Source organism: Rhodopseudomonas palustris BisB18, assembly GCF_000013745.1.
In the GTDB taxonomy this organism is placed as follows: domain Bacteria; phylum Pseudomonadota; class Alphaproteobacteria; order Rhizobiales; family Xanthobacteraceae; genus Rhodopseudomonas_A; species Rhodopseudomonas_A palustris_F.
Genome location: NC_007925.1, coordinates 3,740,651 through 3,798,321, shown reverse-complemented (window position 1 = coordinate 3,798,321; position 57,671 = coordinate 3,740,651). Strand labels below are relative to the sequence as shown.

The 57,671-nt window shown below is 65.8% G+C and carries 46 protein-coding genes and 1 pseudogene (2 of these 47 running past the window's edge); 29 read left to right on the top strand and 18 right to left on the bottom strand.

The features are described from left to right. A protein-coding gene (locus tag RPC_RS17140; RefSeq protein WP_011473840.1) for a linear amide C-N hydrolase crosses the window boundary here: on the top strand, positions 1-716 show its 3' portion. It extends 358 nt beyond the left edge of the window; the window shows 716 of its 1,074 coding nt (coding positions 359-1,074); its start codon lies beyond the left edge, outside the window; its stop codon occupies positions 714-716. 81 nt (positions 717-797) lie between these two features. Here RPC_RS17140 and RPC_RS17135 read toward each other — a convergent pair whose 3' ends face one another. Beyond that, positions 798-1,781, bottom strand: coding sequence for a zinc-dependent alcohol dehydrogenase family protein (locus RPC_RS17135; protein ID WP_041802999.1), 984 nt, complete (start codon positions 1,779-1,781; stop codon positions 798-800). Positions 1,782-1,999: 218 nt separating this feature from the next. On the opposite strand from RPC_RS17135, the gene RPC_RS17130 reads away from it, so the two are divergent. Both RPC_RS17130 and RPC_RS17125 read left to right on the top strand, forming a co-directional pair. Further along, complete coding sequence (locus tag RPC_RS17130) at positions 2,000-2,617, top strand: hypothetical protein (protein ID WP_011473838.1); 618 nt, start codon at positions 2,000-2,002, stop codon at positions 2,615-2,617. A 16-nt stretch (positions 2,618-2,633) separates the two neighbouring features. Beyond that, entirely contained in the window at positions 2,634-3,053 is a 420-nt protein-coding gene (locus RPC_RS17125; protein ID WP_011473837.1) for a secondary thiamine-phosphate synthase enzyme YjbQ, read from the top strand. A gap of 8 nt (positions 3,054-3,061) precedes the next feature. On the opposite strand, the gene RPC_RS17120 is transcribed toward RPC_RS17125, so the two are convergent. Beyond that, positions 3,062-4,552 carry a L,D-transpeptidase gene (locus tag RPC_RS17120; RefSeq protein ID WP_011473836.1) on the bottom strand — a complete coding sequence of 497 codons (1,491 nt, stop codon included), beginning with the start codon at positions 4,550-4,552 and terminating at the stop codon, positions 3,062-3,064. Between the two features lie 258 nt (positions 4,553-4,810). Between RPC_RS17120 and RPC_RS17115 the strand changes: the two genes are divergently transcribed. The 3 genes from RPC_RS17115 to RPC_RS17105 all read left to right on the top strand — a co-directional run bounded on the left by RPC_RS17115 (position 4,811) and on the right by RPC_RS17105 (position 6,963). Further along, positions 4,811-5,482: a class I SAM-dependent methyltransferase gene (locus RPC_RS17115; protein WP_415914733.1), complete on the top strand. Its 672-nt coding sequence runs from the start codon at positions 4,811-4,813 to the stop codon at positions 5,480-5,482. A gap of 156 nt (positions 5,483-5,638) precedes the next feature. Beyond that, the gene (locus tag RPC_RS17110; RefSeq protein WP_041801988.1) at positions 5,639-6,247 is read left to right on the top strand and encodes a BLUF domain-containing protein; all 609 of its coding nucleotides are present in this window, start codon (positions 5,639-5,641) and stop codon (positions 6,245-6,247) included. Between the two features lie 176 nt (positions 6,248-6,423). After that, the gene (locus tag RPC_RS17105; RefSeq protein WP_011473833.1) at positions 6,424-6,963 is read left to right on the top strand and encodes an REP-associated tyrosine transposase; all 540 of its coding nucleotides are present in this window, start codon (positions 6,424-6,426) and stop codon (positions 6,961-6,963) included. Between the two features lie 478 nt (positions 6,964-7,441). Here RPC_RS17105 and RPC_RS17100 read toward each other — a convergent pair whose 3' ends face one another. Continuing rightward, the gene (locus tag RPC_RS17100; RefSeq protein WP_415914732.1) at positions 7,442-7,879 is read right to left on the bottom strand and encodes a hypothetical protein; all 438 of its coding nucleotides are present in this window, start codon (positions 7,877-7,879) and stop codon (positions 7,442-7,444) included. Between the two features lie 2,287 nt (positions 7,880-10,166). Here RPC_RS17100 and RPC_RS17095 point away from each other — a divergent pair. From RPC_RS17095 to RPC_RS17060, 9 genes are all read left to right on the top strand, one after another. Continuing rightward, entirely contained in the window at positions 10,167-11,672 is a 1,506-nt protein-coding gene (locus RPC_RS17095; RefSeq protein ID WP_011473831.1) for an RluA family pseudouridine synthase, read from the top strand. A 31-nt stretch (positions 11,673-11,703) separates the two neighbouring features. Further along, positions 11,704-12,015: a hypothetical protein gene (locus RPC_RS17090; RefSeq protein WP_011473830.1), complete on the top strand. Its 312-nt coding sequence runs from the start codon at positions 11,704-11,706 to the stop codon at positions 12,013-12,015. Positions 12,016-12,027: 12 nt separating this feature from the next. Then, positions 12,028-12,813, top strand: a complete 786-nt coding sequence (locus RPC_RS17085; protein ID WP_011473829.1) for an ATP12 family chaperone protein — start codon at positions 12,028-12,030, stop codon at positions 12,811-12,813. 60 nt (positions 12,814-12,873) lie between these two features. Next, on the top strand, positions 12,874-14,613 hold the full coding sequence (locus RPC_RS17080; RefSeq protein ID WP_011473828.1) for a flagellar hook-length control protein FliK: 1,740 nt from the start codon (positions 12,874-12,876) through the stop codon (positions 14,611-14,613). Further along, positions 14,610-14,876: an EscU/YscU/HrcU family type III secretion system export apparatus switch protein gene (locus tag RPC_RS17075; protein WP_011473827.1), complete on the top strand. Its 267-nt coding sequence runs from the start codon at positions 14,610-14,612 to the stop codon at positions 14,874-14,876. The genes RPC_RS17080 and RPC_RS17075 overlap by 4 nt, the downstream gene beginning before the upstream one ends. A gap of 199 nt (positions 14,877-15,075) precedes the next feature. Further along, positions 15,076-15,894: a penicillin-binding transpeptidase domain-containing protein gene (locus RPC_RS17070; protein ID WP_011473826.1), complete on the top strand. Its 819-nt coding sequence runs from the start codon at positions 15,076-15,078 to the stop codon at positions 15,892-15,894. Positions 15,895-16,116: 222 nt separating this feature from the next. Further along, positions 16,117-17,649, top strand: a complete 1,533-nt coding sequence (locus RPC_RS17065) for an acyl-CoA carboxylase subunit beta (protein WP_011473825.1) — start codon at positions 16,117-16,119, stop codon at positions 17,647-17,649. 90 nt (positions 17,650-17,739) lie between these two features. Further along, entirely contained in the window at positions 17,740-17,916 is a 177-nt protein-coding gene (locus tag RPC_RS26530; RefSeq protein ID WP_167532081.1) for a hypothetical protein, read from the top strand. Then, on the top strand, positions 17,913-18,581 hold the full coding sequence (locus tag RPC_RS17060) for a Fic family protein (protein ID WP_011473824.1): 669 nt from the start codon (positions 17,913-17,915) through the stop codon (positions 18,579-18,581). Before RPC_RS26530 ends, RPC_RS17060 begins: the two co-directional genes overlap by 4 nt. A 220-nt stretch (positions 18,582-18,801) precedes the next feature. Here the strand turns inward: RPC_RS17060 and RPC_RS17055 are convergent, their stop codons facing one another. The 3 genes from RPC_RS17055 to RPC_RS17045 all read right to left on the bottom strand — a co-directional run bounded on the left by RPC_RS17055 (position 18,802) and on the right by RPC_RS17045 (position 20,128). Further along, positions 18,802-19,140: a hypothetical protein gene (locus RPC_RS17055; protein ID WP_041801986.1), complete on the bottom strand. Its 339-nt coding sequence runs from the start codon at positions 19,138-19,140 to the stop codon at positions 18,802-18,804. Then, complete coding sequence (locus RPC_RS17050; RefSeq protein ID WP_041801984.1) at positions 19,133-19,363, bottom strand: colicin E3/pyocin S6 family cytotoxin; 231 nt, start codon at positions 19,361-19,363, stop codon at positions 19,133-19,135. Before RPC_RS17050 ends, RPC_RS17055 begins: the two co-directional genes overlap by 8 nt. Before the next feature lie 99 nt (positions 19,364-19,462). Then, positions 19,463-20,128, bottom strand: coding sequence for an O-methyltransferase (locus RPC_RS17045; RefSeq protein WP_011473822.1), 666 nt, complete (start codon positions 20,126-20,128; stop codon positions 19,463-19,465). A 94-nt stretch (positions 20,129-20,222) separates the two neighbouring features. Here RPC_RS17045 and RPC_RS17040 point away from each other — a divergent pair. Further along, positions 20,223-20,849: pseudogene (locus RPC_RS17040) on the top strand (TetR family transcriptional regulator); the annotation flags it as partial. A gap of 221 nt (positions 20,850-21,070) precedes the next feature. Here the strand turns inward: RPC_RS17040 and RPC_RS17035 are convergent. Then, positions 21,071-21,349, bottom strand: coding sequence for a GCG_CRPN prefix-to-repeats domain-containing protein (locus RPC_RS17035; protein WP_011473820.1), 279 nt, complete (start codon positions 21,347-21,349; stop codon positions 21,071-21,073). 314 nt (positions 21,350-21,663) lie between these two features. Then, on the bottom strand, positions 21,664-22,674 hold the full coding sequence (locus RPC_RS17030) for an alpha/beta fold hydrolase (protein ID WP_011473819.1): 1,011 nt from the start codon (positions 22,672-22,674) through the stop codon (positions 21,664-21,666). A 187-nt stretch (positions 22,675-22,861) separates the two neighbouring features. Here RPC_RS17030 and RPC_RS17025 point away from each other — a divergent pair, with 187 nt between their 5' ends. Further along, complete coding sequence (locus tag RPC_RS17025) at positions 22,862-23,083, top strand: hypothetical protein (protein WP_011473818.1); 222 nt, start codon at positions 22,862-22,864, stop codon at positions 23,081-23,083. Positions 23,084-23,245: 162 nt separating this feature from the next. After that, positions 23,246-24,055 carry a DUF1295 domain-containing protein gene (locus RPC_RS17020; protein ID WP_041801980.1) on the top strand — a complete coding sequence of 270 codons (810 nt, stop codon included), beginning with the start codon at positions 23,246-23,248 and terminating at the stop codon, positions 24,053-24,055. Between the two features lie 101 nt (positions 24,056-24,156). Here the strand turns inward: RPC_RS17020 and RPC_RS17015 are convergent, their stop codons facing one another. Further along, positions 24,157-24,483, bottom strand: coding sequence for a hypothetical protein (locus RPC_RS17015; protein WP_011473816.1), 327 nt, complete (start codon positions 24,481-24,483; stop codon positions 24,157-24,159). Positions 24,484-24,813: 330 nt separating this feature from the next. Between RPC_RS17015 and RPC_RS17010 the strand changes: the two genes are divergently transcribed. The 7 genes from RPC_RS17010 (at position 24,814) to RPC_RS16980 (ending at position 36,421) form a co-directional block, all read left to right on the top strand. Next, a complete protein-coding gene (locus RPC_RS17010) occupies positions 24,814-28,305 on the top strand; it encodes an indolepyruvate ferredoxin oxidoreductase family protein (protein WP_011473815.1) in 3,492 nt (1,163 codons plus the stop codon). 384 nt (positions 28,306-28,689) lie between these two features. Next, the gene (locus RPC_RS17005) at positions 28,690-29,550 is read left to right on the top strand and encodes a MaoC/PaaZ C-terminal domain-containing protein (protein ID WP_011473814.1); all 861 of its coding nucleotides are present in this window, start codon (positions 28,690-28,692) and stop codon (positions 29,548-29,550) included. Positions 29,551-29,820: 270 nt separating this feature from the next. Then, on the top strand, positions 29,821-30,774 hold the full coding sequence (locus RPC_RS17000; RefSeq protein ID WP_011473813.1) for a dihydrodipicolinate synthase family protein: 954 nt from the start codon (positions 29,821-29,823) through the stop codon (positions 30,772-30,774). 159 nt (positions 30,775-30,933) lie between these two features. Further along, positions 30,934-33,630, top strand: coding sequence for a PAS domain S-box protein (locus tag RPC_RS16995; protein WP_011473812.1), 2,697 nt, complete (start codon positions 30,934-30,936; stop codon positions 33,628-33,630). 294 nt (positions 33,631-33,924) lie between these two features. After that, positions 33,925-34,392: a hypothetical protein gene (locus RPC_RS16990; protein ID WP_208855621.1), complete on the top strand. Its 468-nt coding sequence runs from the start codon at positions 33,925-33,927 to the stop codon at positions 34,390-34,392. Continuing rightward, entirely contained in the window at positions 34,385-35,059 is a 675-nt protein-coding gene (locus RPC_RS25130) for a TorD/DmsD family molecular chaperone (RefSeq protein ID WP_011473811.1), read from the top strand. Before RPC_RS16990 ends, RPC_RS25130 begins: the two co-directional genes overlap by 8 nt. A gap of 9 nt (positions 35,060-35,068) precedes the next feature. Next, the gene (locus RPC_RS16980; protein WP_011473810.1) at positions 35,069-36,421 is read left to right on the top strand and encodes a molybdopterin-dependent oxidoreductase; all 1,353 of its coding nucleotides are present in this window, start codon (positions 35,069-35,071) and stop codon (positions 36,419-36,421) included. A gap of 79 nt (positions 36,422-36,500) precedes the next feature. On the opposite strand, the gene RPC_RS26285 is transcribed toward RPC_RS16980, so the two are convergent. Then, entirely contained in the window at positions 36,501-36,665 is a 165-nt protein-coding gene (locus tag RPC_RS26285) for a hypothetical protein (RefSeq protein WP_157043234.1), read from the bottom strand. Positions 36,666-37,008: 343 nt separating this feature from the next. Here RPC_RS26285 and RPC_RS16975 point away from each other — a divergent pair, with 343 nt between their 5' ends. The 4 genes from RPC_RS16975 to RPC_RS16960 all read left to right on the top strand — a co-directional run bounded on the left by RPC_RS16975 (position 37,009) and on the right by RPC_RS16960 (position 44,761). Further along, positions 37,009-38,712 carry a methyl-accepting chemotaxis protein gene (locus RPC_RS16975; protein ID WP_011473809.1) on the top strand — a complete coding sequence of 568 codons (1,704 nt, stop codon included), beginning with the start codon at positions 37,009-37,011 and terminating at the stop codon, positions 38,710-38,712. Positions 38,713-39,155: 443 nt separating this feature from the next. Beyond that, positions 39,156-40,919: a methyl-accepting chemotaxis protein gene (locus RPC_RS16970; protein ID WP_011473808.1), complete on the top strand. Its 1,764-nt coding sequence runs from the start codon at positions 39,156-39,158 to the stop codon at positions 40,917-40,919. Between the two features lie 189 nt (positions 40,920-41,108). Then, positions 41,109-42,800: a methyl-accepting chemotaxis protein gene (locus RPC_RS16965; RefSeq protein WP_011473807.1), complete on the top strand. Its 1,692-nt coding sequence runs from the start codon at positions 41,109-41,111 to the stop codon at positions 42,798-42,800. A gap of 269 nt (positions 42,801-43,069) precedes the next feature. Beyond that, positions 43,070-44,761, top strand: coding sequence for a methyl-accepting chemotaxis protein (locus tag RPC_RS16960; protein WP_011473806.1), 1,692 nt, complete (start codon positions 43,070-43,072; stop codon positions 44,759-44,761). A 199-nt stretch (positions 44,762-44,960) separates the two neighbouring features. Here the strand turns inward: RPC_RS16960 and RPC_RS16955 are convergent, their stop codons facing one another. The 8 genes from RPC_RS16955 to RPC_RS16915 all read right to left on the bottom strand — a co-directional run. Then, on the bottom strand, positions 44,961-45,311 hold the full coding sequence (locus tag RPC_RS16955) for a GrlR family regulatory protein (RefSeq protein WP_011473805.1): 351 nt from the start codon (positions 45,309-45,311) through the stop codon (positions 44,961-44,963). A 193-nt stretch (positions 45,312-45,504) separates the two neighbouring features. Continuing rightward, on the bottom strand, positions 45,505-46,251 hold the full coding sequence (locus RPC_RS16950) for a Crp/Fnr family transcriptional regulator (protein WP_415914731.1): 747 nt from the start codon (positions 46,249-46,251) through the stop codon (positions 45,505-45,507). 888 nt (positions 46,252-47,139) lie between these two features. After that, the gene (locus RPC_RS16940) at positions 47,140-47,490 is read right to left on the bottom strand and encodes a hypothetical protein (protein ID WP_011473803.1); all 351 of its coding nucleotides are present in this window, start codon (positions 47,488-47,490) and stop codon (positions 47,140-47,142) included. A 211-nt stretch (positions 47,491-47,701) separates the two neighbouring features. After that, positions 47,702-48,445, bottom strand: coding sequence for a 4'-phosphopantetheinyl transferase superfamily protein (locus RPC_RS16935; protein ID WP_415914730.1), 744 nt, complete (start codon positions 48,443-48,445; stop codon positions 47,702-47,704). 52 nt (positions 48,446-48,497) lie between these two features. Further along, positions 48,498-51,563: an efflux RND transporter permease subunit gene (locus tag RPC_RS16930; RefSeq protein WP_011473801.1), complete on the bottom strand. Its 3,066-nt coding sequence runs from the start codon at positions 51,561-51,563 to the stop codon at positions 48,498-48,500. A 12-nt stretch (positions 51,564-51,575) separates the two neighbouring features. Continuing rightward, on the bottom strand, positions 51,576-52,688 hold the full coding sequence (locus RPC_RS16925; RefSeq protein WP_011473800.1) for an efflux RND transporter periplasmic adaptor subunit: 1,113 nt from the start codon (positions 52,686-52,688) through the stop codon (positions 51,576-51,578). Continuing rightward, positions 52,685-54,340: an efflux transporter outer membrane subunit gene (locus tag RPC_RS16920; protein ID WP_011473799.1), complete on the bottom strand. Its 1,656-nt coding sequence runs from the start codon at positions 54,338-54,340 to the stop codon at positions 52,685-52,687. Before RPC_RS16920 ends, RPC_RS16925 begins: the two co-directional genes overlap by 4 nt. A gap of 8 nt (positions 54,341-54,348) precedes the next feature. After that, positions 54,349-57,671: the 3' portion of a non-ribosomal peptide synthetase gene (locus RPC_RS16915; RefSeq protein ID WP_041802984.1), read on the bottom strand. 3,616 nt of this gene lie beyond the right edge of the window; only the last 3,323 of its 6,939 coding nucleotides appear in the window; its start codon lies off the right edge, out of view — the gene reads right to left on this strand; its stop codon occupies positions 54,349-54,351.

Here is a 57,671-nt window from a genome sequence, read left to right as displayed (position 1 = left end):
GCCGACCCGGCCTGTCGATCGCGCTGTGGGCGCAGTATGCGCTGGACAATTTCGCCACGGTGGCGGAGGCGGTGGCGTATTTTAAGACCGATCCGTTCACGCTCTACACCGACAACGTGCCCGGCAAGAACGACCTGCTCGCCACGCTGCATCTGTCGCTGTCGGACGCCACCGGCGACAGCGCCATCGTCGAATATATCGACGGCAAGCCTGTCATTCATCACGACCGCAAGTATCAGGTGATGACCAATTCGCCGATCTTCGAGAAGCAGCTGGCACTCGACGACTACTGGAAGGAGATCGGTGGCATGGTGATGCTGCCGGGCACCAACCGCGCCGCCGACCGCTTCGTGCGGGCGTCGTTCTACGTCGACGCGATCCCGAAGGATGCCAGCCCCGACCGCGCCGTCGCCAGCGTGTTCAGCGTGATCCGCAACGTCTCGGTGCCGTTCGGGATTTCGACGAAGGACCAGCCGAACATTTCCTCGACGCGGTGGCGCACCGTCGCCGACCATCAGCGCAAGCTGTACTTCTTCGAATCCGTGCTGACCCCGAACGTGTTCTGGGTCGACCTCAAGACCATCGATTTCTCCGCCGACAAGGGCAAGGTGAAGAAGCTCGAGCTCGGCCCGCAGCAATCCCACACCTTCTCCGGCGACGCGACGGCGCATTTCCAGGTCGCAACCCCGTTCAAGTTCTTAGGCCTGCCGCAGTGAGCGCGATCGCCTGACGCAAGGCCCGCGACAGCGGCGGGGGCGTGTTGTCGCGGGATGATCCGGACGCCGCCGCGGGCGATGCTACGGCACCAGCACCGCGGCGCCGAGCACGTCGCCGGCGCGCAGCCGATCCAGCACCGCATTGGCCTCAGGGAGCGGATAGGCGTGGGTTTCGGTCTTGATCCCGGCTTGCTGCGCGACCTTGAGAAAGTCGACGCCGTCCTGCCGGGTGAGGTTGGCGACCGAGACCAGCTGCCGCTCTTCCCACAACAGGCTGTAGGGAAAGCTCGGGATGTCGCTCATGTGAATGCCGGCGCAGACCACGCGGCCGCCCTTGCGCACCGCGCGCAGCGCCGCCGGCACCAGTTCGCCGGCCGGGGCGAAGATGATCGCGGCGTCGAGCGGCTCCCCCGGCAGCTCGTCGGAGCCGCCGGCCCACTCGACGCCGAGGCTGCGGGCAAAGTTTTGCGCGGCGGCGTCGCCGTGGCGGGTAAAGGCGTAAACGCGGCGGCCCTGCCAGCGCGCCAGCTGCGCCACGATGTGCGCCGCCGCGCCGAAGCCGTACAGCCCGAGCCGCTCGGCTTGGCCGGCGATCACCAGCGCGCGCCAACCGATCAGCCCGGCGCACAACAGCGGCGCGATCGCAACGTCATCGCCCAATTCGCCGAGCGCGAAGGCGTAGCGCGCATCCGCAATGGTGTGGCTGGCGAAGCCGCCGTCGCGGGTGTAGCCGGTGAACAGCGGCGCGTCGCAGAGGTTTTCCTGGCCGGCGCGGCAATAGCGGCAGACCCTGCAGGTGTGGCCGAGCCAGGGAATGCCGACGCGGTCGCCGACCTGGTGCGTGCTGACGCCGCGACCGACCGCCTCGACGCGGCCGACGATCTCGTGGCCCGGGATGATCGGGTAGCGGATGTTCGGCAATTCGCCGTCGACGACGTGCAGATCGGTGCGGCAGACGCCGCAGGCGTTGACCTTGACGCGGACCTCGCCATCGCCGGGCTGCGGTGTCGCGCGCTGCTGCATCAACAGCGGCGCGCCGGGCGCCGTCAGCACCATCGCCTGCATCTGCCACTCCGCGCCGTCGATCCTGCTGAGCCAAGGATACATCCGGCTGGAACCTGCAAGCAATCAGCGATGCGATGCGGGCTGCGCTGCGACTTCGCCTCATCCGCCTCGTGGCTGCCGACGCCGGCCGACCACAGCCGGATGTTTTGTCGCGAGGCCGCTCGCTGGCAATCCGCAGCTCCAGAGCGTATAATTTCGCTGCAGTCACGGTGGGTCCGATGTCGATGTTTGCCAGCAAATTAACCTTCGCTGTCGTCGTGACGCTTGGTCTTAGCGCTGGCGTCGCGCAGGCCCAGGTGGCGCCGGTGCGCTATTGGCTTCCGGGCGGGCTGTTCGGCTTCGGCGGCAATGCCACCACGAGCGTCGACAGCTACAGCAATTTTCCGAGCTTCGACGCCAATGCCGCCGGCGGCGGCGCCGATTGGCGCGACAATTTTCCGACCGGCCCGTTTCTGCGCGGCGAGAGCGGCAGCCTCAGCCTGAGCGGGCTCGGCCAGACCAGCGCCTTCGGCAGTTTCGGCGCGCTCAACTATGACAGCACGCAGTTCGGCTACGCCTTCAAAGGCGCCGGCGGCTTGCCGGTCAAGGTGTTCGCCGGATTCGACAGCCTGAAATACGACTCCGACGTGCTGCGGCCGCTGACGCCGTTGAGCAGCGATGCCGGCACGCCGGCGGCCTACAGCGCCAATGTCGGCTTCGAAATTCAGCCGGCGGCCAATCTCAGCCTGTCGTTCGGCGCCGGCTACACCCAGCAGCAATCCGGCCGCCTCGATAGCGACATCAACTCGCGGCTGCTGCCCGGCGAGTCGCCGTTGTTATTCGGCGGTCGCCGCTAGCAGCAGCGCGCATCGCATGAAGTCGTTCCGCAAGGAATTGTGGTTTCAAACCCCTGGCCGCCGGGCGTTCATCAACATCACGCCGGAGGTGACCGCCGCGCTGCACGACAGCGGCGTGCGCGAAGGGCTGCTGCTGGTCAACGCCATGCACATCACCGCCTCGGTGTTCATCAACGACGACGAGAGCGGGCTGCACGCCGACTACGAACTCTGGCTGGAAAAGCTCGCGCCGCACGAGCCGGTGGCGGGCTATCGCCACAACCGCACCGGCGAGGACAATGCCGACGCCCATATGAAGCGCCAGCTGATGGGCCGCGAGGTGGTGGTCGCGATCACCGACGGCAAGCTCGACTTCGGCCCGTGGGAGCAGATTTTTTACGGCGAGTTCGACGGTGGCCGGCGCAAGCGGGTGTTGATCAAGATCATCGGCGAATAGGGGCGCGACTACCACCAGCCGCGCGGGCCGGGGGCAAAGCCCGGGCCGCGGCGTTGCGGCACGGCGGGGCCCTGGTTGCGCTGGAAGAAGCTGAAGAAATCGTCGCCGTCGTCGCGCTCGGCCATCGCAGGCGCAGGCGCAGGCACGGTCGGCTTGCGGGTGATGAAGCCGCCCTGCGGCTGGTTGCTCAGCACCGCGACGAATTCGGTGCGATAGTTGGTCTCTTTGCTCAGCGGCTCGTCCGAGACCACGATCGAGGACCGCGGCATCGCGGTGACGCCGATCCGCGCAAGCTCGTCCTGCGGAAAGCTGATGCGGTCGAGCGCGGCTTTGGCGTCGTCGCCATGATCGATCGTCACCGCGCTCCAGCGCAGCCCGCTCTCGTCACGCGCCATCGCGGTGAACACGTGGGTGCCGATCGGCCGATCGGGATCGCGGATGCTGATCGGAATTTCGATGCTGGCGTCGAACACCTCGCCGCCGTCCGGCCACGGCTTATGGGTGTTGCGGCGGACGTACAGCGTCTGCGTCGCGCGGCTGATGTAGATCGACACCGGCTCCAGCGCGAGCTTGGCCTCGTTGGCCGCCGTCACGGCGGTGGCCTTGGCGGCGGCGGCGGACTTCGCGGCGTCCTTGGCCGCCAAGGCGGCGGCGCGCTTGGTCTCGGCGTCGGCGCGGGCGGCGTCGAGCTGCGCCGCGGCGTCCGCGGCGTTTTGCGCGGCGATCTGCTGCCGCTCGTCCAGTCGGGGCCTGTTCGGCTCGGTCGCGGCGGCGAGCGCCTTGTCGGCCGCCTTCAGCTGGGCATCGGCGCGCGCTTTGGCCTTCTCCAGCTTGCGCAGCGCCGCGGCGAGCGCGGATGCGTCGCGGCTTGCCGCGGCGTTGGCCTTCTTGGCCGCCTCGGCGGTGGCGCTGGCCTCCGCGGCCTCGCGGCTCAGCATCTCGGCGCGCGCCGGCGCCGTCGCCAGCGCCTCGGCCTTCGGCGTGAACAGGGCCGGGTGGGCGAACGACACCGGCGCTGCGTCGTTCGGCGCGACGATCACCCGCATCCCGATATTGGTCTTGTCGAACAGTTTTTCGGCAAAATCATACGGCATCCGCACGCAGCCGTGCGAGGCGGCGTAGCCCGGCAGCGGGCCGCCGTGCAGCGCGATGCCGTTCCAGGTGATGCGCTGCATGTTCGGCATCCAGGCGTCGTCATACATCGTCGAATGGTGGTCCTTGTCCTTCTCGACCACCGCGAACACCCCGGCCGGGGTCTCGCGCCCGGTGGTGCCGGTGGAGACCGGCGCCCGCAAGATCCAGCCGTCGGCGTCGTAGACCGTGACCTTCTGCGCGGAGATCGACACGATCGCCATGATCGGCTCGCCGGCCGGGCGCGGCGCCGCGGTCTCGGTCGGCGCCGGCGCGCGGGCCCGCTTGGCGGCGGCGTCCCCGGTGAGCGCCGCGAACGCCAGCAGCGCCGCCAGCGCCACAATCGCCGGCGTCTTGTAGCGCTGCATCAGGCCGCCTTGCCCCGTCGTCAATCGATCGCCCACGTCCTGCCCCGCTTGAAATACCGCGCCGGTTCCGCATCGGCGCACGATGCTCCGAACCGCCGGCGCGCGCCTGCGAATCCCTCATATAGGACACCCCGGGCAGGAGGAAGGGCGGGTGCGGCCGAAATGCGGCATCGCGTCGGTTCGCCGCGCGCGAGCGCACAAGCCGGGCGTTGCGACCCAAGCCGCGGCGAATTACGCTGCCATGATCCGCCCTGACGCATGGGTTGGCCGGCGATGGTGTTGTCCTGGGTACGGAACCTGCTGACCGGGCGCGACCAGGACGCTCACGCGGCCGCCGATTGGGACGCCAAATACGGCACCGAGACCGGCGCGGCCGTCACGCTCGAGAGCCTCAGCATCGGCCACGACAGCCGCCGGTTCGGCGAGCGCTACCAGGCCAGCGATCCCGCCGTCTTGCATGACGCCGTCGCCTTCATCGGGCTGCAGCCCGCCGACTACACCTTCATCGATCTCGGCTGCGGCAAGGGCCGGATGCTGATCGTCGCCGCGGAACTCGGATTCAAATCCTGCGTCGGCGTCGAATTCGCCGACGAGCTGGCGCGCCTGGCCGCGCGCAACGTCGCGGCCGCCGCATTCAGCAACGTAACAATCGTGCATGGCGATGCGGGAAACTACGCATTCAACGAGCAGCCGTTCGTGCTGTATATGTTCAATCCGTTCTCGCGCCAGGTGATGGCGCGGGTGCGTGACAATCTTCTGAAACTGAACCGGGCGAATTACTGCATCGTCTACAAGAACGCGCGCTGGCGGCAGCTGTTCGACGACCTGCCGACGCTGCGCTACCTCGGCTCGCCGCCGGCGCACCGGGCCGGCGTGTTGGGCGTGCATATTTGGCTGCCGCGGCGGGGATCAGCCGTCGATGCGCCTTGAAACCTCGTATTGACGCGGACGCGCAGCGCCCGATGGTCGTTTTGAGACATCTTTTGCCGCGGATGAGGTCCTATTGAGGGATCTCTCATGCCACGGGCGGGATCGCCATCCAGCAACGGCGCAAACGTTGCGATCGACCGAACCAACGGGAACACGATGATCCAGATCGCATACACCAGCACCGCGGCGGAGCCGATGACGACGGAACAGCTGATCGCGCTGCTGCAGCAATCGTTCAAGAACAACACCGCTTCCGGTGTGACCGGCATGATGCTGTACGGCAACGCCACCTTCCTGCAGGCGCTGGAGGGCGAGGAGAGCGTGGTCGATGCGCTTTACGAGAAGATCAGCAAGGACCCGCGCCACAGCAGCATCGTCGTCCTGCACCGCAAGACCATCGCGCGCCGGCAATATGCCGATTGGACCATGGCGTTCAAACGCGTCTCCGGCGGCGCGTTGCAAGGCATCGACGGCTTGCGGGATTTTGCCGAAGCGGATTTCAATGCCGACTATCTGAAGCGGAACACCGCGGTGGCGGAAAATCTCATGAGCCACTTCGGCTCCTGGGATCCATTGCTGCGCGAACTGGAAGACAAAGACCGCCACATCGCAGACCTGAAACAGGCGCTCGCCGATGCCAGAAGCCGTATCGAAGTGGCGAGCCTGGTGCTCGAGGGCCTCGCCGACGCCGGCCGCAGCAACAGCCTGAGCGAGCGGCATTTGAAGCTGTGCGAACTCGCACGGGAGACGCTGGGAAAGGCTTGAGCGGATGCGGAGAGGATCCGCGCGTAGCCCGAATGAGCGCAGCGATATGCGGGGTTTCGCCGCAAAGCGAGAAATTAGACTGCCGCTTTGCTCAACCGGTCGACAATTGATACATTGCGCGGAGATCGGAGTAGCCCGGATGAGCGAAGCGATATCCGGGGCGATTGGGCGGGTCGATGGTTCGGTATCGCCGAAATGGCCTTCCTGGCGGCCGCTATTTCTTCACCGTGACGCTGGCGGATCGCCGGTCGACGGTGTTGGTCGATCGTGTCGCGGAGCTGCGCACGGCGTTCCGCGCGGCTCGCCGTGAACGGCCTTTCGCGATCGACGCGATCGTGATCCTGCCGGATCATCTGCATGCTATCTTCACCCTGCCATCGGACGACGCTGACTATTCCGGGCGATGGCGACGCATCAAGGGGCATTTCAGCAGCGCGTTGATCGCGGCCGGGGTGCGGTTGAAACGCCGGCCGAACGGCGATCTCGCGTTGTGGCAAAGCCGTTTCTGGGAGCACACGATCCGCGACGAGAACGATTTCGCCCAGCATATCGATTACGTCCATTTCAACCCGGTCAAGCATGGCTTGGTGCCGCGGGTGGTCGATTGGCCGCATTCGTCGTTTCATCGTTACGTGGGGGAGGGGCTACTGCCGGCAGACTGGGCCGGCTATGCCCGCGACATCGGCGGCGACTTCGGCGAGCGGTGCGGCGACTAAAGCAGGTCGCATGGGAGTAGCCCGCATGAGCGAAGCGATATGCGGGGCTGCGCCGCAACGCGCGCGACCCGGGTATCGCTGCGCTCACCCGGGCTACGGCTTGCTACGGCTTGCTGCGCGCCCCCCGGAATTTCGAGATTGTTCTGCGGGCGCTCTCACCCGGCGCGAGATTCCGGGTTCGCGATCGCGCGCCTTCGGCGCCGATCCGCGCCCCGGAATGACGACAAACTCGTAGGCAGTAGCCCGCATGAGCGCAGCGAGCGGTGCGGCGACTAAGCAGGTCGCATGGGAGTAGCCCGCATGAGCGCAGCGATATGCGGGGCCTGGCCCCATAAGCAGCCGTAGGGTGGGCAAAGCGTCCGCCCTCGCTCGCAGAGCGACGGCGGAGGCGTGCCCACCATGGTGCCGCGAAGTGATGCGATACTCCGGCAGACCCCACGTGGGCACGGCGCAAGAGCGCCTTTGCCCACCCTACGCGCTACGGCTTGCTTCGCGCGATTCGTGGCGAGGACGGCGGCGCCGAGTCTCTGGGGGAGGCCTTCAGGATCGCGGCCACCTTGGCGGCAACCTCATCGAGGGTCGCCGTGAGCCGATTGATCTGCGAGATCGTTGCCGCCATCTCCGGTCCGTACCGCGTTACGACATACTCTCTGTTGCCGGTCATCGCCGACAGATGCGCCGCCGTCCGCTTTCGTAACAGAAGGCCGCTTGCGATCGCCAGTGCGGTCCGCGCGGCGAGATCGTGCTGCAGCGCCCTGATCTGGCTCCTTTCGTGCCCCTTGATGATCAGCAACGCGTTCAGATACAACTCGATCGCGTGGATGGCCGATAGTCGGCAAGGCGCGTGGGACAGCGGGGCTCCACGTCGTCCGAGTTGCAGCAGCACATGCGCCGCTTTCCTGTATTCCTCCGCCAAGCAAAAAATCTGCTCGGCTGTGGCCGACCCGCCTGGATACATTTTTGAAGTTTCGGACAATTCGACCGATTCCGATTAGTCGGGCTACTTGCGGATGATGCCAGGAAGCGGTCAAGAAAGATTGAATGGCGTCAGCAAAAAGTGGGTCGGGCAGCGCGTAGCCGGTTGGCGGCATTTCGATGAAATGGCGGATTACGATGACGCTAACCCGCCCTCCGGGCTACAGCTTGTTAGCAACATAGGGTGATGTCTGTACGCTATCCAGGGGAGAAATATCTCCAGAAATTAACAGCTAGACTCACAAGAGCAACACCCCAGCCCGCCCTCAGAATTGTGGTGGATTTCCCAGCAACTTCGATGGTTCGAAGATACAAGAAGCCTCCAACGATAAGGCCGTAGTTATGTTTGAATTCGCTAAGGCGCGATGCGACCTCCACAAGGTCAGAGCGTTTCCTCGCTTCAATCGCATTCTTTGACTCAATAATCTCTGCGTCTGTAACATCTGACTGCTCAGAAGTTGTAGATTTAGGCAACAGGCGATCGCTCACCGACTTTGTTGTCTTGCAAGATTTGGACATTTTTGAACCTTGCGGGAGGAGCCCCGCCCTAATTGGCCCGCGTCTTTAGCGATGCCATCTGTGGGTTGCGCCTCTGCTCTACCGTCAGGAAGTAGTCCGCATGAGCGCGGCGATATGCGGCATTTCCGACCGAGCAAGACCCGGGTGTCGCTACGGTCGCCTGGGCTACGTTTGCGGGGGGCGGAGACGTCGTTGACCAAGAGTGCGACATCGTCGCTATCGTCTAGTTCCTAAAAAAACTAGTGAAAAAATGGATGGCCATTGCCGCGAGCTTGTCCCAGTTATTCCTCAGAAAATTCCCAACCTCATTGGAAAAATGCGGTTTATCTTCCTCGAAGCGGATGATGATTTCTTTCACCTTCATAGGCAAAGTCCTTCCGTGGCGCGAAACGGCATGCGCAGCTGATTGACAATGTTCCTGGGGAAGGTGAGAACCCGATTGCAATGGTGAGGGTTCGCCTTCATCAGGGGTGGTGTAGTCTCGTAAACGGCATCAATCGGATACACCCGGAAAAGTTGTCGCGACAAAATTTTTATTCGGCCGGCGATCATCAACTGCGCTTCGCGCGATTCCGGCGAACTTCAAGACGTGTTGAAAAGTACTTCGACGCCGCATTTCCTCTTTAATTCATATACTTGTCTTGTGGGCAGATGGATCAAGTTTAGGGCCGCTGTGCACTCCTGCGGCTGTGAATAGCCGGCATAAGTATTCGTGCGATACATGCGTTGTTTAGAGTCTTTGGTGTCTAAGCATCATCAGCTCCGTCTTGACCGCGAATCGAGGCGCTGATTCCATATCTCCGGGGAGGCACCCCATGGTGGCGGTCGTCGTCGCTTTCTTCACTGGCGTGCTGACGTTTATTGGTCGTCCGTGGACAATTCGGAGCGGCTGATTGTCCGGGCTATTCGAGTAGCGCGCAGCCCGCATGAGCGGAGCGATACGCAGGGCCGCGCCGCAACGAGCAACACCCGGGTATCGCTGCGCTCACCCGGGCTACACCCCTTCGTCACCGCTTGACAAAACCCCCATAGGACCATATCCCTATTCGCATCCCGTTCGCGAGGGGCGCTTCATGAGGCGTCTTGTGGTGGAGCGGGAGGCGGCGCCTGCGGGCGAGGGGAGGACGTGGCCCTTCGCACTCGGGACGCTCCGGGTCACCGTCCGGCCCCATTAGGAGGGTCTGCCACTTGCTGGCTGGCTGGACGCGGCACAGGCGAACGGCGGGAAACCGTCGGGATCAGTGGTGCGGAGTGCATCGCGCCGGTGCCCGGAAGCACGGTCCTGGAGCGCAAAATCGCCGCGGTGGAGCGCCGGAAGGCGTTGCCGCGGCCGCTCGCCGATGCGTCGGCGACCGCACCGCGGCCCCTCGACCATAGGCGCGCCTTTCGGCGCTCCGCCGCCCCTCATTGCTTCGAGGCGCGGCAAATTCCGCAAAACTCGGGCGCCGGCGCCGCGAGGCCGGCCGCGCTTGCCCGCCGTCCTTGCCGCCGTCATGGCCCGTCGCGGAGCGATTTCACCGTGACCCGGCCGGGCTTTTACGCTAACCACGGCCTTCCTCCGGAGCACCCAAATGAGCCGTCGCGTCAAGAAACCCCTCGCTAAACGCGGCTCCGGCAGCGAACGCGGCAAATCCGAGCGTCCCACGCGCGGCAAGGCGCCCACGCCGGGCGAGCGCGCCAAGGCCGGCCGCACCAACAGCGATCGCCCGATGAGCAAGCGCCCGCCGCGCGAGCGCTCCACCGAGCGCACCGAGCGCCCGCAACGCAGCGAGCGGGCCTTCGGGGAGCGCCCGCCGCGCGGCGAGCGTGCCGAGCGCCCGCAGCGCGCCGAGCGATCATTTGCCGAACGCTCCGATCGCCCGCAACGCACTGAGCGTTCCGAACGGCCGCAACGCGCTGAACGTTCAGAGCGGGCTTTCGGCGACCGCCCGCAACGCGCCGAGCGCGCCGAGCGATCGTTCGGCGAGCGCCCCGCCAAATCCGATCGTTCGCGGTCGGAGCGGCCGCAACGCGCCGATCGCCCCACCGCGGATCGTCCGCAGCGCGCCGAGCGATCCGATCGGCCGCGATCCGATCGCGCCGAGCGTTCCGAACGCCCGGCAAATTTCCGCCCCGGCAGCAAACCGCCGCGCGTGCCGCCGCGCACGCCTCGCCCCGAGCCGCGCCAAACGCCGCACATCGAGGAACCCGAGAAGCCGGTGGTGCCGGACGTGCCGTTGCCGACCAAGGTCGAGACCGTGGTGGTGTCGGCCGACGAGAACAACATGCGGGTCGATCGCTTTCTCGAGGCGCGCTATCCGGGGCTATCGTTCTCCCACATCCAGCGCATCGTCCGCAAAGGCGAGCTGCGCGTCGACGGCAAGCGCGCCGACAGCAAGGACCGGCTGGAAGAAGGCCAGACCGTGCGGATTCCGCCGCTCAAGCTCGACGCGCCGAAGGTCGGCACCGGCAATCTGTCCGAAGCCGAGCAGAAGACCATGGCGGCGTTGCGGGCGATGATCCTCTATGAGGACGCCGACGTCATGGTGCTGAACAAGCCGGCCGGGCTCGCGGTGCAGGGCGGAAGCGGCACCACGCGCCACGTCGACCTGATGCTGGAGGTGATGCGCGACGCCAAGGGCCAGAAGCCGCGCCTGGTGCATCGGCTGGACAAGGAGACCGCCGGCTGTCTGCTGATCGCCAAAACCCGCTTTGCCGCCACCGCCTTGACCGGCGCGTTCCGCGAACGCTCGGCGCGCAAAGTCTATTGGGCGCTGGTCGCCGGCGTGCCGAAGCCGAAGCAGGGCCGCATCTCGACCTACCTCGCCAAGGAAGAGAGCGAAGACGACACCATCATGCGGATCGCCGAGCATGGCGACGAGGGCGCCAGCCACGCGGTGACCTACTACGCGGTGGTAGAGACCTCGGCGAGCAAGCTCGCCTGGGTGTCGCTGAAGCCGGTGACCGGGCGCACCCATCAGCTGCGCGCCCATATGGCGCATATCGGCCACGCCATCGTCGGCGATCCGAAGTACTTCAACATCGAGAACTGGCAATTGCCCGGCGGGCTGCAGAACCGGCTGCACCTGTTGGCACGCCGCATCGTGATTCCGCATCCGCGCGGCGGCACCATCGACGTCAGCGCGCCGCTGCCGCCGCATATGCTGCAATCCTGGAACCTGCTCGGGCTGGAACACGACCGCTTCGATCCGATCGAAAACGCCCCGGAGGAGTAAGCGGCTTGCGCCATCGGGCCGGGATCACGACATGACAGCGATGAACAGATCGATTGCAATGTTGTGCGTATGCGTGGTGTTCGCCGGTCTCGGCGGCGTCGCGCAGGCGCAGATTCCGCCGGGCGCCGCGGTGCTCAGTCCGCCGCCGCCGCCCGCACCGCCGCCGCCGAAGATCGAGGTGCCGGTAGTGCCGCAGCTCGACGCCGCCCCGTCGCGCCCGACCGCGCCGGTGGCGCGGCGATCGTTTCACGACCGCGTGGTCGATTGCCTGGACGAGGGCGCCGCCGCGGGGCTCGGCCCCAACCAGCGCGCCGCCTATTCGCGCGCCTGCGCCAACCGCTGACGGATTTTTGCGATGCGTGAATTGTTCGACGAGGTGGCCGGCAAATCCCAACTCGATCCGCAGGAAGCGGTGCGCCGCTCGACCCGCGGGCCGCGGCCGAAGCGGTTCTATCAGAACGCGGGATTGGTCGAGGCCGAAGGCGGCTTTGCGATCACGCTCGACGACAAAGCGGTCCGCACGCCGTCGCGCGGTCACTTGATCGCGCCGAACCGCGCGCTTGCGGAGGCAATCGTCGGCGAATGGCAGGCGCAGCAGCAGTTCATCGAGCCGACCACGATGCCGCTGACCCGGCTTGCCAACAGCGTGATCGACGCGGTGACGACGCGCGTCGAGGCGGTGACCGACGACGTCGCCAAGTACTTCGAAACCGATCTGTTGTGTTATCGCGCCAGCTTCCCCGAAGGTTTGGTGGCGCGGGAGAGCGAGCATTGGGACCCGGTGCTGTTCTGGGCCGCCGAAACCTATAGCGCGCATTTCATCCTCGCTGAGGGCATCGTGCCTGTGCGCCAGCCCGACGCCGCGGTGGCCGCGGTGCGCGCCGCGCTGCCGCAAGACCCCTGGGCGATCGCCGCGCTGCATATGGTGACCAGCATCACCGGCTCGGCGCTGCTGGCGCTGGCGCTGCATGATCGGTTCCGCGACGCCGACCAGGTCTGGGCCGCCGCCCATGTCGACGAGGACTGGAACATCGCCCAATGGGGCATCGACGAGGAGGTGGCGGCGCGGCGCGCGGCGCGCCAGGTCGATTTCAAGGCCGCCGCCGTGGTGCTGGCGGCGCTCCGCCCAAGCCCCGGTTAACGGCGGCTTTACGTCCGTTGGTTACGCTAAGTGTCAATTTCGCCTGGCGAAGTGAGCACCATGTCGATCGCGGTCAATTCGACGCTACCGATTATTGCCGCGCAAGGCACGAGCGACGCTGTGGCGTTGCAGCCGGGCACGGTGGTCACCGCGCGCGTCGTCAAAGTCGACGGCGACCAGGCCCAGATCAGCATCGGCCAACAGTCGCTCACGGTGCGCTCGGACGTCGCCTTGCAGGCCGGCCAGACGCTGCAGTTGTCGGTGTCGCAGAGCGCCGACGGCGTGCGGCTCGCGGTGCTGCCGCAGCCGAGCGGCGCGCAACTTAATCCGACCGCGGCGCAGTTGTCCGGCCATGCCGCAGCGCCCGATGCCGCGACCTTGGCGCCGGAGGCCGCGCTCAGCCTGGTGGCGGCACAACGGCCGGTGCCGAGCGTGGCGCTGCAGGCCGAACTCAGCGCCACCGAGACCGTCGCGGTTGCGACCGCGGCGCAACTCGCCGCCGCCAAGCAGGGCAGCCTCGCGACGCTGTTCGCCAATCTCGCCGCGGTCGATCTTTCAGCGTTGCCGCCGAAGTTGCAGGCCGCGGTGAACCAGCTCTTGGCGCAGCGCACCGCGCTCGATCCGGCATTGAGCGGCAACGACGTCAAGCGGGCGTTCCAGAGTTCCGGGCTGTTTCTGGAATCCGGCTTGGCGTCCGGCGCGGCCACGGCGACGCCGATCTTTGATCTGAAGGCCGCGCTGATCGTGCTGCGCCAGGTGCTGGCGACCGCGCTCGGCAACGCCGCCACGCAAGGCGCGGTGCCGACCCCGGCGTCGATGGAAGGCCGCCTGCAGGCCGCGGCGCTGGCGGCCTCGAACGGCGTCACCACGCCGGTGGTGGTCGCTGCGCCGACCATTGCGTCGACGGCGACGCCGATCGCCGATCTGATGGCGCAACAATTGGCGTCGCAAAAAGCCGCGGCGTCGCTCGAAACCACCATCGCGGGACTGCAAACCACCACGCCGGTTGTCGTGCCGGCGGCGACTGCGGCCGAGGCCGGGGCGCGCAGCGCCGCGAGCAACGCCGCGCTCAACGTGTTGCAGGAAGCGCTGCAGGCCAATCCGCTGGCGGCCGGCCAGGTTGCCAAGCTGCTGTCCGGCAACGCCGCGATGCTGTCGCTGCTGCCGCTGGTGACCGGCACGCGGCTGTCGCCGGCGACCGAAGAGGAACTCGCGCTGCGCGGCAACGCGCTGCCGCCGCCGATCCGCGGCGCGTTGCCGACGGTGCAGCCGGTCGCGCCGGCTTCGCTGATCTCGCACGAGCCGTTCGCCGCCAGTGCGCGGCATTTGTTCTCCGACACCGACGCCGCGATCGCGCGGCAGACGCTGCTGCAAATCGCCTCGCTGCCGGATCGCCTCGATCCTGCGGTGGCGCGGACCGACCCGGCGACGGCGCGCTGGAATTTCGAGATTCCGTTCGTCACCGCGCAAGGCACCGCTGTGGCGCAGTTCGAGATCTCGCGGGAGCAGCAGGACAGCGAGGTCGATGCGGCGAAGCGGGTGTGGCGGGCGCGGTTTTCGCTCGACGTCGAGCCGGCGGGGCCGGTGCACGCGCTGATCTCGCTGGTCGGCGACAAGACGTCGGTGCGGATGTGGGCGGAGCGGCCGGCCACCGCCGCGCAACTGCGCGCCGGCAGCGCCGAACTCAGCCGCGCGCTCAGCCGCGCCGAATTGCAGCCCGGCGACATCGTGATCCGCGAGGGCGCGCCGACCCAGCCGCCGGCCGCGGCGGCCGGCTACTTCCTGGACCGCGCGCTATGACCGCGCAGGGCCCCAACCAGATCGCCGTCGCGCTGCACTACGACAGGACCGGCGCGCCGACGGTGATCGCCAAGGGCAAGGGCGCGATCGGCGCCAAGATCGTCGAGGTGGCACGCGCCCACGACATTCCGATCGAGGAGAACGAGATTTTGGCCGGCGCGCTATCCAAGGTCGAAATTGGTGACGAGATTCCGCAGGAGCTCTACAAGGCGGTCGCCGAAGTGCTGGTGTTCGTGCTGCGGCTGTCGGGCCGGGTGCGCTGAGCGCAGCAAGTCGGTAGCGATCAGCGACAGACTCATGCATCGGAGGCGATCAGCAGAGCCGAGCGTTCTCGTGTGCGCCGATCGGATTCAATTGAATCGATTCCTATTCAATGGCGCCGACAGCTTCGCGCAAGCGCTGCCATCGTTTCACCACGATACGTCGCGCATCGTGCGCCATCGCAACTCACCAGGTGTCGCCTTGCTCAATCGTCGTCATGCCATCGGCCTGTTCGCGGCCACCGCCGTCGCTCCGTTGTCGGCGCGCGCCGAAGTCGCGCCGCCGCGCAGCGAGATCCGCGTCGCGCTGGCCAAGCGTTTCGCCGATGTCGGCACCGCGGGCACCTTCGTCGGCTACAAGACCGAGGACTATCTGATCATCGCCAGCGATCCCGATCGTTCCGGGCAGGGCTTCCACCCGGCATCGACCTTCAAAATCGCCCATTCGCTGATCGCGTTGGAGACCGGCGTGGTCGCCGATCCCGACAAGGACGTGTTCAAGTGGGACGGCGTGACGCGCGACATCGAAGGATGGAATCGCGATCACACGCTGCGCTCGGCGATCGCCGCCTCCGCGGTGCCGGTGTATCAGGAGATCGCGCGTCGGATCGGCGCGGAGCGGATGCAGAAGCATCTCGATCTGTTCGACTACGGCAACCGCAACATCGGCGGCGGCATCGATCAGTTCTGGCTCACCGGCGAGCTGCGGATCGATCCGATCCAGCAGATCGATTTCGTCGACCGGCTGCGGCGCGGCGTCTTGCCGATCTCGGCGCGCAGCCAGGATCTGGTCCGCGACATCCTGCCGGTCGGCAAGGTCGGCGATGCGCTGATTCGCGCCAAGACCGGGCTGCTCGGCGCCGAAATCGGCAAACCGACGCTGGGCTGGCTGGTCGGCTGGGCCGAGAAGGGCGGCGCGCACACCGTGTTCGCGCTCAATCTCGACATTCGCGAGCCGCGCCACGTCGCTCTGCGCATGGCGCTGGCCGAGCAATGCCTCGGCGATATCGGCGCGATCTGACCGGCCAGGCTGACGGCGCATCGAGACGATGTCGGCCATCGTCAGCGCCCGGATGCCGCCGGTTACCGTGACAGCGGCGGCTCGCAACCATAGGCAGCGTAGCCGGATAGGTAATTCCCCACTTGCAGACCCCGTGTTAGAAGCCCGCCAATCTTGGGCGCCGGCCGTCAAACCGGGCCAGCCCAGCACCTCACGACATCCCACGAAAGCGGTCTGGAGCTCATGAAAGACATCCTGGAATCTCTCGACGAACGCCGCACGGCAGCCAAACTCGGCGGCGGCAAGAAGCGCATCGACGCGCAACATACCCGCGGCCGGCTGACCGCGCGCGAGCGCATCGACCTGTTGCTCGACAAGGGCTCGTTCGAGGAAACCGACATGTTCGTCGAGCACCGCTCGGTCGAATTCGGCATGGAGAAATCCAAGATCCCCGGCGACGGCGTGGTCACCGGCTGGGGCACCGTGAACGGCCGCAAGACCTTCGTGTTCGCCAAGGACTTCACCGTGTTCGGCGGCTCGTTGTCGGAAACCCACGCGCAGAAGATCTGCAAGATTCAGGACATGGCAATGAAGGCGCGGGCGCCGATCATTGGCCTGTACGACGCCGGCGGCGCGCGCATCCAGGAAGGCGTCGCCGCACTGGCCGGTTACTCCTACGTGTTCCGCCGCGTGGTGCAGGCCTCCGGCGTGATCCCGCAGATCAGCGTGATCATGGGCCCCTGCGCCGGCGGCGACGTCTACGCCCCGGCGATGACCGACTTCATCTTCATGGTGAAGAACACCAGCTACATGTTCGTCACCGGTCCCGACGTGGTGAAGACCGTGACCAACGAAGTGGTGACCGCGGAAGAACTCGGCGGCGCCAGCGTGCACGCCACGCGCTCGTCGATCGCCGACGGCGCGTTCGAGAACGACGTCGAAACCTTGCTGCAGATGCGCCGGCTGCTCGATTTCCTGCCGTCGAACAGCGCCGACGGCGTGCCGGAATGGCCGAGCTATGACGACATCGAACGCGTCGACATGTCGCTCGACACCCTGATCCCGGACAATCCGAACAAGCCCTACGACATCAAGGAACTGATCCTCAAAGTGGTCGACGAGGGCGACTTCTTCGAGCTGTCCGACGCCTTCGCCAAGAACATCGTCACCGGGTTCGGCCGCTTAGCCGGCCGCACCGTCGGCTTCGTCGCCAACCAGCCGATGGTGCTGGCCGGCGTGCTGGATAGCGACGCCTCGCGCAAGGCGGCGCGCTTCGTGCGGTTCTGCGACGCCTTCAACATCCCGATCGTCACCTTCGTCGACGTGCCGGGCTTCCTGCCGGGCACCGCGCAGGAATATGGCGGGTTGATCAAGCACGGCGCCAAGCTGTTGTTCGCCTATTCGCAATGCACCGTGCCGCTGGTCACGGTGATCACGCGAAAAGCCTACGGCGGCGCGTTCGACGTGATGGCCTCGAAGGAAATCGGCGCCGACATGAACTACGCCTGGCCTTCCGCGCAGATCGCCGTGATGGGCGCCAAGGGCGCGGTGGAGATCATCTTCCGCAAGGACATCGGCAACGAAGAGAAGATCGCGGCGCGCACCAAGGAATACGAGGACCGCTTCCTGTCGCCGTTCGTCGCCGCCGAGCGCGGCTACATCGACGACGTCATCATGCCGCATTCGACCCGCCGCCGCCTGGTCCGCGCGCTCGCCATGCTGCGCGAGAAGAAGGTCGAGTCCCCGGTGAAGAAGCACGACAATATTCCGATGTAAGCGAAAGGAACCGGCGCTGTCGATGAACGCGAGTTCACGACAGCGCCAAATTCCGTAGAAATCGGCGGCGGAGTCGCCTATGTTTGGCCCATGACCGACGACCTCAAAAAGCTTCTCGAAGCCGCAAGGACGGCTAGACCCAGCCCTGAGCACCGCGAACAGCAGCGGCGCAGCTTTGTCTATGGCAACACGCATTTCGAGAATGAATTGATTACCCGCGACATGGTCGATCGGGAGGCTGAGAACCTGGGCAAAGATGAGAAATGACAGGGACCGAGCGCGACCGGCGGGATAGCCGCGCGCTCGAACCTGAACTCATCAGCGATCCTCAAGCCAGGGCCGCCGCGGAGACGCGCAACGGGTTTCGGCAATACGATGCCGCCATCGGGGTGATCCACACCGCGCTGGAGCGTGGATCATTCAGGTTGCGGCCGTCGCTTATTCTCGGGCTGCACCGCGAGGCTTTGGCGGGCATCAGCTCTTACGCCGGAAATTATCGTCCCGGCGGCGTCGCTATCGAAGGAAGCAAGCACCAGCCGGTCGGCGCGCACCTCGTGCCGGAACTCATCGAAGACATGTGCGACTATGTCAACGAGCATTGGGACTTCAGCTCACCGATCCATCTTGCTGCGTATCTGATGTGGCGATTGAACTGGATTCATCCATTTGCCGACGGAAACGGTCGAACATCCAGGATGATTTCCTACGTCGTCCTGTCGATACGTGCTGGCACGTTACTTCCGGGGACTCCGACTATTCCCGATCAGATCGTCGATAATCGCATTCCCTATTTCGAAGCGCTCGACGCCGCAGATTTGGCTTGGCGGGAGGGGAGGCTTGATGTTTCCAAAATGGAGACGTTATTAGGATCGCTCTTGGCGCACCAATTGGCTGGATTCTATCGTTCGGTAGGCGGCAAATTGCCCGAATAGCCAACCCTGGTGAGCAAGCGTAGCCCGGATGAGCGGAAGCGATATCCGGGGCTAACACGCCCGCTGCATGTCGCTTCGCTCATGCAGCAAGCGTAGCCCGGATGAGCGAAGCGACATCCGGGAGAACGTCGCGCGACGCGGCCCCGCATGTCGCTGCGCTCATGCGGGCTACAGAGCGCTGACCGCGATCAGATGTGCTGGCGATCAACTATAGGACTATTCACCGAGCGAGGTGTCCCTGCCTCTCCAGCCAATCCTTCAGGACTCGAATTTTCTGTCCCTGATCGGGCCGGGCTGCTAGGCAGAGGCTGCTGTAGTAATTGTCGTTCACCACCTGCGTGAAAGATCGGCCTTCCTTTCGGGAAAGGATCACGTAGGGCAGAACGTCCGGGTCGTTGACCCATAGCGAGTACTCAGCTTCCGACATGCCGAGGTAGTCGCGCAAGCTGGTGTCCGATGGCGCGCTGTGCCAGCGATCAACGAAGTCATCGATCTCGTCGACGAGCGCGTGTCCTGCCAGGCAAAGCTCGATGAAGCTTCCGGTTTGGATCTCAGACATCGATCGTTCTCCCTCGCACGGCGTCCTTGATGAGTTCTCCCGTCAACGGATCGAGCGCTCCCAGATGTTTGCCTCGAGCGTTGAAGACCTCGATTTCGCCGTGCAAGCCGTCCCAGGTGTAGAGCCGCTTGCCGTCCTGGCTTCGCCATCGTCTTTCACCGTGAACGGCGCCGAGCGGCTCAAGACCATCGAGAAAGCAAGGCTTAGGGATCGGCTTGGCCACGAGCCACTCATTTCACAAAGACCCTAAGCCATTATGCCACGAATTGCCGGGCTCGTGGGGCAGAAGATGACATTAATTCGCGCACCAGATCTTCCCGCCTCAGCCGAGTCGCATCGACAGTTCGACATCCTCGGCGAACGGCGTCGACAGATAGCCGCGCTTGGGCGAGCGGACGCGGGCGAGATAGTCCGGGCTCCAGTCGGCGTTGTCGGCGAGGATCAGCGCGCCGGGCCGCAGCCGGGGCTCGAGCAGGTCGAGCACCGCCGGATAGAGACCCTTGGCGCCGTCGAGCAGCACGAGATCGATCTGATCCGGCAGATCGCGCGCCAGCGTTTCGAGCGCGTCGCCTTCGCGAAGCTCGATCAGGTCGGACAGCCCGCCGGCTGCGAAGTTGGCGCCGGCGTGCGCTACTTTTGACGGCTCGAACTCGCTGGTGATCAGCCGTCCGCCGCCATTGTCGCGCAAGGCTGCTGCGAGGTGCAGGGTCGAAATGCCGAACGAGGTGCCGAATTCGACGATGCTGCGCGCGGCGGTCGAGCGCGCCAACATGTAGAGCAGCGCCGCGGTCTGCCGCGACACCGCCAGATGCGCATCCTTCATGCTGGCGTAGAGCGCGCGGTAATCGGTCTTGCTCGCCATCATCGCCGCGCGCTCGTGCTCCGGCATCTGCATGACGGTCGAGCGCAGCGCGGCGGTGGTCGCCTCGGCGTCGGCGAACAGACGGTCGAGCAGGGGGGCAAGCGGTGCGTTCAACAGCGTCGTCATCAGGTCGTCTCCGGAGAGGTGGGCCGCGACTTGCGCGTTGCCGGAAAATACGTTGAAATAGTCGCATTCTCAATTCGCGTTCCCCAAGAGGGCCATGACCACTCCCGCAACACCTTGTATCTCCGGACGAAAACAGCCAAAACAGCAACGCTCGCGGCAGCTCGTGGCGGGCGTTCTGGTGGCGGCAGGTCGCGTTTTGGCGCGCCACGGCGCCCGTCGTTTCACCGCCGCGCGGGTCGCCGAGGAAGCCGGCATCAGCGTCGGCTCGCTCTACCAATATTTTCCCAACAAGGAGGCGATCCTGTTCCGGCTGCAGGCCGATGAATGGCAGCAGACCGGCGGGCAACTCGTCGGCATCCTCGCCGATCCGTCGCATCCGCCGTTGCGGCGATTGCGCTTGGCGGTTCGCGCCTTCGTTCGCTCCGAATGCGAGGAGGCGCAGATGCGCGTTGCGCTCGGCGACGCGGCGCCGCTGTACCGCGACGCCCCTGAAGCGCGCCAGCTTCGTCTCGCGGTTACAAAGACCGCCAGAGCTTTCATGCGCGAGGCGCTGCCTGGCGTTCCGCAGGCCGAGCGACTGGTGGCAGCCGATGTCATCATGATGGCGATGGCAGCGGTGGGGAAGCAGCTCTCGGAAACCGGATACGGCTCTGCGGCGATCGACGCCCGAGCGCGCGCATTGAGTGAGATGTTCTGCGCCTACCTTGAAACCATCCGCGCCAAATCCGGCAAAGCCGCCAAATCCGGCAAAGCCGGCAAAGCCGCCAAGTCCGGCAAAGCCGCCAGGCCCGGTAAAGCCGCCAAGTCCGTTGGGGTCACCGCGTCCGGCAGCTCATCGCGGCCCTCGATCAAAAAACCCCGCACGGCGCGCAGCAAGGCGTCGTAGGACGCGCCACAAAGAACCCCGCTGGCGCGGGGTTCTTCGTCGTTCGTGGCGGCCGATCAGTAACGGCAGCGGCCGTAACGGCAGGGCGGCGGGCCGCGGCGCACGATCACCGGCGGGCGAACATAGGCCCGCGGCGCGACCACCACCGGGCCGCGGCGATACATCGGGCGGCAGCGGCCATAGGGTCCGCGTGCCCAGCCGGGTCCGCAGCCCTGCGCCACCTGAATCACGCCGGCCGCGTCGGCTGCGGCAAGCGGCGCCAGCGGCATCGCGTTGGCGCTTCCCAGGCCGGCAAGGCCGACGGCAAACATGGCGGCTGCAAAGATCGTCTTCATAGTCTCTCCCTTTCTTCGGCCCGCGTCGCGGGCGCCACAACCTGACCGACTCCGTCGTCACCGTAAAGCTTCTCAACGCGAGCTGGCGACGTGCGCGCGCAACAAAGCAGTTTCTCCGTGAATGCCGAATGAATGTCGCATCTCTTCGCGTGGCTTTCGTTGCCCTGCGACGCGGCGTCGCTGCAAGCGAAGCGGGTTCGCACGTGGCCGATTCCCTGCGGCGCGGCGCGCGGGGGAGCCGCGATGCTGCGCCGCAGCGTTTGTCGGGCTTCAAAGGACGAATGCGATTGATCAGCCCCGTGGTTCGGCACGTGTTACTTCGCCAGGAACTGCAGCATCAGCTGATCGAATCGCTCGGGCTGCTCGAGGAACACCAGATGCCCGGCGTCGGCCAGGACCTCGGCGCGCGCGTTCGGCATCCGGGCGGCGAGCGCCTTGGCCAGTTCCGCATTCTGCCCCATCTTCGGCCGCAGCGCCTCCGGCGCGCTGGGCTTGCCCGGCGCGTTGTGGTCGTCAGCGCCCATCACGAACAGCGTCGGCACCGTGATCAGCGGAATCTCGTGCACCACCGGTTCGCGATAGATCATCTGCGCTGAGGCTGCGAAGGCGTGCAGCCAGCGCGGATAGTCGGCGGCGCCCTTGATGTTGAAACGCGCGTCGATGAACGGCGTCACCTGGTCGGGCGGCAGCTTCAGCGCGTAATTGGTCTCGAGCTGCTTGCGGTAGCCCTCCGCGGTCAGTTTGTCCTCGGTCTCGATGATGGTCTCGGTCGGGGTCGGCGGTACATAGAGCCGATAGTCCTCGAGGCCGATCGGCGCGGCCAGCAGCAGATGCGCGATCCGCTCGGGAGTGGCGCGGGCGATCCGCACGCCGAGCATGCCGCCCAGCGAATGCGCCACGATGTCGACCTTGCCGAGTTGCAGATGGTCGAGCAGCGCGATGCTGTTGCGGGCCAGCGTGTCGAAATGCAAGTCGCCGGCCGGCTTGGAGGATTTGCCGAAGCCGATCTGGTCCGGCACCACCACGCGGTAGCCTTGCTCGCTCAAGGTCCTGATCACCGGCGCCCAATAGCTCGACGGGAAATTCCGGCCGTGCAGCAGCACCACGGTGCGGCCGTTCGGCTGCGTCGGGGCGACGTCCATATAGGCCATCCGCAGCTGTTCGCCGTCGTTGACGAGCGGCAGCAACTGCACCGGGTGGGGATAGGCGAAGCCTTCCAGGTCGATGCCGTAGGGTTCTCGCGCGGCGTCGCCGGCCGCCGGCGCAGGGCTGGGCGACAGCAGCAGCAGCGTTGCGATGATGGCGGGCAACAACCGACGGGGCATCGTGGTCTCCGGCACGGTTCGGCGAGCCGCCGCCCCAGCGCGGCGCGGCATGGCAGGGAGACGCGCATCGCGGCGCATCGTTCCGTGCCGGGTTTCGCCGCCGTCCCGCCGCTGTGACTTTTGACGCAGGTCAATCCGCGAATCGGTGGCGTTATGCGCAATGGTCAAGTCTGGGGACGGAGACGATATGGCCGCGTTGTTGTTTTTCATCGCTCTGGCGCTCGGCGGCGCGGCGATGCTGTTTCGCTATGCCCATGCCGAAGTGCGTTACGGGACGTCATGGGCGGTCGATGTGTGTTCGGCGTCGAACTTGTTTTGCGGGCACTCGGATTATCTGGCCTATGCGGCGGGTGGCATCCTGGTGCTGGCGGTCGGCGCCGGACTGGGGCGCGCGCTGACCCGGGACTAAATCGCCGGTTCGCGCCGCGAGATTGCGAACCGTCGTCAGGCCTATGCGCGATCGGCGATGAGGACGCCGGTGTTCGCACAAAGGCTGGGGTCCGCGTCATGGCGTCGGCCGATGAGTCGCGATATAAGCCGGCGATCCTCGGTGAGAGCGGACGACCGCGAGATGACAATCCCTTGGCTTTATTTCGGGCTCACGCTGGGCATCAGCCTGCTGGTTTCGGCGTTCGGCTTCGCCCGGGTCTACTACTTCGTCAGCGTGTGTTACGCAGGCTCGATCGCCGCGCAGAGCGTGGTCGCGGCGCTGGTGTTTCAGGACAGCATTTCGGGCTGGGCGCTGCTGCAAGTGCTGCTGCTGTTCGCCTATGGCGTAAGGCTGGCCGGATTCCTGCTGCTGCGGGCGCGCAGCCCGGCCTACCAGAAAGAACTGGCCGCCATCGAGGCGCGCACCGCCAAGGTCACCGAGGCGCAGAAGCGGTGGATCTGGTTCGGCGTCAGCCTGCTGTTCGCGCTGCTGTTCTTGCCTGCCCTCTTGGCGCTGTCGGCGCAGGAGCAGGGCCTCGCGGTGGCCTCGCTGCCATTCGGCGTTGCGGTGATGCTCGCGGGGCTGGGGCTGGAGAGCTGGGCGGACTGGCAGAAATATCGCTTCAAGGCAGCCAATCCGACGCGGTTCTGCGACGTCGAACTGTACCGCGTCGTGCGCTGCCCGAACTATCTCGGCGAAATGCTGTTCTGGTTCGGGGTGTGGCTGTCGGCGGTGTCGGCCTATCAATCGGCGCTGATGTGGATCCTGACCAGCATCGCGCTGGTCTATATGCAGCTGTTGATGGTGGGCGCGGCGCGCAGCGTCGAATTGAAACAGGACGAACGCTACGGCGCGCGGCCGGACTACCAGGAGTATGTGCGCAGCGTGCCGATCCTGTTTCCCTGGCTGCCGGTGTATTCGCTGCGCAAGCTTAAGTTTTTGGTGCACTGAGCGGCGACCCCTCGGCGCTCAGGCTCTTTGCCTGTTGCAGGCAATCCACGCCAAGGCGGACGCCTTGCGGCGCCCGCCTATTGTTCCGCCGGCCGATTCCGTCAGCGTGCCGGAGCCGCGCTGCCGTTGCCTGGCGAGGCCGGCTGTTGCGTCGGGGCGCTGCCGGTGGTCGTACCCGGGCTGCTATTGGGCGCAGGCGCCGTTTGCGACGCGGTCGTCGGATCGTTGGATGATACGTTCATCCCATAATACAACGCGCCGACCAGAATCACCACCGCGGCAGCGAATGCGGCAATCCGCCCGCCGCTCATGCGGCCGCCGGAAACCGAGGTGTCCGCCTGAAGTTCCTGATCGAGGCGCATCGCGCGTTCGGTTTCCGCGGGATCGCGGCGATAGGGATCGTTCGGTGAATTCTGCTGTTCGGCCATGCTGGCTCCTCCTCGTTGCAGTTGTGGGACAACCAACGCCGAACGCCATCGGTTCCGGAACCCGGCCCAGTTCCGCTGCACGAATCGTCGCAGGCTGAAACATCCGGCGAGTCCGAGCACGGCGCTTGCGACCCGCGACAGATTGTTGCTCGACGTCCGGTGCGGCCCCATCCCGCGGCAATTTCGTTCCACGGAAACGCCACGAAATTGCGTTGGCGAACGCCGCGCCGCGTTCCGATTATTGTGATGCGCGGTCGTGAAATTCCGACATAGAGTGCTTAGAACAAGTTTAAGCGGCGAAACAGCCGCCCCAAGGCGCATGAGGGTGGAATGGGTTTGAACCAAGGTGCGATCAGTCTCGATCAGAAATACACCCAAGGCTCGGGACACATCTTCCTCACCGGGATCCAGGCGCTGGTGCGGCTGCCGATGGCGCAGATCCGCCGCGACCGCGCCATGGGCCTCAACACCGCGGGCTTCGTCACCGGCTATCGCGGTTCGCCGCTCGGCGGCTACGACCAGCAACTGATCGCTGCGCGAAAGCATCTCGAACAGTACAACGTCAAGTTTCAGCCCGGCGTCAACGAAGACCTCGCCGCCACCGCGATCTGGGGCACGCAACAACTCAATTTGTCGCCCGGCGCGCGCCATGATGGCGTGGTCGGGATCTGGTACGGCAAGGGGCCGGGGGTCGACCGCTGCGGCGACGTGTTTCGGCATGCCAACGCCGCGGGTTCTGCCAAGCACGGCGGCGTGCTGTGCCTCGCCGGCGACGACCACGGCGCCAAATCCTCCACCGTGCCGCACCAGTCCGACCACGCCTTCATGGCGGCGTTGATGCCTTATCTCTATCCGTCGTCGATCCACGAGATCATCGAGATGGGCCTGTTAGGCATCGCGATGTCGCGCTATTCCGGCTGCTGGGTCGGCATGAAGGTGATCACTGAGACGGTGGAGACCACCGCCGAGATCAACCTCAACGACGAGATGACGCCGTTCATCATCCCCTCGGATTTCCAGATGCCGCCGGGCGGATTGAATCTGCGCTGGCCCGACGACCGCTTCGATCAGGACCGCCGGCTGCAGGACTACAAGGGTTTTGCCGCGATCGCTTTCGCGCGCGCCAACAAGATTAATCGCGTCACCATGGATAGCCCGAACGCGCGGTTCGGCATCATGGCGTCGGGCAAGAGCTACGAGGACACCCGCCAGGCGCTGCGCGAACTCGGCATCACCGAACAGGTGGCGGCGCGGATCGGGCTGCGGCTCTACAAGATCGGCATGCCGTGGCCGCTGGAGCCGCAGGGCGTGCGCGATCTCGCCCACGGGCTGGAAGAGATCTTCGTGGTCGAGGAACGCCGCGAGATCGTCGAGAACCAGGTCAAGCAGGCGCTGTTCAACGCGCCGGACGGCGCGCGGCCGCGCATCGTCGGCAAGATGGACGATCGTGACCATCGCTTCCTGCCGTTCGCCGACGAACTCAGCGTCGCCAAGGTGGCGACCTCGCTGGTCGACCGGCTGCTGGCGATGCAGATCGATCCCGAGATCGCGGCGTTGTTGCGCGCCAAGGCGGACTGGTTTCACGGCCGCGACGCCTCGCAGGTGCAGGCGGTGGTGCCGATCACCCGCACGCCGTATTTCTGCTCCGGCTGTCCGCACAACACCTCGACCAAGGTGCCGGAAGGCAGCCGGGCGCTGGCCGGGATCGGTTGCCACTTCATGACGCTGTGGATGGACCGCTCGACCTCGACCTTCACCCATATGGGCGGCGAGGGCGTGCCGTGGACCGGCATCGCGCCGTTCACCGACGAAAAGCACATCTTCGCCAATCTCGGCGACGGCACTTACTTCCATTCCGGCAGTCTGGCGATCCGGCAGTCGATCGCGTCAAAAGCCAACATCACCTACAAGATCCTCTACAACGACGCGGTGGCGATGACCGGCGGTCAGCGCCACGACGGCGACCTGTCGCCGCAGCAGATCACCTTCCAGCTGCACAGCGAAGGCATCCGCGAGATCGTTCTGGTGTCGGAGAATCCCGACGGCTATCCGGCAGCCAGCATCGCGCCGGGCACCAAGCTCGCGCATCGCGACGAACTCGACACCGTGATGAAGACGCTACGCGAGGTGAAGGGCGCCTCCGCGATCGTGTTCGTGCAGACCTGCGCCGCGGAGAAGCGCCGGCGCCGTAAACGGGGGACGCTGGAGGATCCGCAGCGCCGCGTGGTGATCAACGCCGCCGTCTGCGAAGGCTGCGGCGATTGCTCGGTGCAGTCGAACTGCATTTCGGTGGAGCCGTTGGAAACCGCGCTCGGCCGCAAGCGCGTCATCAACCAATCGAGCTGCAACAAGGATTACTCCTGCCTGAAAGGCTTCTGCCCGTCCTTCGTCACCATCGAAGGCGGCAAATTGCGCCGCCGCGCCCCGGTCGATCTGGCTGACTTTGGTGAACTGCCGGAGCCGGCCGCGCTGCCCACGCTGGCGCGGCCCTACAACGTCGCGGTCGGCGGCGTCGGCGGCACCGGCGTGTTGACCATCGGCGCGCTGCTCGGCATGGCGGCGCATATCGAGGGCAAGGCCTCGATGATCCTCGACATGTCGGGGCTGGCGCAAAAAGGCGGCGCGGTGCTCAGCCATGTGCGGCTGTCCGGCAGTCCGGACGACGTCACCTGTTCGCGGATCGTCACCGGCACCGCGGATCTCCTCATCGTCGCCGACGAGGTGATGGCGATTTCCAAGGATACGCTGTCGTTGTGCGAGCCCGGCCGCACCCACGGCGTCGTCAACACCCACCTGATCCCGATCGCGGATTTCATCCGCAACCGCGATTTCGATTTCCAGAATAGCAAGGTCAATGGCGTTTTGGCCGCAGCGCTGCGCAAGGAGTCCGCGTTCATCGACTTCACCAAGGCGGCGGAAGCGCTGCTCGGGGATTCGATCGCCACCAACATGATGATGATGGGCTTTGCCTATCAACGCGGGTTGTTGCCGCTGCAAGCCGCCTCGATCGAGCAGGCGATCGAGTTGAACGGCGTCTCGATCAAGATGAACAGCCAGGCGTTCAAGCTCGGGCGGCTGGCGGCAGCCGATCCGGCGCGGCTTGCCGCGATGCTGCACGGCGCCGACGACACCGTGGCCGAGAAGACGCTGGAGGAGATGTCGCTCGACGAGATCATCGTGCATCGCAGCGCGATGCTGACCGATTACCAAAACGCCAAGCTCGCCACGCGCTATCGCGCGCTGGTCGATGAGGTCCGCGACGCAGCCGAGCGCGGCGGCTATGGCGAGGCGCTGCCGCGCGCGGTGGCGATCAACTATGCCAAGCTCTTGGCCTACAAGGACGAGTACGAGGTGGCGCGGCTATTGACCGACAAAGCCTTCGAACACAGCATCCATGAGCGGTTCGAGGGCGACTACAAAGTCAATTTCCATCTGGCGCCGCCGATCCTGCCAGGGCTCGACGTCACCGGGCGGCCGAAGAAGCGGCAGTTCGGCGAAGCGATGCGGCCGTTGTTCAAGACGCTGGCGAAATTGCGCGGTTTGCGCGGCACGCCGTTCGACCTGTTCGGCTATCACCCCGAGCGCAAGCTCGAGCGCGACCTGATCGCCGGCTACGAACGGGACATAGCCACCGTGCTGCAGCGGCTGACACCGCGTACCGTCTCGTTCGCGGTGGAATTGTTGTCGCTGCCGGACCGCATCCGCGGCTACGGCCCGATCAAGGAGAAGGCGGTGCAGGACGCCAAGGCGCGCTACGCCGAACTCGCCCGCGAGATCGCCGATCCGCCGCCGCTGCCGTTGCCGCAACTCGCCGCGGAGTAGCAGGGCGGGCTATGCCGAGCCGCCAAGGGCGGAGCCTGCTACGCGCATCGTGGCCTCGGAGAATTTGGTTCTGCAACTGGCGCAGCGCCGTCGCCCTTCGAGGCTCGCCGCTTTGTCGTCGCGGTTAGCAACGGCTTGGTGGCCGGCGAGCACCTCAGGGTGACGGCGAACAGAGGCCGTCCACAGTCCCATTCAACCTTGCAACAATCGCTCATTCAACCTTGCAACACTCGCGGCGTCATCCTGAGGTGCCCGAGCAACGCGAGGGCCTCGAAGGAGGATTGGTCTGCGCGGGCGTCGCTGCGCATTTCAACGCTGCGCTTGCCAAGTCTGCTCGCGTGGGCGACAAAACCGCCAACCAAAAAATCGCCCGAAGGAAACCTGATGCCGCTCGACTACGACGCCGTGATGGGCCTGAAGCAGTTCGGCCAGCGCTATTCCTGGACCGATCGCGAGGTGATGCTCTACGCCGTCGGTATCGGCATCGGCGCCGATCCGCTGGACGAGCGCGAACTCGCCTTCGTCAACGAGGCGACGTTCACCGCGCGGCCGCTGCAAGTGGTGCCGAGCTTCGCCTCGGTGGCGGCGTGGGGCGCGTCGCCCGGCCCGATCGAGGTCAATCGCGTGCTGGTGGTCGATGGCGAGCGCGACATCACCTTCCACAAGCCGCTGCCGGCGGCGGCCGACATCACCGCCGATGTCAGCGTGATCGGCCTGTACGACAAGGGCAAGGACAAGGGCGCGGTGATCATTCGCCAGACCGTGCTGCGCGACGGGCAGGGCGAGCCGCTGGCGACGCTGAAGGCGTCGCAATTCGCCCGCGGCGACGGCGGCTTCGGCGGCCCCTCGCAAGGTCAGCCCGAGCCGCATCAGGTGCCGAGCCGCGCGCCGGATCGCATCATCGATATCGCGACGCGGCCGGATCAGGCGCTGCTGTATCGGCTGTGCGGCGATCGCAATCCGCTGCATTCCGATCCGGAGTTCGCGCGCCGCGCCGGTTTTGCGCGGCCGATCCTGCACGGGATGTGCACCTACGGCATCACCTGCCGCGGCATTTTGCAGACCTATGCCGATTACGATCCATCGGCGTTCCGTCAGCACGCCGCACGGTTCTCGGCGCCGGTCTATCCCGGCGACACCGTGACCATGGAGCTGTGGAAGGACGGCAACGTGATTTCGTTCGAGGCCAAGGTGAATGCCCGCGCCGTCACCGTGATCAAGAACGGCAAGACCGTGCTGGGATAGTTGCAAGATCGTTCTGAGCCAGATTGATGGTGCCCCGGACGCAGTGCAACGCGCCGCGTCAGCGGCGTGGTGCGCTGCAGATCCGGGGCCGTTACGAAGACTGCCGCCGGAACGGTCCCGGCTCGCGTTGCGGCATGAAGAATGCCGCACCGCGTCCGGGACACGGGCCGCGAAGCTTGCGAGATTTTCCGCGCCGAGGGTGATATTCAGAGTGCCGCGCCGGTGGTTCTGAGGCCGGGCTCCCATGACGAAACGAGATAGAGGCACTTGATGAAACTCACCCCCGCAGCCGCCGGCACATTTGCAATCGCGCCGACGCCGTTCTTCGACGACGGCCGGATCGACGAAGCCTCAATCGACCGGCTCAGCGATTTCTACACCGAGGTCGGTTGCGACGGCGTCACCGTGCTCGGCATTTTGGGCGAAGCGCCGAAGCTGGAGGCGGCGGAAGCGGAAGCGATCGCGCGACGCTTCGTCAAGCGCGCGGAGAAGTTGCAGGTCATCGTCGGCGTCTCGGCGCCGGGCTTCGCCGCGATGCGCTCGCTGGCGCGGGCGTCGATGGACGCCGGCGCGAGCGCCGTGATGATCGCGCCGCCGCCGAGCTTGCGCACCGACGATCAGATCACCGGCTATTTCCGCCAGGCCGCCGAAACGATCGGCGACGACATTCCCTGGGTGCTGCAGGACTATCCGTTGACGATCGGCGTGCAGATGACGCCGTCGGTGATCCGCAAGATCGTGATGGACAGCATCTCCTGCGTGATGCTGAAGCACGAGGACTGGCCGGGGCTGGAGAAGATCTCGACGCTGCGCGGCTTCCAAAAAGACGGCTCGCTGCGGCCGCTGTCGATCCTCACCGGCAACGGCGCGCTGTTCCTGGATTTCGAGATGGAGCGCGGCGCCGACGGCGCGATGACCGGCTACGCCTTCCCGGAAATGCTGATCGACGTGGTGAAGCTGTCGCAGGCCGGCCGGCGCGATGCTGCGCATGACCTGTTCGACGCGCATCTGCCGCTGATCCGCTACGAGCAGCAGCCCGGCGCCGGCCTCGCCGTGCGCAAATACATCCTGCAAAAGCGCGGCGTGATCGCCTCGTCGGCGCAGCGCAAGCCGGGCTCGGCGATCACCGCCACCGCCAAGGCCGAGGTGGACTATCTGCTGTCGCGGGTGGCGCGGGTCGATCCACGCGCCAATCTCGGGCCGCAGGCCGCCGCGGCGGAATAGCCGAGGTCGCACAGCGGCGGTGGGCATCACGCCGCCGCCGCGGATCTCGGGTTGCGGAATGTCCGCGCGCCGGAACCCGGCGCGGGCCGGGCGGTGCCGGTTCCCAGCGGGCGGCAAGTCGGCCTATATTGCGGCGAGCCGGAGAACCACGAACGAGCCATGGCATCGGTCATCGCAGCGTATCTGAAGCGGGCAAAGACGGTTTCGCTTTCGATCCGTCAGTTGACCTTTGGCAGCTTTCTGCTGCTGCTGGCGATCATCGTGGCGACCTCGATCGCCAGCGTGGTGGCGCTGCGGCACATCGACGCCACCTTCGGCGAGTTGCAAAGGCTGCAAAGCGTCGACGATCTCGCCGAGGAGATCGAGCGCAAGATGAGCGAAGTGCGGCTCGCGGCGCGCGACTTCGTCACCGATCCGGGCGGCCAGCCGGGCCGGGTCTGGGAGGCCACCTCGGCGCTCAATGCGCTGTTGAAAAAGACCCGGCTGGAACTGGCGCCGGATCAGCAGCAGATGATCGACGGGGTCGCGGCGCGGCTGACCAAATATCGCGAGGGCATCGAGCGCATCACCGCGCTGATCCCGCGCCGAGCCGAACTGATTGCCTCGGTGCCGCCGTTGCGCGATCAATTCGAGGCAGCCGTCGATGCGCTGCCGGATCGCGCCGTGGCGGCCAGTCTGTATCGCGAGCGCAGCCGGATCGCGGCGGCGCTGTTGTCCAACGATCTGGACGGCGCCGAACGGGCGGCCGTGAAGCTACGCAGCCTGACCGAAGCGTCGCCGGCGCTGCGCGGCGCGACGTTGGACTATTCGGATACGATCGTCTCGCTGGCGGGGGTGGAACGCGAGATCGTCGAACTCGACAAACAGGTGCTCGGCGCCGAAGGCCGGCAGATCGGCCGGGTCACCGATCTGTTGCGCGATCTCACCGCGCGCCGCGGCCGGGTGCTGTCGAAGGATTTCGCCAGGACGTTGGCGGAGGACAAATGGCAGAGCATCGTGTTCGGCACCGCCGGCGTGCTGCTCGGCATCTTCGCGGCCGCCTATGTGGTGCGGCGCACGGTCGGACCGCTGGCGGCGATCGCCGCGGCGATCCGTGCGCTGGCGGCCGGCGAGAAATACACCGCGATTCCGGCCGTCGAGGTCGAGAACGAGATCGGCGACATCGCGCGCGCCGCCGAGGTGTTCCGCAAAACCCTGGTCGACGCCGACGCCGCGCGCGAGGCGGCGCTGCACGCGCTCGCCGAGCAGCGCCACGCCGAGGAAAGCTATCGCAAACTGTTCGAGGGCTCGATCGACGGCATCTACGTCACCACGCCGGAGGGCGCGCTCGTCAACGCCAATCCGGCGTTGGCGCGGATGATGGGCTACGACACGCCCGGCGAACTGATCGCCCGGATCGGCGACATCGCCAACACCATCTACGTCAACCCGGCGACGCGCGGGCACTATCGGCAGATCATGGACCGCGACGGCTTCGTGCGCGAATTCGAATATCAGGCGCGGCGCCGCGACGGCGAGATCCTGTGGCTGTCGGACAGCGCCAGCACGGTGCGCGACGCCGACGGCCGCGTGCTGCGCTACGAAGGCGCGGTGCGCGACATCACCGATCAGAAGCGCGCCGAACACGCGGTGGCCGAAGGCCGCCGGCTATTGCAGCAGGTGATCGATACCGTGCCGGCGGTGATCAACGTCAAGGACACCGAGCTGCGCTACGTGCTGATGAATCGCTACATGGCGGGGGTGTTCGGCATCGAGGCGCAGGACGCCATCGGCCGCACCACCGCCGATCTGATGGCGCGCTACGGCGAGCGGAAAACCGACGCGAACGACAAGCGCGTGCTGGCGACCGGCGAGGGGCTCGGATTCTACGAGGAGGACTATGTCGATTGCAGCGGCGTGATGCGGCAATGGCTGGTCAACAAGCTGCCGCTGTTGGATTTTCGCGGCGATGTCGAGCGCATCGTCACCGTGGCGCTCGACATCGGCGACCGCAAACGCGGCGAGCTGGAAATGCGCAAGGCCAAGGATGCCGCCGAGGCCGCGCTGAAGAACCTCAAGGAAACTCAGAACTCGCTGATCGAAGCCGAAAAGCTCGCGGCGCTCGGCCGGCTGGTCGCCGGCGTCGCCCACGAGGTCAACAATCCGGTCGGCATCAGCCTCACCGTCGCTTCGTCTCTGGAGCGCAAGACCGCGCAGTTCGCCGCCGAGGTCGAGCGCGGCAATTTGCGACGCTCCAGCCTCAGCGATTTTCTCGAGACCAGCCGCGACGCCGCGACGCAGCTAATCGCCAACCTCAATCGCGCGGCCGAACTGGTGCAGTCGTTCAAGCAGGTCGCCGCCGATCGCAACTATTCCGACCAGCGGGTGTTCGATCTCGCCGACCTCACCGAGCAGGTGGTGATGAGCCTCAAGGCGGGCCTGCGAAAACAGAATCTGGCGCTTTCGGTGGACTGCGAACCGAACCTCGCCATGAACAGCTTCCCCGGCCCTTACGGGCAGGTGCTGACCAACCTGTTCTTCAATTCGATTTCGCACGCCTTTCCGAACGGCGACGGCGGCAAGGTCGCCATCAGGGTGCAGGAATCCGGCGACGATCACGTCGAAATTCTGTTCGCCGACGACGGCTGCGGCATGACGCACGAGGTCCGGCGTCGCGCCTTCGATCCGTTCTTCACCACGCGGCGCGATCAGGGCGGCACTGGGCTCGGCTTGCACATCGTCTACAGCATCGTCACCAATCGGCTGGGCGGCCGCATCAGCCTGAATTCCGAGCCGGGCGCCGGCACCGAGGTGCGAATCGTGTTGCCACGGGTGGCGCCGCAAGAGCTCTCCAGCGAAGCTCGCGCGGCAACCTGACGTCGCGGTCAAATCGCCGCACCTGGAATCACCCGACTAACGCGGAAGTGAAGGCAAGCGGCCATTGCGCTTGACCTGCGTCAAAGGGCATCGGCCATCCAGCATTCTATGCTGCCACGCGTAAACGGCCGCCGGGGAGATTTGACCAAAGAGATTGATCGTGATGCTCGTTCCCCCCGAAGCGGGTCCCCGGCGCGAAAACTAAGCCGCCAAACATCGCAAACAAATCCAACATCGCTGGGTGCCGCGTCGAGGCCGCGGCGGCGATGCGTTTTTCTGCAGTAGAAAGTTCTCGTGTTTCAGAAGTTCGCTATTGGCGGCCGAAAATGGATGCTGGCGACGGTCGGCGTGGTCGCTTGGGGCGGCTTCAACACCGTGATGGAAGCCACCAGCAGCCTGGAGGGCAAGCGGATTCCGGCCGCCGCGCTGGGCGCGGAAGCGGTCGACAAGGTGATGCGCGTCAGCAGCATGACCGATCCCGACACCGACCAGGTGTGGAGCGAAGGCAACCTCAACGCCTGGATCAAGAACGCGAATCTGGTGGCCGATCCGGCTGCGCTCGCGGCCTACGGCGCGGAAATGTACAACGCCGAATGCGGGCTGTGCCGTGCCGTGCCGCCGACCGGCAACTACCTCGCCAACCAGTGGATCGGCAATCTCAACGCGATGAAGCGATTCATCGGGCTCGATGACGAGCAATACCGACTGTTGCAGAGATACGTGCAGATGAATGCCAAGGATACCCGGGGGCCCCATGAATGAGATCTTGCGCTTCGATGGCGGCAACCAAGATCAGTTGGCACAGCAGTTCGAACACAGCCGGCGCAATCGCGTGCTGTGCCTGGACTGGCTGGCCAGCGTGTTCGCGGCGCCGCCCAGTCTTGACACCGTGGTGTCGTATCGAAGCTGCGAACTGGCGATCTGGCTCGATCAGCTCGCATTCGATCCGGCGTTCTCCGCCGGCATCGCCCGCATGCAGGCGGCGCTCGATCCGGCGCACGACGACGATACGCTGACGGCGCGGCTCGGCATCGCCTATGGCCGGCTGTTTTCCGGAATCGGCGGCCCCGATTGCATCGCGCCGTATGAATCGGCGTTTCGCGGCGACGGCCGGCTGTTTCAGGTGCCGACCGCGGAGATGGAGGCGCTGCTGCTGGTGCATGACGTTTCGATCGCCGGCGGTCTCGCCGAACCGGCCGATCATCTGTCGATCGAATTGACGTTGATGGCCCGGCTGATCGCGGCCGATCATCCGGCCGCCCGCGACATGCAGCTTCGGATCGGTCGTTGGGTGCCGGATTTCTGCGACACCTGCATCGCCCGCGACCACCTCGGCTTCTGGGCCGGCGCCGCGATGGTGCTGGCCGCCATCATCGATCACGATGCCCGGCTGATGCAGGCCGGCGTGCATTACTTCATTCCCGCTTAGGGGATCATCATGGCAAGCGATGTTGGCGATCTTGACGATCTTGGCCTTGGCGCGACCTTGTCCCGTCGCAGCCTGCTCAATGGCAATGTCGCGCTGGCCGCGCTCGGCGCCTTCGGGCCGTCGCTGCTGGTCGAGGGCGCACGCGCCGCAACGAGCACGGACGGCGAAGTCTTGAGCGGCTCGCATTGGGGCGGATTCCGCGCCAAGGTCGAAGGCGGCCGGATGGTGTCGCTGGAGCCGTGGGAGAAGGATCCGACCCCCAGCCACCAGCTCTCGGGCGTGCTCGACTCGGTGTACTCGCCGACCCGCATCAAATACCCGATGGTCCGCCGCGCGTTTCTGGCGAAGGGCGCCGCCGCCGAACGTGACAGCCGCGGCAAAGGTGATTTCGTCCGCGTCAGCTGGGATCAGGCGCTCGATCTCGTGGTCACGGAATTGCAGCGGGTGGACAAGACTCATGGCGCCGCCGCCACCTTCGCCGAGTCGTCTGGCTGGAACAGCCCGGGCCGGCTGCACAATTGCCAGAGCCTGTTGCGCCGGATGATGAATCTGAAGGGCGGCTTGGTCGATTCGTCGGGCGATTACGCCGCCGGCGCCGCGCAAGTCATCATGCCGCATGTGGTCGGCTCGCTCGACCCGGCGCTGACCGGCATCACCGACGGCGGCAAGGCCAAGACCGGCGCCGCCTGGCTCACCGAGAGCGGGGCTGCGAGGATTCCAGTGGCCCGCGTCGTCGACATGCTGGTCAATCCGGACAAGCCGTTCGACTTCAACGGCACCAAGGCCGACGACCCGGAGATCAAGCTGGCTTATTGGGTGGGCGGCAATCCGTTCGTCCACCACCAGGACCGCAACCGCATGGTGGAGTCGTGGAAGACGCTGGAGACCTTCATCGTGCAGGACTGCCTGTGGACGCCGACCGCGCGCCACGCCGACATCGTGCTGCCGGCGACCACGTCCTACGAGCGCAACGATATCGAGTGCATCGGCGACTATGCCGGCCGCGCCATCGTGGCGATGAAGAAAGTGATCGAGCCGGTGTTCGAAAGCCGCACCGACTACGACATCTTCGCAGCCCTCGCCGAGCGGCTCGGCAAGGGCCACGAATTCACCGAGGGCAAGAGCGAGATGGACTGGATCCGCTCGTTCTATGACGCCGCCTTGATGCAGGCGAAGGCGAAGAAATACCAGATGCCGGATTTCGACACGTTTTGGAACGGCGAGGGCGTGGCGGAATTCCCGGTCACCAGCGGCAAATCCGGTGACGTCGTCGCTTTCGAGCAGCCGCTTGGCGCTCGCCAGCCGAGCCCGCTTGATGATGTGCCGCGGGGAATGTCCGCGGAACTTCAGGAACGAGCGTAGCAGCGTGCGGCGCTGACCCCGGTTTCCCCGACCTGCCGTTCGATGGTGATCGGCAGGTCACAAGCGACGGGTCCTTGCGTCAGAGCGTGCTGAAATGGTGCCGGGTGGCAAGCAACAACGACAGCGTGACGGCCTGCTCGAGCCCGGTCACTAGCGGCGGCGGCGCCGCCGCATTTTGCTGGTCGAGCTGGCCGGCGAAGACCAGGACCAGCTGCCGAAGTCCTTCACGGGCAAGATCGTGCACGGGCAAGATCGTGCAAGCAACCAATCGGGCATCTAAATACCGGAAAGTGGCCGTTGGCGAGCAAGCTGGCGCCGCCCGGGTTAGTTCCAAATTATAGAATGTTTGCCACAATGTGGGCGGCAGAAGGGGCGGGCCGTCCATCGCAACTGACGAGACGGCGGCCCGCAAACGTGAATTTCGAGAAAACCGGGCGCGTCGAAAGCCTGGTTTCGCAAGCAAGATCATTTCATAGCGCGTTGCTATGGAGCGAGGAAACGAAACCATAATCACGCCGGCGATGCAGGTGCTGGGCCTCCAGGGCTGGCTCGTGCAGCGACCGGTGATGGCCCACGGAGAACAAGGCATGGCTACCACGATGTCGAATCGCTTCAGACTGACGATCGGTCGCAAGATCTACGCCCTCATCGGACTGGGCTTCGTCGGGCTGCTCGGCGTCACTTTTCTGGATTCCCGTGAGCTCGCGTCCGGGTTGAAGATGCAGAAGCAGATCGAGCTGAAGCATTTGGCCGAATTGGCGCTCGCCGTGGTCAAGGAAGAGCAGGCCATTGGCCAGGCCGGCGGCATCGCCGTCGCCGAGGCGCAGAAGCGGGCGCAGGCCCGGCTGGCCGGCCTGCGTTACGGCAACAATGATTACTTCTTCGTCAGCGACCTGCAGAACCGCATGGTGATGCATCCGATCAGCCCGCAGCTGAATGGGCAGGATGTCGGCGACACCAAGGACGCCGACGGCAAGCAGTTGTTCGTCGAGATGAGCGACCTTGTCCGTCGCGACGGCGGCGGATTTGTCGACTATCAATGGGCCAAGCCGGGGGCGCAGAAGCCGTCGCCGAAGCTGACCTATGTCATCGGGTTCGCGCCGTGGGGCTGGGTGATCGGCACCGGGGTGTATATCGACGATCTCCATGAACAGACCTGGACCGCGACCCAGCGCTCGCTGATCGTCGCGGCTTTGGTGGTGCTGATCACGCTTGCGGTGTCGATCTTCATGGCCGGCCGGATCACCAAGCCGTTGCATCTGATGACCGACGCGATGAAGGCGCTGGCGGGCGGCAAGCTCGACGTTGCCGTGCCGGGGATCGGCCGCAGCGACGAAGTCGGCGAGATGGCAGAGGCCGTCGAAGTGTTCAAGACCAATGCGGTGGCGCGGCAGCGGCTCGAGGCCGAGCAGCACGAGCTGGAGGCGCGCGCCGCGGCGCAGCGCAAGGCCGATACCAACAAGCTCGCCGACGATTTCGAAGGCGCGGTCGGCGAGATCATCCACACGGTTTCTTCGGCTTCGACCGAGCTGGAAGCATCCGCCGCGACCCTGACCTCGACGGCCGAACGCTCGCAGCAGCTCGCCACCGTTGTGGCGGCGGCCTCCGAGGAAGCCTCGACCAATGTCCAGTCGGTGGCCTCTGCGACCGAGGAGATGACTTCGTCGGTCCATGAAATCAGCCGTCAGGTGCAGGATTCCGCCCGCATCGCCCATGAGGCCGTCGATCAGGCGCGCAAAACCAACGACCGGGTCGGCGAATTGTCCAAGGCCGCGGCGCGGATCGGCGACGTCATCGAACTGATCAACACCATCGCGGGGCAGACCAATCTGCTGGCGCTGAACGCCACCATCGAAGCCGCACGCGCCGGCGAAGCGGGGCGCGGCTTTGCCGTGGTCGCCAGCGAGGTCAAGGCGTTGGCCGAGCAGACCGCGAAAGCCACCGGCGAGATCGGCCAGCAGATCACCGGGATTCAAGCCGCGACTGAGGATTCCGTCGCGGCGATCAAGGAGATCAGCGACACCATCGGCAAGATGTCGGAGATCGCCTCGACCATCGCCTCGGCGGTGGAGCAGCAGGGCGCGGCCACCCAGGAGATTTCCCGCAACGTACAACAGGCCGCGCAGGGCACCCAGCAGGTCTCGGCCAACATCAGCGACGTGCAACGCGGCGCCAGCGAGACCGGATCGGCCTCGTCCGAAGTGCTCTCGGCGGCGCAGTCGCTGTCGCGCGACAGCAATCGGCTGCAGGACGAGGTCAGCCGATTCCTCCGCACCGTCCGCGCCGCCTGATCGCGGTTCGCGCACGACCTGTCGATCCGCTGCGGCGGATCGACGAGGGGGCCGGCTGGCTGCCTGGAGCGCATCGGGCGACGTGGCTCGGAGGACGCCGGCTCGGCGGCGTCCCGGGTGACGGCTGCTCCGACGAAGTATCAAGGCTGCCCTTTGCAGCCGCCCAGCGGCGGGCGCGACGCTCGCCAGACGGCTACACATTCTCTGTGTAGCTCAGTGTAGCGATCGGTAAAATAATCCTGCGCGGCCATCTCTGTCGGCCTGGTATTCATACTAAATAATCTCCTGTCTTAATTCGTACATTTACGAAGATGTGAGATTTGCCGCCCTAACTCCTCGCAGAGCGCGGCCTGCGGCAGATTGTCTCCCCCCTCCGCAGATGCGCGCCGCTTGTTTCGGCCGGCCACGCCGCCCGACCCGTCATCGTGCTTTGCGAGGAACTCATGTTGCGGTTTATTCAGAACGTTCGGATTGGCACCAAGCTTTGGATCGCGTCTGCGCTCGGCATTCTGCTGATCGGCTGCATGATCTACGGGCAGGTGACAGGCAGCGCGAGGGTGCGTCAGGCCCAGGACAACAGCGTTCGCGTGTTGGCGCTTGAGGGGGCCGCTGCCGAGGCCAAGGCGTCGATGCGGGGCATGCAGGTCGGCTTGGCCGCCATCGTGCTCGCGTCAAACCCGGAGGCGATGCGCGCGGCAAGCGACTCTTTCGCCGCACAGCAGAAGTCCTCGATCCAGTTCACCGCAGAGCTGGCCCAGTCGGTCCGGCTCCCGGAGAACAAGCAGCGCACCGCTCGGCTGACCGCGCTGATCGGGGAATTCGCCGGCGCGACGCAGCAGATCGCTGCGTTGCGCGGCGAGGTCCATGCCCTGGAGGTCGGCGCCATGGCGGCCGCCGAAGCTTCCACCGAGGCGGCCAAGAAGATCCGCGCGCTCAACGACAAGGTGGCGCTGATCCGTAAGGACAAAGTGACGCCGATCGCGGCGGAAATGGAGCGCCTAAACGAAGAGCTGATTGCCTCGAGCAAGCGGCTCAGCGAGCACACCACCGCCGCGGCGACCGAGGAAGCGATATCGGTCGAACGTTGGGCGCTGGCGATCGGCATCGCCAACGCGCTGTTGATGATCGCCACCTCGATCTTCACCTCCACCACGATCGCGCGGCCGATGCAGGCGTTGAGCCGGGCGATGGCCGAGCTGGCCGACGGCAATTTCGGCGTGGTGCTGCCGGGGCTTGGCCGCAAGGATGAGATCGGCGACGTCGCCAGCGCGGTGGAGACGTTCAAGATCAAGGCCGAGCAGAAGGCGCAGGCCGAGGCCGAAGAAAAGGCGCAGCAGGATCAGTCCGCCGCCGCCCAGCGCAAGCGCGACATGATGAAGCTCGCCAACGAATTCGAAGGCGCGGTGGGCGAAATCGTCGAGACCGTGTCGTCGGCCTCGGCGGAATTGGAGAGTTCGGCCTCCACCCTGACCTCGACCGCCGAACACGCCCAGCATCTCGCCACGATGGTGGCCTCGGCTTCCGAAGAAGCCACCACCAATGTGCAGTCGGTGGCCTCGGCGACCGAGGAGATGAGTTCGTCGATCACCGAAATCAGCCGGCAGGTGCAGATGTCGGCGCGGATCGCCGGCGAAGCGGTGCAGCAGGCGCAAAAGACCAACAACCGGGTCGGCGAGCTCGCCAAGGCGGCGAGCCGGATCGGCGACGTCGTCGAGCTGATCAACACCATCGCCGGCCAGACCAATCTGCTGGCGCTGAATGCGACCATCGAAGCCGCCCGCGCCGGCGAGGCCGGTCGCGGCTTCGCGGTGGTGGCTTCGGAAGTGAAGGCCTTGGCCGAGCAAACCGCGAAAGCCACCGGCGAAATCGGCCAGCAGATCACCGGCATTCAGGCGGCGACCCAGGAATCGGTGGGCGCGATCCGGGAAATCGGCGACACCATCAGCAAGATGTCGGAGATCGCCTCGACCATCGCGGCCGCGGTCGAACAGCAGGGCGCGGCGACGCAGGAAATCTCCCGCAACGTTCAGCAGGCCGCGCAGGGCACCCACGAGGTGAGTTCGAACATCACCGACGTGCAGCGCGGCGCCAGCGAGACCGGCACCGCCTCGTCGCAGGTGCTCTCGGCGGCGCAGTCGCTGTCGCGCGACAGCAATCGATTGAAAGTCGAAGTCGGTAAATTCCTGCAGACGGTGAGGTCAGCCTGACGCAAGCCTCAGGGTTGCGCCCTGGTAATTTTACGAGCCTGACGGGAGAAATTTTAACGGGTTACGGAACAAATGAACTGGCTGGCGCCGGTTCCAATTTCGACCCGCATGGGAAGTCGGGACGCGCTTGCAACGCGCCCGCTTCCCAGCGTCGAGCGCGGAGGCCCTTCTAAGTCAAAGGATTTCTCGATGCTCGCTCGTCTCTCAATTCGTGCCAAGATCACCATCGTTCTGGCCTTCCTACTGATCACCATGTCGGGCCTCGGGCTGATTGCCGTCAGAAGCATGAGCTCGATCAACACCAGGGTGACGGAGCTGCGGACCGACTGGCTGCCCAGCGTCCGGCTGCTCGGCGAATTGAAGAGCAATCTTCTCGCCTATCGCAGCATCGTGCGCTCCCACATGTTGGAGTTGACCGCCGAAGGCAAGGCGGCGGCTGAAAAGCGCATTGCCAGCAATGTCCAGAGCACGTTGAAGATTCGCCAGGCCTATGAGAAGGCCATCAATTCTGCCGAAGAGCGGGCGCTCTACAACGACTGGGCGCAGCAGTGGGGGCAGTATGAAGCCGCGATCCAGCCGGTGCTCGAACTCTCCCGCAACAGCCTCGGAAAGTACCCGCTCGAGGCCCAGGAGCTGAACGAGAGCAAAGTCCTCGCCGTCGGTCAAAAGGCCGACGCCATTCTGGCCAAGGATATCGAGCTCAACAACAAGGGGGCAGAGGAGGCCGGGTCGGCCGCCGATGCCGCCTACAATACGTCTTTCCTGCTGCTGGTCGTGATCATCGCCGCCGCCGGCGTGCTCGGTATCGGTGTCGGCCTTTACCTGGTTCGCGACGTTTCGAACGGCATCAATTCGATCGTGACCCCGATGCAGGCGCTCGGCCGCGGCGAGCTTGATGCCGTGGTGCCGCATCAGGGCGAAACCACCGAAATCGGCAAGATGGCCGACGTCCTGCAGGTGTTCAAGGAAGCGCTGATCGCCAAGCGTGAGGCGGATCAGGCCGCCAGCGTCGAGGCCGACGCCAAGATCCAGCGCGGCCAGCGGGTCGACAGCATTACCCGTGAATTCGAATCGATGATCGGCGAGATCGTGCAGACCGTGTCCTCGGCCTCCAACGAATTGGAAGCCTCCGCCGCGACGCTGACCGCCACCGCCGAGCGTTCGCAGCAACTCACCTCGATGGTCGCCGCGGCGTCCGGAGAGGCTTCCACCAACGTGCAGTCGGTGGCGTCGGCCACCGAGGAGATGTCGTCGTCGATCACCGAGATCAGCCGCCAGGTGCAGGAATCCTCGCGGATCGCCGCCGAGGCGGTGAACCAGGCGCAGAAGACCAACGACCGGGTCGGCGAGCTGGCCAAGGCGGCGAGCCGGATCGGCGACGTCGTCGAACTGATCAACACCATCGCCGGGCAGACCAATCTGCTGGCGCTGAACGCCACCATCGAAGCCGCCCGTGCCGGCGAGGCCGGCCGCGGCTTTGCGGTGGTCGCCTCGGAAGTGAAGGCGCTGGCGGAACAGACCGCGAAAGCCACCGGCGAAATCGGCCAGCAGATCACCGGCATTCAGGCCGCCACCCAGGAGTCGGTCGGCGCCATCAAGGAGATCGGCGACACCATCGGCAAAATGTCGGAGATCGCCTCGACCATCGCTTCCGCGGTTGAACAGCAGGGCGCCGCCACTCAGGAAATCTCCCGCAACGTGCAGCAGGCCGCGCAAGGCACCCAACAGGTGTCGTCCAACATCACCGACGTCGAACGCGGCGCCGCCGAAACCGGCTCGGCGTCCTCGCAGGTGCTGTCGGCGGCGCAGTCTTTGTCGCGGGACAGCAGCCGGTTGAAGGTCGAAGTGGACAAATTCCTCAGCACGGTGCGCGCCGCCTAGCCGACCGGGCTGTCCAACTGCGTTGCGTTTCGAAATCCTCGGTTGTGGCTCCGCGCGATGCACTTATCGCGCGGAGCCTTTTTGCATCGAGCCGCAACGGTTCGACAAATTCCACCTGGTACTTTTACTTAGCCTTCATGCAGCCTGGGCGAAGGTAAAATCCGAAGGGTGGGTCTGGGATCAGCAGCTCGGCCGCCATTCCTGAGCGCCGTGCGCTGACGCGTGCCCGGCGATCGGCGGTCATATCTCACCAGACAAGGATTTCCCCCATGCTCGCGAGGCTGTCGATTCGCGCCAAGATCACCACCGTCGTCGCCTTCTTGCTGCTCGCCATGACCGGCATCGGCCTATTGGCGGTCAGCAACATGCGGGCGATCAACGCCACCGCGGTCGAAATTCAGACCAAGTGGATGCCGAGCGTCCGCATTCTCGGCGATCTTCGCGGCGCGTTGTTCACCTACCGCAATATGGTGCGCGAACACATGCTCTCGGAAACCGCGCAGACCAAGGCGGCGACCGAACAGCGGCTGGCCAAGCTGATGGAGCAGATCGCCGAGATCCGCCGGAATTACGAGAAGTTGCTGACCACGCCCGCGGAGCGCGCGATCTATCAGGAATGGGCGGCGATGTGGGCGAATTTCGAGAAGGGCAACGAGCAGGTGATGGCGCTGTCGCGCAATGCCGCAGGACAGGTGCCGCACGACGCCCATGAGCTGAGCTACAACGTCGTCAATCCGGTCGGGCTTGCCTCCGACGCCGTTCTGAAGAAGAGCATCGACTACAACAACAACGGCTCGGCTGCGGCGAGCCAAGCGGCCGCCGCAACCTATGACACCGTGTTCAGGCTGCTGGCGATCATCCTCGGCTTGGCGATGATCACCGGCGTCGGCATCTCGGTCTATCTGGTGCGCGATGTCGGCCGCGGCATCGGCTCGATCATCCGCCCGATGCAGGCGCTCGGCGACGGAGACCTCAGCGCCGTAGTGCCGCATCAAGGCGAGAACAACGAGATCGGCGCGATGGCCGACAGGCTGCAGATGTTCAAGGAGGCGCTGATCGCCAAGAAGGCCGCCGACGAGGCGTCCGCGCTGGAAGCCGATGTCAAGATCCAACGCGGCCATCGGGTCGATGCCATCACCCGCGAGTTCGAATCCATCATCAGCGAGATCATCGACACCGTGTCGTCGGCCTCGACCGAGTTGGAAGCCTCCGCCGGAACGCTGACGGCGACCGCCGCACGCGCCCAGCAGCTGACCACCAACGTCGCCACGGCTTCCGAAGAGGCCGCCAGCAATGTGCAATCGGTGTCCTCGGCGACCGAACAGATGAGTTCGTCGGTCAATGAGATCAGCCGGCAGGTTCACGAATCCGCGCGGATCGCCGGAGACGCGGTGGAGCAGGCCAGGAAGACCAATGACAGCGTCGGCCAGTTGTCGCAGGCGGCAAGCCGGATCGGCGACGTGGTCGAACTGATCAACACCATCGCGGGACAGACCAACCTGCTGGCGCTGAACGCCACCATCGAGGCGGCCCGCGCCGGCGACGCCGGCCGCGGCTTTGCCGTTGTTGCCTCCGAGGTCAAGGCGCTGGCCGAACAGACCAGCAAGGCGACCGGCGAGATCAGCCTGCAGATCAACGGCATCCAGACCGCGACGCAGCAGTCGGTCGGCGCGATCAAGGAGATCGGCCTGACCATCGGGCGGATGTCGGAAATCGCCGCGACCATCGCCACGGCGGTCGAGCAGCAGGGCGCGGCGACGCAGGAAATCTCCCGCAACGTGCATCGCGCGGCCGAAGGCACCCAACAGGTGAGTTCGAATATCAGCGCCGTGCAGCACGGCGCCGGCGAGACCGGATCGGCATCTTCGCAGGTGCTGTCCGCGGCGCGCTCGCTGTCGCGCGACAGCAACCGGTTGAAGCTCGAGGTCGACAAGTTCCTCAGCACGGTGCGCGCCGCCTAGAGACCTCTTGGTTAGGATTGAATCATCCAACCAAAATGTCGTCGTCATTCCGGCTTGCGAGTTCGAAGAACGAGCAAGTCCGGAATCCATACTCCCCGCGGTGGTTATGGAGTCCGGGCTCACTCGCAGCTGACGCTGCTCGTGCCGCGGAATGACGTCCCGGGAGTCTTGAACCGCATCGATCCGAACCGAACATGCTCTAGTCCGCGTCGGCCAGCTTTCGCAGCGTGGCCTTGAAGAGCAGGCAGGCCTTGCCGACCAGCGCGGTGCCGTTGATCACCGCCGACGTCGCGGTGGCGGTGCCGGAGACGCCGATCCCGACCGGATTCTTCTGCCCCCCGAACAGCGGATCGGCGTCGGGACTGGGGGTGTGCTGGCTGACCAGAACCTCGCCCTTGAAGCTGTCGCCGCTCACGGTGTAGCTGCCGGTGTAGAACAGGTAGGCGTCGCCACCCAGAATGGTGCCGTTGCGAAAAATCACCACGCCGCTTCCCTTGCCGGATCGCCCATCGAGCAGATCGACATGGATCGAGTACAGGCCGTTCTGCATGTCGTCCCGGCTTCTCTTGAGGTCCCATCACGAGCGCACCCCGTTATGCCAAAGCCGGCTGGGCCTCGTCAACGCGTCAAGTGATCGGCTGCCGGGCTGGTCTGCGACGCGGTTGCTCGCAGCATGAGCGCTATCGGACGCGCGCCGAGCGTCGGCTGACCGGACGATCGGCGCCACAACCGCAATGGCGAGGTCAATCCCGGCGGTTCAGCGCATCGGCATGCGACTTGTTAGTAGCGTAGCACTCGCAGGCGAGTTCGGCGAGGCCGTCGACCCTGGTGATCTCGACTTGACCACGACTGTAGCGAATGATGCCGGCGTGCTGCAGCGCCCCGGCGACCAGCGAGACGCTGTTGCGGCGGACGCCGAGCATCCGGGCGAGCAGGTCCTGGGTCAGCGGCAGTGTGTTGCTGAGTGCGAGATCCCGTAGTCGCAACAATCGCCGGCACAGCCGCGCGGTGATGTCGTGCGAGGCGTTGCAGGCCGCCAACTGCTCGGCCTGGACGAAATCGATCCACTGCAGCTTCATCAGGGCCAGGCGCAGTGTTTCGCTGCGGCTTGCCGCGGCGATGAAACGTCTGGAATCGATCAGGCTTGCGGAGCCCGGGAACTGGACGGTGGCGGTGGTCGGTGAGATCCCGCCATTGAGCACCGCCGCGCCGCCACAGACCCCGTCGTGCCCGATCAACGCCACCTCGACCGTGGAGCCGTCGGAAAGGTGCACGACCTTCGAAATGATGCCGCTGTGGGGAAAGTAGACCGCGGTCAGGGTCTCGCCAGCCTCGAACAGAACTTCATCCTGCACCAAGCGCAACGGGCGAAGATCGGGCTGAAGCTGTGCGAAATCGTCGGCAGGAAGCGACGCCAAGAACTGGTTGGGGGAACGTGTAAGCATGGGTCCCCCGGCGGCGGGCCGCATCGCTGTTGGAGATTTCATCATGCATGCCGGACGCCGCGGGCCTTGGCAATCGCCAACCGGCTCGTACCATTCCGAGGCAGCGAGCCTAGAGCATTTTCGGTTAGGATTGCTGCGGTTCAAGAGTCCCGGGCCGTCATTCCGGGGCACGAGCAGCGTCAGCTGCGAGTGAGCCAGGAATCCATAGCCACCGCAGGGAGTATGGATTCCGGACTTGCTCGTTCTTCGAACTCGCAATCCGGAATGACGCCGATTTTGGTTGGATGATTCGATCCTAACCGAAAATGCTCTGGCGGGCACGCCGCGGAAACGCCGCGGCCGACGGTGCGCCGGATTCGAATCGATGGCAAAGAAATTTGCGACTATCCGCCTGGTCCGAGCGAAAGTGAGCAGCGACGTCGAGGATTGTGACGCAGAGTTTGGCTCGTGACCAAGCGCAATGTCGTTGCTGGAGATCCGGCGCTTGGCCGCGTGAGAGGATGAGCATTCGCCTCGTGAGAGGATAGAAAATGAATCGTTCGATGTCGTGGCCGCCGGTGAAATTCGCTTTCGAATTTCCGACGCCGGGCCATTGTCCGAACTGCGCATCCGATCAGCCGATGCGCGTCATCGCGCTGTATCCGTCGCTATTTGAGGGACAGAGTGCCGCGCTCTTGCAATGCACGACCTGCGGGTCGGAGAGAACCGAGATCAGGTCGGAGTAGTTCACGAGGTGTTGATGCGCGCCGATCGGAAGCCGTCAGTCACGGCTCGGTGCTGCCGCATGGTGATTCGTTGGGCGTTCCTCCCAGACTGCCGCCGCATCAGACCCGTCGGGTCAGGTCGGCGGCGTTTTCTTGTCCTGCCGGGGAACAGGCTGCGGCGCGGATGGAACGTCCGAGTCGGCCGCCGGCAAGCCGCTTCGGTGGCGTCTCACTGACGCGCTTCTTGCCAGTGCGGATAGGTGACGTAGGCGGTAGCAGCTCCTTGTTCGTGCGAGCGGATGGTGACCTTCTCGCCCTTCGGCATGTGGACCATCTCGCCCGGACCCGCGCTGAAGATCTCCGTGCCGCTTGAAACGGACAACCGCCCCTCGAGGATCACCATGACGTCGTCGACCGCCATGGTTTCGGTCAGGCTCTGGTGAGGTCCGAAGCGGCCAAAGCCAATGGTCACCGCAGCACCGTGCCGCTGGTCGACCACATTGCCGGCAAAGATCTCGCCGTCCTGTCCAGGGGAACGTTGCAGCGCTGCGTCGGCGAAAGCGAATTTGCGAACCGGCATCGGTCTTTCTCCCTTTAGGGTTGATGTTGCGACAGCTCGGAATATGCCATTGGGGTTGCGGCGCTTTCCGGGATGGCCTGCGAGACATTCCAACGTCGGCGGGCAGTCGCGGTTCATCCAGGATAACGAGGATCAGCTGTGACAGTTTGGCCCTCAATCAGAATTGAATAGCCCTTCGCGACGTCCGCAAGCTCGGCGGGTGCGTGGTGGATCACCCGACAGCAGCGGCTTCCCTGAGCCACTCGCGCAAGATCTGAGGAGAATCGGCTGCGTCAGTGCTCTGCCATCGCACATTGTGCGGCAGCGCCGTCGCCAGAGTGAAGGGGGCTTCGCAGAACGCGATGCCCTCGTATTGGGTGAAATTTGCAAAGCGGGCGCGCACGCCGCCTGGCAGCGGCACAAGGCTCGCCACCTCGAGCAGGCTGAACGGCACCGTCAACCCGCAACGCAGCGCCTTGGAGAGCGCTTCCTTGAGGCACCACAGCAACAGCAGGCGCTGATGCTCGTCGTAAGGCAGCACGGCTTGCGCCAGCGCCCGTTCGCGGGGCGTCGTCTGTTCGCCGAGGGCGGACTGCGCTTCCGGCGCGGCACGTTCCAGGTCGATTCCCATGGGACACGCCTCGGGATGCGCGACGGCGATCGCCGCGGTGCCGGCGTGTGACAGCGTGACCTGCACATTCGACCGGCCCGGCACGAACGCCACCGGCTGCTGCAGCAGGCCTGGCAGCACCTGGATCTCGCGGAGCGAAACGCCCGGCGCGAGAGCGCTCAAAGCGGTCTTGGCCGCGCGTCGCCCGGCGAGGAAAGACTGCCGGCGGCTTGGCGCGAGCCGGTCTGTCAGCAGCGCCTGCTCCGCGGGACTGAGGAAGTGTGGTGCGTCGGCCTCAAGCGCTGCCAACGGAGCGGCCACCAGCGCAACGGCGCAGGTGAGGGCGCGGCTGCCGTCGTGCAGCACGAAGCTTGCGCTCCGCTCAATTCCTGGAAACGGGGTGCGGGACGCAGTCATCTCAGGCCGACGCCACGGCCGGCGCCGGCTCGGTCTGGTCGCGGTGGCTGAGCAGCAGATAGAACGCCGGCACCACGAACAGGGTGAACAGCGTGCCGATCGCCAGGCCGGTGGCGATCACCAGGCCCATGTTGAAGCGCGAATTGGCGCCGGCGCCGGTGGCGACGATCAGCGGCGTCACGCCCAGCACCATCGCGGCCGTCGTCATCATGATCGCGCGCAGCCGGATGCTGGCCGCCTCGATGATGGCGTCGTGCTTGCTGCGGCCTTCCTGGCGCAAAGTGTTGGCCACCTCCACCATCAGGATGCCGTGTTTGCTGACCAGCCCCATCAGCGTCACCAGCCCGACCTGGGTGTAGATGTTGATGCTGGCGCCGCCGACGCCGAGCCAGATGAAGAACAGCGCGCCGGCGAGCGACATCGGCACCGAGACCAGGATCACCAGCGGATCGCGGAAGCTGTTGAACAGCGCCGCCAGCACCAGGAAGATGATCAAGAGTGCCAGCGCGAAGGTGGTGACGAAGCCGTTGGATTCGTTCTCCAGCTGCCGTGACGACCCGGCATAGTCGTAACTGTATCCCGACGGCAGCGCCCGGGCGGCAACCGCCCGCAACTCGGCCAGCGCATCGCCGTCCGACACGCCCGGCATGGCGATGCCGGAGATGGTCGAGGCGTTGAGCTGCTGGAAATGGTTGAGCGACTGCGGCACGGTCTTCATCTCGATCCGGGCGATGGTGGAGAGCGGGACCGACGTGCCATCCGCGGCCCGGATGTAGTAATTGAGCAATTGATCGGTATTGAGCCGATGCTGCTGCATCACCTGCGGGATGACTTTATATGATCGTCCGCCGAGGTCGAAATAATTCGCGTAACTGCCGCCCAGCATGGTCGACATCGCGGCGCCGACGTCAGTCATGGTCAGGCCGAGCGACGCCACCTTGTCGCGGTCGAAATGGATGCTGGCGTGCGGCTGGTCGATCTTCATGTCGCCATCGAGAAAGATGAACTTGCCGCTCTTCATGGCTTCGCTGAGGAAGTTCTCCGACGCCTGATAGAGCCGCGCATAGGAATCGTTGGATTTCAGCACGAACTGGATCGGCAGCCCGCTGCTGCCCGGCAGCGGCGGCAACTGGAACGCGGCCACCCGCACCCCGGCGATCTTGTTGAACTGCTGCTGGATCAAGGGAGCGAGGGCCAGGGCCGACTGGCTGCGCTGGTCCCAGGGTTTCAGCACCCAGCCGCCGATCACCTGACCGGGCATGTCGATCTGGAACACGAGGTCGGTCTCCGGCCGCTTGTCGAGAATGCCGTAGATCTGCTGCACATAGGTTTCGCGCTGCTCCAGCGTGGCGTTCGGCGCCGCCGACATCATGGTCAGGATCACCCCCTGGTCCTCCGGCGGCGCGAGCTGCGAGGTCGAGTGGGAATACAGCCAGGTGATGCTCGCCAGCACCACGGCGCCGAACAGGATGGTCAGCGGCAACAGTCGCAGCGAGGCGGTCAGCGCGATGCGATAGGCCCCGGTGACGGACGTCATGACGCGGTCGATGCCGCGCACCATGCGGGCCTCCAGCGTGCGCGCCGACGGATCGTGCGGCGCCAGCAGATAGCCGCAGCTCATCGGCGACAGCGTCAGCGCCACCACCGCCGACACCAGCACCGCCGCCACCAGCGTGAAGGCGAATTCGGTGAACAGCGAGCCGGTCAGACCGCCCTGGAAACCGACCGGCACATAGACCGCGATCAGCACGGCGGTCATCGCGATGATCGGACCGGACAGTTCGCGCGCCGCGGTGATCGCGGCGTCGATCGGCTTCAGACCCAGCTCCATGTGGCGGTTGACGCCCTCCACGACGATGATGGCGTCGTCCACCACCAGACCGATGGCGAGCACCAGGGCCAGCAGCGTCAGCAGATTGATGGAGAAGCCGAGCACCAGCATCAGCGCGAAGCTGCCGATCAGCGACAGCGGGATGGCGACGATCGGGATGAACACCGAGCGCCATGATCCGAGGAACGCAAAGACCACCAGGGTGACGATCAGCGCCGCCTCGAACAGCGAGATCACCACCTCCCGGATCGAGGTGTTGACGAACTGCGTGGCGTCGTAAAGCACGGTGCCGGACAGGCCGCTGGGCAGGTCCGAGATGATGCCGGGCAGCGTCTGCCGCACGCCCTCGATCACATCGAGCAGATTGGCCGAGGGGGCGACCTGGATGCCGATATAGACCGCGGACTTGCCGTTGAAGCTGGTCCGGGAGTCGTAGTCGTCGCTGCCCAGCGTGACGTTCGCCACGTCCTGCAGGCGGATCATGGCGCCATCGACGGTCTTGATGATGAGTTCGCGAAACGCCTGCACCGACTGCATGTTGGTGGCGGCGGACAGTTTGACCTGAACCAGCCGACCCTTGGTGGTGCCGACGCCGGAGATGTAGTCGTTGGTCTTGAGCGCGGTCGCCACGTCGGTGGCGGTGAGGCCGAGCGAGGCCATCTTGTCCGGATCGAGCCAGGCGCGCAGCGCGAAATTCTTGCCGCCGAGGATTTCCGCCACCTGCACGCCGGCCACCGCCTGCAGCTTGGGCTGCACCACGCGGGCGACGTAATCCGTCACCTCGTTCTCGGCGAGCACCGTGCTGGAGAACGCGATGTACATCGCATCGATGGTGGCACCCATCTTCAGAGCCAGGATCGGCTGCTGGGTGCCGGCCGGCAACTGATTCAGCACCGAGCTCACCTTGGTGCTGATCTCGGTGAGGGCATTGCCGCTGTCGTAGTTCAGCCGCAGATGCACGGTGATCGCGCTGACCCCGGTCTGGCTCGACGAGGTCATGGTGTCGATGCCGTTGGCCTGGGCGATCACATTCTCCAGCGGCGAGGTGATGAAGCCCGCGATGATGTCGGAATCGGCGCCCGCATAGGTGGTGGTGATCGTCACCACGCCGTTCTGCATCTGCGGATATTGCAGGATCGGCAGCGAGAACATCGCGCGCAGGCCGATCACCAGGATCAGCGCGCTCACCACCAGCGAGAGCACCGGGCGTCGGACGAAGAGGTCGGTGATGGGCATCGTCCGCTCCTGTCAGTCCGACACTTTGGGATCGAGCTTGGCCTCGGGAATGTTGTTGTTGTCGATCACCACCGGCGTGCCGTTGCGCAGCTTGATCTGGCCGGCCACCACCACCGTCTCGCCTTCCTTCAATCCGGACACGATGGCGACGAAATCGCCGCGCGCCTGCCCGAGCTTGACGAAGGTCTCCCGGGCCACCAGGCCGGTGCCGTCGGCGCCCTTGTCCAGCACGAACACGGTCGAGCCGTAGGGATTGGAGACGATGGCGGTCTGCGGCAGCGTCACGAATTTTTCGGCCGCGTCGATCTCGAGCGCGACCTTGGCGAACATGCCGGGCACCAGCCGGCCTTGCGGGTTCTTCAGCTCCGCGCGCACCTTGACGTTGCGGCTGCCGCTCTCGACCTTGGCGTTGATGGCGCTGACGATGGCGGCAAACTCCTGCCCGGGAAAGGAGTCGACTTTCACTTTCGCCGGCTGCCCAACCTTCAGGCGGCCGAAGAATTGTTGCGGCACGAAGAAATCGGCGAACAAGGGATCCAGCGCCTGCAGCGTGACGATCGTCGTGCCGGCGCTGAGATACTGGCCGAGATCGACGCCGCGGATTCCGAGGCGTCCCGCAAAGGCCGCCGTCAGGCTATATTGCGCGACCAACGCCTGCTGTTGCGCCACCAGAGCCTTGGCGTTCTTCAGATTGGCCTCGTCATTGTCCACCGTGGCCTGGCTCACGGCCTTGATCTTGAGCTGCTCGGTGTCGCGTTTCAGGATCAGGACGTTCAGTTCGGCGGTGGCCTTCAGCGAGTCGAGTTTGGCGATCTGGTCGTCGGCGACCAGCCGCAGCAGCGGCGCGCCGGCTTGCACGGTGTCGCCGGATTCGAACGACAGCGACTGCACGATGCCGGAGACTTGCAGCGCGAGATCCGCGCCCTTGGAGGCGCGCAGCTCTCCGACCAGCTCCATGGCCGGTTGCCACGTCTGCATCTGAGCGGTCTGCGCCGCCACCGTCTGCGCCGGCGCGCCGCGATGCGCCGGGGCGTGACGGCCGGGGATGCCGTGCTTGACGACGTAGTACGATGCTCCCGCCAGCAGCGCGACCGCCAACAACCCGATGACACTCTTTTTACTCACCGGGGGCGCTCCATCTCAGGGTCGGGCGTCAGCGCGGGTTCGTTGCTCGCGCCGTCTCGGGTTGCGGACAGCGCGGGGCCGTCCGGTCCCTGGAAGTAACCGCCGTTGCGCGGAAACGCCTCGCGGGTCTCGTCGAAGCGATGCCACCATCCGCCACCCAACGCCTGGAACAGCGCCACGGTGTCGGCATAGCGCATCGCCTGAGCCTGGATCCGCAAGATGACGGCGTTCTGGTAGGTCTGCTGCGCCGTGATGATGATGGCATAGCCGATCGCGCCGGACTTGAATTGCTCCTGCGCCATGGTCAGGCTGTCGAGCGCGGCTTTCTCCGCCGCCCCCTGGGCGCGGAGCGTGACCGCATCGAATTGCACGGCGCGCAGCGCGTCCGCCACGTTCTGGAAGGCGGTGATGATGGTACTCTGATAGAGCGCGTAGTCCTGCTCGAAGCTGGCGACGCTGGCTTCCTTGGTGCGGTAGGCCTGGCCACCGTCGACCAGCTTCTGCCCCAGGTTTGCCGCAAGCGTGAAGGCTGCGCTTTGCGGCGTAAACAACTGCCCGACGGTGAGCGCGTCAGTCCCCGCCGAGGGCGTAATGGTGAATTGCGGCAATAGGTTAGCGGTGTTGACACCGACCAGCGCCGCCGCCTGGTGCAGCGTCGCCTCGGCCTGGCGGATATCCGGCCGCTGCCGCACCAGATGCGCCGGCAAACTCACCGGCAGCTTGCGCGGCAGCCGCAGGCTCGACAGATTCACGCTCTCGCCGCGATCCTGGCTGGGCAGCCGGCCGAGATAGGCCATCAGCTGGTTGCGGCCCTGAGCTAATTGCTTCTGCAGCGGCGGCAGCGTGGCCTGGGTCTGCGCCAGCGTTGCGCGCTGAGCGAGCACTTCGGCCTGCGAGTTGGCGCCCACTTCGAACTGCCGCTGCACGCGCTGTAGCTGATCGGTCTGTGCCTTGATGATGGCCTGCGAGGCCGCGATCTGCGCCCGCAGCGAGGCATCCGAGATCGCGGAGGTCACCACATTGGCAGTCAGAGCCAGATAGGTTGCCTCCATCTCGAACCGCCGATACTGCGCCAGCGCCTCGGCGGATTCGACCTGCCGCCGCAGGCCACCGAACAGATCGAGCGTGTAGCTGACGTTCACCGTCGCATCATAGAGATTGTAGATCGATGGCGCGCCGGTGGTGCCGCCGGCGGCCGCGGGCACCTGCTGTCGCGTTGCCGAGGATTGGCCCGATATCTGCGGCGCCAGCGCGCCTCGGGTCTGCAGCGCGGTTTCACGCGCCGCCCGCAGCGCATATTGGGCGGCCCGCACATTCGGGTGGTTGTGCACCGCCTCTTCGACGAAGGCGTTGATCTGCGGCGAGTTGAACTCCCGCCACCACTGCCCGCCGACTTCGAGCCCCTCCACAAACCGCTGCGGCGCGCCGCCGGCAATCTCGCTCGCCATCGCCGGCCGCAACCCGGCCTGCGGGGTGTAGCCGCTGACATCCGGCGGCAGCGGCGGCTCAAAGTCGGGCCCCACCATGCAGCCGGAGAGCAGCAGCGAGCCCGCGACCGCCCAGATCCGCCCGCGCGGCGCTGCCGTAGCCAAGCTCCATCGACCCGCGCTGTGCTCGTTGTTTCCTCTGTGGCGGATCGCCGTTGCTCCCATGCGTGATCCTATCCGAACGCAGCGCGTGGGCGGGCGAGAAAGCCGGTGATAGCCGCGGCCGTCTGTGCGGCAGCCGTCCCTGACAGCATCGACACATGATCGCCCTGGATCGTGCGCACGCCGCGAATGCCATCGACCAGGCGGGACCAGCCCATGTCGGGCGCCGACACGATGGCTCGATCCGTTTCGCTGAGGTCGCCGTGGCTGACCGAAGAGGCGCGCACCAAGTACATCGGCAGATCGCGCGGCGCGCCCGGCGCGGGGGCGTAGGCCAGGAACGCATCATAGAGCGCGCGGCTGGCGCGATAGCTGCGGCCGAGCCAGGTGGCATCCGATTCCGGGGCGATCAGTTCAGCGGCCAGCATCCGCGCGGTGGCCAATTCGAAACGGGCCTCGCTGTCGAGCGGCAACAGGTCATCGATGCTCAGGCGCAACGCTGTGCCGTGGTGTCGTGCGCGCACGCCGGCCATTCGCAGCAGCCATTCCGCCTCGGCGCGATCGGGGTCGCGCGGCAGGATGGAGTGGCTGCCGAGCGGAGCCGGCGTGTCGATGATGATGAGGCATTCGGGCGGCGTGCCGCGCGCGGCGAGCTGGCACGCCATCTCATAGGCGACGATGCCGCCGAACGAATAGCCGCCGAGCAGCCGCGGGGCAGCATGGCCCCGGCGTGCCAGCGCGGCGAGATTGGCCGCAGCCAGCGCCGCCACCGAGCCGGGCGGCTGCTGTCCGGGCTCCAGCCCGGGCGCCTGCAGCGCCCAGAACGGTGTTGTCGGCGGAAACGCGCGGGCGATGTCGAGGAAGGCGCTGACATCGCCGGCGATCGGATGCACGCAGACGAAAGGCTCGCCGCGCCCGGCGGTGAGCGGCACCACCGCATCCCAGACCGGGGCTGTCGTCAGCGCACGGGCCAGTGCGGCTGCGCTGCGATGCTCGATCAGCGCGGTGACCGGCACCGGCCGCCCGAGCTTTGCCGACAAGCGTGAGGCGGCGGTCGCGAGGCCGAGCGAGGTCAGCCCGGCCGCCAGCACGTCTTCCGCAAGCCCCAGTCGGCGGCCGATGATAGTCGAGAGCACGTCGAGAACGGCCTGCTCCGACGAGTCCGTATGGCGGGGACGGAGCGGGATCGGCGCAGCGCTGCCGGTTGGCTCGCTGTCCGCCCTGGCCGTCGCGCGAGCGACGGGAGCGGCAGCGGGCAGCGGCATGGTGGATACCGACCGATCGATGGCGTCGGGCAGCGCGGCGAACACGGCGGCGAATTCGTCGATCATCCGCTCGCCCAACGCGCCGGCGGTGCCGTCGGTGTCCGGCAGCACCATCGACAGGCCGACGCGCTCGCCGGGCACCACCACGCCGGTGACGCTGTAAGCGGACTTCAGCGCATTGTAGACGCTATCCACCCGCAGGCCGCCGGCGCCGGTCCAGGCGTCCGAGCCGGACGGCATGTTCTCCACCACCAGCAGCGTATCGAACAAAGCCGAGGCGCAATCGCCGAGGCCAGCCGCCTCGACGATTTCCATCAGCGAGACCTGGGCCTGGCTCTGCAGGGTTGCGATCTGGCGCTGCATCTCTTCCGCTAGGCCGAGCACCGCGCTCCCGGCATCGAACCGCAGCCGCACCGGCAGGTTGTTGATGAACAGGCCGACCATCTGCTCGACCCCCGGCACCTCAGGCGGCCGGCCAGACACCGTGGTGCAGAATACGGTGTCGCGGCAGCCGCGCCGCGCCGCCGACCATAGGCCCCAGGCCAGATGCGCCAGCGCGGCGATGGTGAGGCCGCGCCGCCGCGACAGATCGCGTAGCGCCTTGCTGTCCTGCGCCGACAGCTGCCGCCGGACCGTGACGTAGGACGAAGCCCCGTTGCCGGGCGGGCAAAGCGCCGGCTGCGACGGCGCTGCTGCGAGCAGCGGCACGAAGGCATCGCGCATCCCGGCCCGTTCGACCGTGCCGCTCCAGGCGATGAAATCGCGAAAGCGCGCCGGCGGCGGCAACGCCGGCGGGATGCCGCGGCGGAACGCCTCATAGGCAGAACGCGCCTCGCGCTCGAGCTGGGCAAGGCACCAGCCGTCTGCCAGCATGTGGTGGAAGCTGGCGATCAGGTAGGCCTCGCTGGCGCTGACGCGGATCAGGATCAGGCGTGCGAGCGGACCGGCTTCGAGGTCGAAGCCTGCGGCGCGGTCTTGCGTCAGACGTTGCTCGAGACGCTCGGCGCTGAAGGCCGGCCAGCTTTCCAATTGCACGGGCGCGCCGGCCGGTCGGCGGACGACCTGCAGCGGGTGGCTCAATCCGCGCCAGTAAAACACGGTGCGCAGCACCGGATGGCGGTCGAACACCAGCGTCCAGGCCTTGCGCAAAGCGGCAATGTCGAGCGGGCCGCGAAAGCGCATGCAGCTCTGCTCGAAATTCACCACCGAATCTTGCCGGCTCAGCGAATGCAGCAACATCGCTTGCTGCATCGGCGACAGCGGATAGATGTCTTCGATGTCGGTGGCCGTTCCCACCACGCGGTCTAGCGTCGCGGCGTCGAGGCCGGCGAGCGGAAAATCCTCGGGCGTCAGCAGCGGCGCCTTTTGCTCCCGGGTCCAGTTGGCGATCGCGCGGAGCGTGCCTGCGATCTCGTCCAGCATCGTCTCCGGCGCGCGGGACGGAGACGCCCCCGACCAGGCGAGAGCGATGCTCCCGCCGGTCACCCGCACCGTCAGGCTGGCGCGGACCGAGGCAGAGAAGATCGGGGTGTGAGGATGCAGCCGGATCGCCGGGTCCTGAGCCGGTGCTGGCGCGAGGGCAAGGCCGATGGCGGCGGGAGCCAGCCGAAACGCCGACCGCACCGCACTAAAGGCTGGGCCAAGCGGCTCGGCCCGCTGCCGCGCTGCCTTGGCGTCGCGCAGGCGGATGCCGAGCGCGCGCCCGGGTGCGCAGGCGCGTAGCGGCAGCACGGCATCCAGATTGGCGATCAGACCGGCGGCCGCCGGTGCCCCTGCGGGCAGGGTACGACGGCCGTCCACCACCTCGACGGCTGCTGCGCCGCCCAGCGCGTCGCCGAGCGCGACCAGCAGCGCATCGAGCAGCGAGACGCCGAGCCGGCCCGGCAGGTCCTCCAGCAACATCCCCGACGTGCTGCCGTCCAATAGCAGCTGCGCCCGAGGCACCGCGGGATCCGTCGCATCAAGCAGGACCGGCGGAGTATCGACCTGCGCGGCTTCGCAGGCCATCGCCGCTTCGCGCACCATGGAGCTGGCCGCATAGCCCGCGAGCCAGGTCAACCAATGCGAAAAGCTCAGCGGCGGCGCCGGCGGACGTGCGCTGTCAGGACCCGCCGCCAGGGCGGTTTCGA

Excerpts from the sequence above, each read along its gene's own strand:
- RPC_RS17135 (WP_041802999.1), bottom strand. The coding sequence starts at position 1,781 with ATGCAGGCGATGGTGCTGACGGCGCCCGGCGCGCCGCTGTTGATGCAG.
- RPC_RS17130 (WP_011473838.1), top strand. The coding sequence starts at position 2,000 with ATGTCGATGTTTGCCAGCAAATTAACCTTCGCTGTCGTCGTGACGCTT.
- RPC_RS17125 (WP_011473837.1), top strand. The coding sequence starts at position 2,634 with ATGAAGTCGTTCCGCAAGGAATTGTGGTTTCAAACCCCTGGCCGCCGG.
- RPC_RS17120 (WP_011473836.1), bottom strand. The coding sequence starts at position 4,552 with ATGCAGCGCTACAAGACGCCGGCGATTGTGGCGCTGGCGGCGCTGCTG.
- RPC_RS17115 (WP_415914733.1), top strand. The coding sequence starts at position 4,811 with ATGGGTTGGCCGGCGATGGTGTTGTCCTGGGTACGGAACCTGCTGACC.
- RPC_RS17110 (WP_041801988.1), top strand. The coding sequence starts at position 5,639 with ATGATCCAGATCGCATACACCAGCACCGCGGCGGAGCCGATGACGACG.
- RPC_RS17105 (WP_011473833.1), top strand. The coding sequence starts at position 6,424 with ATGGTTCGGTATCGCCGAAATGGCCTTCCTGGCGGCCGCTATTTCTTC.
- RPC_RS17095 (WP_011473831.1), top strand. The coding sequence starts at position 10,167 with ATGAGCAAGCGCCCGCCGCGCGAGCGCTCCACCGAGCGCACCGAGCGC.
- RPC_RS17090 (WP_011473830.1), top strand. The coding sequence starts at position 11,704 with ATGACAGCGATGAACAGATCGATTGCAATGTTGTGCGTATGCGTGGTG.
- RPC_RS17085 (WP_011473829.1), top strand. The coding sequence starts at position 12,028 with ATGCGTGAATTGTTCGACGAGGTGGCCGGCAAATCCCAACTCGATCCG.
- RPC_RS17080 (WP_011473828.1), top strand. The coding sequence starts at position 12,874 with ATGTCGATCGCGGTCAATTCGACGCTACCGATTATTGCCGCGCAAGGC.
- RPC_RS17075 (WP_011473827.1), top strand. The coding sequence starts at position 14,610 with ATGACCGCGCAGGGCCCCAACCAGATCGCCGTCGCGCTGCACTACGAC.
- RPC_RS17065 (WP_011473825.1), top strand. The coding sequence starts at position 16,117 with ATGAAAGACATCCTGGAATCTCTCGACGAACGCCGCACGGCAGCCAAA.
- RPC_RS26530 (WP_167532081.1), top strand. The coding sequence starts at position 17,740 with ATGACCGACGACCTCAAAAAGCTTCTCGAAGCCGCAAGGACGGCTAGA.
- RPC_RS17060 (WP_011473824.1), top strand. The coding sequence starts at position 17,913 with ATGACAGGGACCGAGCGCGACCGGCGGGATAGCCGCGCGCTCGAACCT.
- RPC_RS17055 (WP_041801986.1), bottom strand. The coding sequence starts at position 19,140 with ATGTCTGAGATCCAAACCGGAAGCTTCATCGAGCTTTGCCTGGCAGGA.
- RPC_RS17045 (WP_011473822.1), bottom strand. The coding sequence starts at position 20,128 with ATGACGACGCTGTTGAACGCACCGCTTGCCCCCCTGCTCGACCGTCTG.
- RPC_RS17035 (WP_011473820.1), bottom strand. The coding sequence starts at position 21,349 with ATGAAGACGATCTTTGCAGCCGCCATGTTTGCCGTCGGCCTTGCCGGC.
- RPC_RS17030 (WP_011473819.1), bottom strand. The coding sequence starts at position 22,674 with ATGCCCCGTCGGTTGTTGCCCGCCATCATCGCAACGCTGCTGCTGCTG.
- RPC_RS17025 (WP_011473818.1), top strand. The coding sequence starts at position 22,862 with ATGGCCGCGTTGTTGTTTTTCATCGCTCTGGCGCTCGGCGGCGCGGCG.
- RPC_RS17020 (WP_041801980.1), top strand. The coding sequence starts at position 23,246 with ATGACAATCCCTTGGCTTTATTTCGGGCTCACGCTGGGCATCAGCCTG.
- RPC_RS17015 (WP_011473816.1), bottom strand. The coding sequence starts at position 24,483 with ATGGCCGAACAGCAGAATTCACCGAACGATCCCTATCGCCGCGATCCC.
- RPC_RS17010 (WP_011473815.1), top strand. The coding sequence starts at position 24,814 with ATGGGTTTGAACCAAGGTGCGATCAGTCTCGATCAGAAATACACCCAA.
- RPC_RS17005 (WP_011473814.1), top strand. The coding sequence starts at position 28,690 with ATGCCGCTCGACTACGACGCCGTGATGGGCCTGAAGCAGTTCGGCCAG.
- RPC_RS17000 (WP_011473813.1), top strand. The coding sequence starts at position 29,821 with ATGAAACTCACCCCCGCAGCCGCCGGCACATTTGCAATCGCGCCGACG.
- RPC_RS16995 (WP_011473812.1), top strand. The coding sequence starts at position 30,934 with ATGGCATCGGTCATCGCAGCGTATCTGAAGCGGGCAAAGACGGTTTCG.
- RPC_RS25130 (WP_011473811.1), top strand. The coding sequence starts at position 34,385 with ATGAATGAGATCTTGCGCTTCGATGGCGGCAACCAAGATCAGTTGGCA.
- RPC_RS16980 (WP_011473810.1), top strand. The coding sequence starts at position 35,069 with ATGGCAAGCGATGTTGGCGATCTTGACGATCTTGGCCTTGGCGCGACC.
- RPC_RS16975 (WP_011473809.1), top strand. The coding sequence starts at position 37,009 with ATGGCTACCACGATGTCGAATCGCTTCAGACTGACGATCGGTCGCAAG.
- RPC_RS16970 (WP_011473808.1), top strand. The coding sequence starts at position 39,156 with ATGTTGCGGTTTATTCAGAACGTTCGGATTGGCACCAAGCTTTGGATC.
- RPC_RS16965 (WP_011473807.1), top strand. The coding sequence starts at position 41,109 with ATGCTCGCTCGTCTCTCAATTCGTGCCAAGATCACCATCGTTCTGGCC.
- RPC_RS16960 (WP_011473806.1), top strand. The coding sequence starts at position 43,070 with ATGCTCGCGAGGCTGTCGATTCGCGCCAAGATCACCACCGTCGTCGCC.
- RPC_RS16955 (WP_011473805.1), bottom strand. The coding sequence starts at position 45,311 with ATGCAGAACGGCCTGTACTCGATCCATGTCGATCTGCTCGATGGGCGA.
- RPC_RS16950 (WP_415914731.1), bottom strand. The coding sequence starts at position 46,251 with ATGATGAAATCTCCAACAGCGATGCGGCCCGCCGCCGGGGGACCCATG.
- RPC_RS16940 (WP_011473803.1), bottom strand. The coding sequence starts at position 47,490 with ATGCCGGTTCGCAAATTCGCTTTCGCCGACGCAGCGCTGCAACGTTCC.
- RPC_RS16930 (WP_011473801.1), bottom strand. The coding sequence starts at position 51,563 with ATGCCCATCACCGACCTCTTCGTCCGACGCCCGGTGCTCTCGCTGGTG.
- RPC_RS16920 (WP_011473799.1), bottom strand. The coding sequence starts at position 54,340 with ATGGGAGCAACGGCGATCCGCCACAGAGGAAACAACGAGCACAGCGCG.